51 protein-coding genes are annotated in these 55,923 nt (G+C 73.5%); 18 read left to right on the forward strand and 33 right to left on the reverse strand.

Going from position 1 to position 55,923, the window contains the following annotated elements:
- Positions 1 to 267 precede the first annotated feature (267 nt).
- The gene (locus tag ACFWR9_RS27530; protein ID WP_383846574.1) at positions 268 to 438 is read left to right on the forward strand and encodes a hypothetical protein; all 171 of its coding nucleotides are present in this window, start codon (positions 268 to 270) and stop codon (positions 436 to 438) included.
- 531 nt (positions 439 to 969) lie between these two features.
- Here the strand turns inward: ACFWR9_RS27530 and ACFWR9_RS27535 are convergent.
- A complete protein-coding gene (locus ACFWR9_RS27535) occupies positions 970 to 1,155 on the reverse strand; it encodes a DUF6104 family protein (RefSeq protein ID WP_064729792.1) in 186 nt (61 codons plus the stop codon).
- Positions 1,156 to 1,352: 197 nt separating this feature from the next.
- Between ACFWR9_RS27535 and ACFWR9_RS27540 the strand changes: the two genes are divergently transcribed.
- The 7 genes from ACFWR9_RS27540 to fxsT all read left to right on the forward strand — a co-directional run bounded on the left by ACFWR9_RS27540 (position 1,353) and on the right by fxsT (position 12,599).
- On the forward strand, positions 1,353 to 1,709 hold the full coding sequence (locus ACFWR9_RS27540) for a CU044_2847 family protein (protein WP_383846575.1): 357 nt from the start codon (positions 1,353 to 1,355) through the stop codon (positions 1,707 to 1,709).
- The gene (locus ACFWR9_RS27545) at positions 1,706 to 3,664 is read left to right on the forward strand and encodes a trypsin-like peptidase domain-containing protein (RefSeq protein WP_383846576.1); all 1,959 of its coding nucleotides are present in this window, start codon (positions 1,706 to 1,708) and stop codon (positions 3,662 to 3,664) included. Before ACFWR9_RS27540 ends, ACFWR9_RS27545 begins: the two co-directional genes overlap by 4 nt.
- A gap of 133 nt (positions 3,665 to 3,797) precedes the next feature.
- Positions 3,798 to 4,796 (forward strand): AAA family ATPase, encoded by a 999-nt coding sequence (locus ACFWR9_RS27550; protein ID WP_383846577.1) that lies wholly within the window; start codon positions 3,798 to 3,800, stop codon positions 4,794 to 4,796.
- Positions 4,797 to 4,799: 3 nt separating this feature from the next.
- Positions 4,800 to 8,174: an SAV_2336 N-terminal domain-related protein gene (locus ACFWR9_RS27555; protein ID WP_383846578.1), complete on the forward strand. Its 3,375-nt coding sequence runs from the start codon at positions 4,800 to 4,802 to the stop codon at positions 8,172 to 8,174.
- Complete coding sequence (locus ACFWR9_RS27560; protein WP_383846579.1) at positions 8,171 to 8,323, forward strand: hypothetical protein; 153 nt, start codon at positions 8,171 to 8,173, stop codon at positions 8,321 to 8,323. Before ACFWR9_RS27555 ends, ACFWR9_RS27560 begins: the two co-directional genes overlap by 4 nt.
- On the forward strand, positions 8,320 to 9,537 hold the full coding sequence (locus tag ACFWR9_RS27565; protein ID WP_383846580.1) for an FxsB family cyclophane-forming radical SAM/SPASM peptide maturase: 1,218 nt from the start codon (positions 8,320 to 8,322) through the stop codon (positions 9,535 to 9,537). The genes ACFWR9_RS27560 and ACFWR9_RS27565 overlap by 4 nt, the downstream gene beginning before the upstream one ends.
- A 101-nt stretch (positions 9,538 to 9,638) precedes the next feature.
- Entirely contained in the window at positions 9,639 to 12,599 is a 2,961-nt protein-coding gene (fxsT, locus tag ACFWR9_RS27570; RefSeq protein WP_383846581.1) for an FxSxx-COOH system tetratricopeptide repeat protein, read from the forward strand.
- 85 nt (positions 12,600 to 12,684) lie between these two features.
- Here the strand turns inward: fxsT and ACFWR9_RS27575 are convergent, their stop codons facing one another.
- The 4 genes from ACFWR9_RS27575 to ACFWR9_RS27590 all read right to left on the reverse strand — a co-directional run bounded on the left by ACFWR9_RS27575 (position 12,685) and on the right by ACFWR9_RS27590 (position 19,449).
- A complete protein-coding gene (locus ACFWR9_RS27575; protein ID WP_383846582.1) occupies positions 12,685 to 16,494 on the reverse strand; it encodes a multifunctional oxoglutarate decarboxylase/oxoglutarate dehydrogenase thiamine pyrophosphate-binding subunit/dihydrolipoyllysine-residue succinyltransferase subunit in 3,810 nt (1,269 codons plus the stop codon).
- A gap of 281 nt (positions 16,495 to 16,775) precedes the next feature.
- A complete protein-coding gene (locus ACFWR9_RS27580; RefSeq protein ID WP_383846583.1) occupies positions 16,776 to 17,900 on the reverse strand; it encodes a sensor histidine kinase in 1,125 nt (374 codons plus the stop codon).
- Positions 17,897 to 18,637, reverse strand: a complete 741-nt coding sequence (locus ACFWR9_RS27585) for a response regulator transcription factor (protein WP_064729795.1) — start codon at positions 18,635 to 18,637, stop codon at positions 17,897 to 17,899. Before ACFWR9_RS27585 ends, ACFWR9_RS27580 begins: the two co-directional genes overlap by 4 nt.
- 113 nt (positions 18,638 to 18,750) lie before the next feature.
- The gene (locus ACFWR9_RS27590) at positions 18,751 to 19,449 is read right to left on the reverse strand and encodes a spermidine synthase (RefSeq protein ID WP_383846584.1); all 699 of its coding nucleotides are present in this window, start codon (positions 19,447 to 19,449) and stop codon (positions 18,751 to 18,753) included.
- Positions 19,450 to 19,616: 167 nt separating this feature from the next.
- On the opposite strand from ACFWR9_RS27590, the gene lon reads away from it, so the two are divergent.
- Positions 19,617 to 22,103 (forward strand): endopeptidase La, encoded by a 2,487-nt coding sequence (gene lon / locus ACFWR9_RS27595; RefSeq protein ID WP_383846585.1) that lies wholly within the window; start codon positions 19,617 to 19,619, stop codon positions 22,101 to 22,103.
- A gap of 135 nt (positions 22,104 to 22,238) precedes the next feature.
- Here the strand turns inward: lon and ACFWR9_RS27600 are convergent, their stop codons facing one another.
- Positions 22,239 to 23,099, reverse strand: coding sequence for a LysR family transcriptional regulator (locus tag ACFWR9_RS27600; RefSeq protein WP_383846586.1), 861 nt, complete (start codon positions 23,097 to 23,099; stop codon positions 22,239 to 22,241).
- Between the two features lie 69 nt (positions 23,100 to 23,168).
- Here ACFWR9_RS27600 and ACFWR9_RS27605 point away from each other — a divergent pair, with 69 nt between their 5' ends.
- Complete coding sequence (locus ACFWR9_RS27605) at positions 23,169 to 24,098, forward strand: DMT family transporter (protein ID WP_383846587.1); 930 nt, start codon at positions 23,169 to 23,171, stop codon at positions 24,096 to 24,098.
- A 70-nt stretch (positions 24,099 to 24,168) separates the two neighbouring features.
- Here the strand turns inward: ACFWR9_RS27605 and ACFWR9_RS27610 are convergent, their stop codons facing one another.
- Complete coding sequence (locus ACFWR9_RS27610; RefSeq protein WP_383846588.1) at positions 24,169 to 24,996, reverse strand: lysozyme; 828 nt, start codon at positions 24,994 to 24,996, stop codon at positions 24,169 to 24,171.
- Positions 24,997 to 25,249: 253 nt separating this feature from the next.
- On the opposite strand from ACFWR9_RS27610, the gene ACFWR9_RS27615 reads away from it, so the two are divergent.
- Positions 25,250 to 25,744 (forward strand): MarR family winged helix-turn-helix transcriptional regulator, encoded by a 495-nt coding sequence (locus tag ACFWR9_RS27615; protein ID WP_383846589.1) that lies wholly within the window; start codon positions 25,250 to 25,252, stop codon positions 25,742 to 25,744.
- A 13-nt stretch (positions 25,745 to 25,757) separates the two neighbouring features.
- On the opposite strand, the gene ACFWR9_RS27620 is transcribed toward ACFWR9_RS27615, so the two are convergent.
- Complete coding sequence (locus ACFWR9_RS27620; protein WP_383846590.1) at positions 25,758 to 26,549, reverse strand: protein phosphatase 2C domain-containing protein; 792 nt, start codon at positions 26,547 to 26,549, stop codon at positions 25,758 to 25,760.
- Between the two features lie 450 nt (positions 26,550 to 26,999).
- Between ACFWR9_RS27620 and ACFWR9_RS27625 the strand changes: the two genes are divergently transcribed.
- The 5 genes from ACFWR9_RS27625 to ACFWR9_RS27645 are packed head-to-tail and all read left to right on the forward strand — an operon-like array spanning position 27,000 to position 32,722.
- Complete coding sequence (locus ACFWR9_RS27625; protein WP_383846591.1) at positions 27,000 to 29,846, forward strand: nitrate- and nitrite sensing domain-containing protein; 2,847 nt, start codon at positions 27,000 to 27,002, stop codon at positions 29,844 to 29,846.
- Complete coding sequence (locus tag ACFWR9_RS27630; protein ID WP_383846592.1) at positions 29,843 to 30,355, forward strand: roadblock/LC7 domain-containing protein; 513 nt, start codon at positions 29,843 to 29,845, stop codon at positions 30,353 to 30,355. The genes ACFWR9_RS27625 and ACFWR9_RS27630 overlap by 4 nt, the downstream gene beginning before the upstream one ends.
- Positions 30,352 to 30,792 (forward strand): DUF742 domain-containing protein, encoded by a 441-nt coding sequence (locus ACFWR9_RS27635; RefSeq protein ID WP_383846593.1) that lies wholly within the window; start codon positions 30,352 to 30,354, stop codon positions 30,790 to 30,792. Before ACFWR9_RS27630 ends, ACFWR9_RS27635 begins: the two co-directional genes overlap by 4 nt.
- Complete coding sequence (locus ACFWR9_RS27640) at positions 30,773 to 31,414, forward strand: ATP/GTP-binding protein (protein WP_383846594.1); 642 nt, start codon at positions 30,773 to 30,775, stop codon at positions 31,412 to 31,414. The genes ACFWR9_RS27635 and ACFWR9_RS27640 overlap by 20 nt, the downstream gene beginning before the upstream one ends.
- 45 nt (positions 31,415 to 31,459) lie before the next feature.
- Positions 31,460 to 32,722, forward strand: coding sequence for a styrene monooxygenase/indole monooxygenase family protein (locus tag ACFWR9_RS27645; protein WP_383846595.1), 1,263 nt, complete (start codon positions 31,460 to 31,462; stop codon positions 32,720 to 32,722).
- Here ACFWR9_RS27645 and ACFWR9_RS27650 read toward each other — a convergent pair.
- The 11 genes from ACFWR9_RS27650 to ligD all read right to left on the reverse strand — a co-directional run bounded on the left by ACFWR9_RS27650 (position 32,686) and on the right by ligD (position 42,804).
- The gene (locus ACFWR9_RS27650) at positions 32,686 to 33,846 is read right to left on the reverse strand and encodes an NlpC/P60 family protein (protein WP_383846596.1); all 1,161 of its coding nucleotides are present in this window, start codon (positions 33,844 to 33,846) and stop codon (positions 32,686 to 32,688) included. The two genes, ACFWR9_RS27645 and ACFWR9_RS27650, sit on opposite strands and share 37 nt — an antisense overlap.
- Before the next feature lie 103 nt (positions 33,847 to 33,949).
- Positions 33,950 to 34,282 carry a hypothetical protein gene (locus ACFWR9_RS27655; protein ID WP_383846597.1) on the reverse strand — a complete coding sequence of 111 codons (333 nt, stop codon included), beginning with the start codon at positions 34,280 to 34,282 and terminating at the stop codon, positions 33,950 to 33,952.
- A 31-nt stretch (positions 34,283 to 34,313) separates the two neighbouring features.
- Positions 34,314 to 34,967: a TetR/AcrR family transcriptional regulator gene (locus tag ACFWR9_RS27660; protein ID WP_383846598.1), complete on the reverse strand. Its 654-nt coding sequence runs from the start codon at positions 34,965 to 34,967 to the stop codon at positions 34,314 to 34,316.
- A gap of 62 nt (positions 34,968 to 35,029) precedes the next feature.
- Complete coding sequence (locus ACFWR9_RS27665; protein ID WP_383846599.1) at positions 35,030 to 35,968, reverse strand: diiron oxygenase; 939 nt, start codon at positions 35,966 to 35,968, stop codon at positions 35,030 to 35,032.
- A 130-nt stretch (positions 35,969 to 36,098) separates the two neighbouring features.
- Positions 36,099 to 37,580 carry a penicillin-binding transpeptidase domain-containing protein gene (locus ACFWR9_RS27670; RefSeq protein WP_383846600.1) on the reverse strand — a complete coding sequence of 494 codons (1,482 nt, stop codon included), beginning with the start codon at positions 37,578 to 37,580 and terminating at the stop codon, positions 36,099 to 36,101.
- Entirely contained in the window at positions 37,577 to 38,938 is a 1,362-nt protein-coding gene (locus tag ACFWR9_RS27675) for an FtsW/RodA/SpoVE family cell cycle protein (RefSeq protein ID WP_383846601.1), read from the reverse strand. Before ACFWR9_RS27675 ends, ACFWR9_RS27670 begins: the two co-directional genes overlap by 4 nt.
- A 43-nt stretch (positions 38,939 to 38,981) precedes the next feature.
- Positions 38,982 to 39,419: an SH3 domain-containing protein gene (locus tag ACFWR9_RS27680; RefSeq protein ID WP_383846602.1), complete on the reverse strand. Its 438-nt coding sequence runs from the start codon at positions 39,417 to 39,419 to the stop codon at positions 38,982 to 38,984.
- Between the two features lie 132 nt (positions 39,420 to 39,551).
- Positions 39,552 to 40,796, reverse strand: a complete 1,245-nt coding sequence (locus ACFWR9_RS27685; RefSeq protein ID WP_383846603.1) for an ATP-binding protein — start codon at positions 40,794 to 40,796, stop codon at positions 39,552 to 39,554.
- Positions 40,793 to 41,581 (reverse strand): hypothetical protein, encoded by a 789-nt coding sequence (locus tag ACFWR9_RS27690; RefSeq protein ID WP_383846604.1) that lies wholly within the window; start codon positions 41,579 to 41,581, stop codon positions 40,793 to 40,795. The genes ACFWR9_RS27685 and ACFWR9_RS27690 overlap by 4 nt, the downstream gene beginning before the upstream one ends.
- A gap of 109 nt (positions 41,582 to 41,690) precedes the next feature.
- Positions 41,691 to 41,819, reverse strand: coding sequence for a hypothetical protein (locus ACFWR9_RS27695; protein ID WP_383846605.1), 129 nt, complete (start codon positions 41,817 to 41,819; stop codon positions 41,691 to 41,693).
- Positions 41,820 to 41,922: 103 nt separating this feature from the next.
- Positions 41,923 to 42,804 (reverse strand): non-homologous end-joining DNA ligase, encoded by an 882-nt coding sequence (ligD, locus tag ACFWR9_RS27700; protein WP_383846606.1) that lies wholly within the window; start codon positions 42,802 to 42,804, stop codon positions 41,923 to 41,925.
- 79 nt (positions 42,805 to 42,883) lie between these two features.
- On the opposite strand from ligD, the gene ACFWR9_RS27705 reads away from it, so the two are divergent.
- Positions 42,884 to 43,975 carry a Ku protein gene (locus tag ACFWR9_RS27705; RefSeq protein ID WP_383846607.1) on the forward strand — a complete coding sequence of 364 codons (1,092 nt, stop codon included), beginning with the start codon at positions 42,884 to 42,886 and terminating at the stop codon, positions 43,973 to 43,975.
- Positions 43,976 to 43,984: 9 nt separating this feature from the next.
- Here the strand turns inward: ACFWR9_RS27705 and ACFWR9_RS27710 are convergent, their stop codons facing one another.
- From ACFWR9_RS27710 to ACFWR9_RS27725, 4 genes are read right to left on the reverse strand one after another with little or no spacing between them, the layout of a single operon-like run.
- On the reverse strand, positions 43,985 to 44,779 hold the full coding sequence (locus ACFWR9_RS27710; RefSeq protein WP_383846608.1) for a hypothetical protein: 795 nt from the start codon (positions 44,777 to 44,779) through the stop codon (positions 43,985 to 43,987).
- Positions 44,766 to 45,434 carry an ABC transporter ATP-binding protein gene (locus ACFWR9_RS27715; protein ID WP_383846609.1) on the reverse strand — a complete coding sequence of 223 codons (669 nt, stop codon included), beginning with the start codon at positions 45,432 to 45,434 and terminating at the stop codon, positions 44,766 to 44,768. Before ACFWR9_RS27715 ends, ACFWR9_RS27710 begins: the two co-directional genes overlap by 14 nt.
- A 55-nt stretch (positions 45,435 to 45,489) precedes the next feature.
- Complete coding sequence (locus ACFWR9_RS27720; protein ID WP_383846610.1) at positions 45,490 to 46,134, reverse strand: TetR/AcrR family transcriptional regulator; 645 nt, start codon at positions 46,132 to 46,134, stop codon at positions 45,490 to 45,492.
- 54 nt (positions 46,135 to 46,188) lie between these two features.
- The gene (locus tag ACFWR9_RS27725; RefSeq protein ID WP_383846611.1) at positions 46,189 to 46,758 is read right to left on the reverse strand and encodes a hypothetical protein; all 570 of its coding nucleotides are present in this window, start codon (positions 46,756 to 46,758) and stop codon (positions 46,189 to 46,191) included.
- 338 nt (positions 46,759 to 47,096) lie between these two features.
- Here ACFWR9_RS27725 and ACFWR9_RS27730 point away from each other — a divergent pair, with 338 nt between their 5' ends.
- Positions 47,097 to 47,633 carry a MarR family winged helix-turn-helix transcriptional regulator gene (locus ACFWR9_RS27730; RefSeq protein ID WP_383846612.1) on the forward strand — a complete coding sequence of 179 codons (537 nt, stop codon included), beginning with the start codon at positions 47,097 to 47,099 and terminating at the stop codon, positions 47,631 to 47,633.
- Between the two features lie 12 nt (positions 47,634 to 47,645).
- On the opposite strand, the gene ACFWR9_RS27735 is transcribed toward ACFWR9_RS27730, so the two are convergent.
- From ACFWR9_RS27735 to ACFWR9_RS27780, 10 genes are all read right to left on the reverse strand, one after another.
- Positions 47,646 to 48,392, reverse strand: coding sequence for a DUF4142 domain-containing protein (locus ACFWR9_RS27735; protein WP_383846613.1), 747 nt, complete (start codon positions 48,390 to 48,392; stop codon positions 47,646 to 47,648).
- 105 nt (positions 48,393 to 48,497) lie between these two features.
- Positions 48,498 to 48,932 (reverse strand): PPOX class F420-dependent oxidoreductase, encoded by a 435-nt coding sequence (locus ACFWR9_RS27740; RefSeq protein WP_383846614.1) that lies wholly within the window; start codon positions 48,930 to 48,932, stop codon positions 48,498 to 48,500.
- A gap of 69 nt (positions 48,933 to 49,001) precedes the next feature.
- Positions 49,002 to 49,877: a DUF3152 domain-containing protein gene (locus tag ACFWR9_RS27745; RefSeq protein WP_383846615.1), complete on the reverse strand. Its 876-nt coding sequence runs from the start codon at positions 49,875 to 49,877 to the stop codon at positions 49,002 to 49,004.
- A gap of 234 nt (positions 49,878 to 50,111) precedes the next feature.
- A complete protein-coding gene (locus ACFWR9_RS27750) occupies positions 50,112 to 50,447 on the reverse strand; it encodes a TcmI family type II polyketide cyclase (RefSeq protein ID WP_122616215.1) in 336 nt (111 codons plus the stop codon).
- Positions 50,448 to 50,479: 32 nt separating this feature from the next.
- The gene (locus tag ACFWR9_RS27755) at positions 50,480 to 50,959 is read right to left on the reverse strand and encodes an SRPBCC family protein (RefSeq protein ID WP_383846616.1); all 480 of its coding nucleotides are present in this window, start codon (positions 50,957 to 50,959) and stop codon (positions 50,480 to 50,482) included.
- A 1-nt stretch (position 50,960) separates the two neighbouring features.
- Positions 50,961 to 51,230 carry an acyl carrier protein gene (locus tag ACFWR9_RS27760; protein WP_376357499.1) on the reverse strand — a complete coding sequence of 90 codons (270 nt, stop codon included), beginning with the start codon at positions 51,228 to 51,230 and terminating at the stop codon, positions 50,961 to 50,963.
- 72 nt (positions 51,231 to 51,302) lie between these two features.
- Positions 51,303 to 52,571: a ketosynthase chain-length factor gene (locus tag ACFWR9_RS27765; RefSeq protein ID WP_383846617.1), complete on the reverse strand. Its 1,269-nt coding sequence runs from the start codon at positions 52,569 to 52,571 to the stop codon at positions 51,303 to 51,305.
- Positions 52,568 to 53,851, reverse strand: a complete 1,284-nt coding sequence (locus ACFWR9_RS27770; protein ID WP_383846618.1) for a beta-ketoacyl-[acyl-carrier-protein] synthase family protein — start codon at positions 53,849 to 53,851, stop codon at positions 52,568 to 52,570. The genes ACFWR9_RS27765 and ACFWR9_RS27770 overlap by 4 nt, the downstream gene beginning before the upstream one ends.
- Positions 53,848 to 54,288 (reverse strand): cupin domain-containing protein, encoded by a 441-nt coding sequence (locus tag ACFWR9_RS27775; RefSeq protein WP_383846619.1) that lies wholly within the window; start codon positions 54,286 to 54,288, stop codon positions 53,848 to 53,850. Before ACFWR9_RS27775 ends, ACFWR9_RS27770 begins: the two co-directional genes overlap by 4 nt.
- 106 nt (positions 54,289 to 54,394) lie before the next feature.
- Positions 54,395 to 55,639 (reverse strand): SchA/CurD-like domain-containing protein, encoded by a 1,245-nt coding sequence (locus tag ACFWR9_RS27780; protein WP_383846620.1) that lies wholly within the window; start codon positions 55,637 to 55,639, stop codon positions 54,395 to 54,397.
- Positions 55,640 to 55,923 lie beyond the last annotated feature (284 nt).

Consider the following 55,923-nt stretch of genomic DNA (forward strand, 5'->3'; position numbering starts at 1 on the left):
CCCGAGGATCGGACCCACCGATGGCGACCGCACACGGCCACGCCGCGCCCGAAAAGCCCGAAACACTCAGGCAACCACAGAATTCTAGAGACGCTGGGCGGACTGCTCACGCGCGCGGGAGTCGCCCTCCCCGCCGGACTCGCCCCCGGTGCACCTGCCGGCCGTCTCGGCGCGGCCGCCGGCGCCCTGCCCGACGCCCGCCGGACCGGGACCACCACGCGTCGCCCGACCGCCGACGAGAGCCGCCTCGCGCCCTGGATGCCCTGGGTGGGCGGCCCCGGGGCCCGGGTCCTCGCCCTCGCCCAGATGGCGGCCGGTCTGCCGCTCACCGCCTGGGGAATGCGGCGCCGCAGCGGCGGCTGGACCACGGCGGGGCTGCTGCTGATCGCCCACGGGGCGCTGGGCACGGCCTACGGCCTCTCACGCCGCCGCCCCTGACACCGCGCGGGACCCGCCCGGCCCGCCGTACGCGGCCTTCCCGGCCCGCGCGCGGCTTTCCCGGTCGGCCGCATGCGGCGCTCCTCGGCCCTCGTGCGGACTTCCAGTCCGTCGTGCGCGGCACTCTCGGCGCGTGGCCTTCCCGGCACCCGCGCGCGGCGCTCCCGGCACCCGCGCGGCCTTCCCCCGTGCTCCGCGTGGGCGCTACCGGCCCCCGCGCGGCGCTCCCAGTCCGTCGTGCGCGGCAGTCTCGGCGCGTGGTCTTCCCGGTGCTCCGCGCGCGGCGCTCCCGGCACGGGCGCGGCCTTGCTGGTCCGCCGTACACGGCACTCCCGGCACCCGCGCGGCCTACCCGGTCCGCCCCGTGCGGCACTCCCGCCGTGCGGCCCTCGCGGGCGGCCGTGCGCCGCGCTCCCGGTACCCGCGCGGCACTCCCGCCACGCCGCGCGCGGCACTCCCGACCCCCGCGCGGCACTCCCAGCTCCCCGCGCGGGGCACTTCAACCCCCGCGCGGCACCACCGCCCCCCCGGTCAGTCCTCGTCCTCGTCCTCGTCGTCCAGGCGGGCCAGCCACGTCGCCAGGCGCTCGACCGGTACCTCGAAGTCCGGGTTCAGGTCGACGAAGGTCCGCAGCTGCTCGGCCAGCCACTCGAAGGTGACCTCCTCCTCGCCGCGCCGCTTCTCCAGTTCCTCGATGCCTCGGTCGGTGAAGTACAACTCATGCTCCTGATGCGGGTGGGGCGTGCCCACGGGCGTGCCCACGGCGTGTCTTCCCAGCGTAGACCGTGCGGCCGGGCCCGCCCTCCCGGTGTGGCGGCGGGGGTCGCGTGCGGCCGGGCTGGGTATTAGCCTCGGGGTCAAGTAGCCGGTGTCCGCGCGCGGTTGGGGCGCGGCGGACTCGACGGGGGAGCGAGATGAGCCGCATCCAGGACGTGGAACTGCCGGACGGCACGGTGATCACCGCCCGCATCAGCGAGGCGGACGGGTACGACGACCAGACGGACGTCGGCTTCGCCGAGGAGGCCGTCGCCAAGGTCGAGCACCTCCAGGAGCTGATCACCGGGGTCGGCTCCTCCGTGCTGAACGCGGCCCGCGCGGCCGGACCCAGCGAGGCCGCCATCACCTTCGGCGTGGAGCTGACCGCCAAGGAGGGGCTGGCCGTCGCGGTGCTCGCCCGGGGCGAGGCCAAGGTGTCGCTGGAGGTCACACTGACCTGGCAGTTCGACCGGGACGCCGCACCCGTGGGCGGGCGGGGGCCCGGCCGGGCATGAGCGAGGGGAACGACCGCCTCTACGAACTCGCCCGCGCCGCCACCGTCCACCTGCTGCCCGCACGGGGCGCCGACACGCCCCTGTGGGGGAGCGGCTTCTTCGTCGCGCCCGGCTGGGTGCTCACCGCCGCCCACGTGCTGCGTCCGCACCTCGCGAAGGACACCGGCACGGTCTTCCGGGTGCGCGGCGAGGGCGTCGACGCCGAGGCCCGGCTGGAGCAGTGGCTGCTCACCGACCCGCGCCGCACCGTCGTACCCCTGGAGGAGGACCTGGCCCTGGTGCGGCTGGCGGGGGAGCCCGAGGAGCAGCACCACGAGTGCGTGTGGCTAGGCGACCGCGCGGTGCGTCATTCCGGCGTCGTCAAGGTGTGCGGCTACTACCCCGGCCCGCCCGAGACGCACTTCCGGATCGTCGACGCCGAGATCAACGGCCACGAGGACCGGCACGGACTGATCATCAAGCCCGACATCGACTTCCCGGCCGGCGTCTCGGGCGGCCCGCTCCTCGACCCGGAGACCGGCGCCGTGGTCGGGCTGATCAAGTCGCGGCGCAAGCAGCAGGACGGCGGCAAGGCCGTCGCGATCTCCGCGCTGCGCCGCTTCGGACGGACGTACCGCACCGTCATGGCCGCCCACGACCGCTGGCACGGCGACGAGCCGCAGTCCCCGGCCGGCGACAACTGGATAGACCTCCAGGGCGGTCCGCCGGCCGGCGGCGGCGAGCAGTGGACCCCCGCCGACCGCCGCGAGGCACTGCGCCTGCTGGCCGAACTGCCCCCGCCGCCGGACGAGCCCACCGTCGAACTCCTCGCGAAGAAGGCGCGCAGCCACAACCAGTGGCCGGGCGGCACGCCCGCCCTGCTCACCTGGCGGGACGGCGCGGGACTGCTCTACGAGGGCGCGCGCCCGCTGGAGGCGCTGACGTTCCTGCGCTATCTGCGCTACGTCGAGCTGTACACGGCCTCCCGGGGCGGCGACGCCACCGCCCTCGGCCACTGGATCGGCGTGCGCCTGCGCCGGGAACCGCGCCGGGCCATGCACGACTTCGTCCGCGACGCGCGCCTCCCCGAGGCCCTGCACCCCGCACCCGACGGCGGGCCGGAACGCGTCGTGATCCCGTACCCGGGGCCGGGCGAGGGCGGCACCGTCGCGGTCCTGCTCGACCCGGTCATCGGCGCGCGGCCCGCCCGCTTCTTCTGGCAGATCTGGTTCGACGACGGACAGGGCGAGCCCGAACTCCACGAGGCCGACGGCTCCGTGCACGGGCACGACCCCGCCGCCCTCGTCCAGGCCATGCGCGGGCCGCTGGGCGTGCTGCTGCGGGCCAAGGACCAGGAGAGCCGGCCGGTGCCGCTCGAAGTCGCCCTGCCGGGGGAGCACTTCGACACCGCGGCGCACCGCTGGCGCTTCGACGACATCGCCGAACTGAACGACGCCGGACACCTGGGGGCGCGCCGCCGGGTGGTCCTGCGCGCCCTTGAGCGCCGGGGAGATCCGGACAAACTCTGGGCCGAGCGCTGGCAGGCCATGGCCGCCCAGCAGGGCTTCAGCGGCTGGCGCACCGCGGCGCAGGGCGACTTCCCCGGCGTGCACGGCTACCGCGATGCCGCCTTCGACCGCATCCCGGTCATGTGCCGGCCGGCCGGACGCGGCCCCGGGCGCACCGCGATGAGGCTCGCCCTGGAGAGCGGCCACGGCGTCGCCCTCTGGCACGTCGACGGCCACTCCTCGGGTGCCTGCCCCGCCTCCTGCGACACCCTGTACGCCCGCGCGGAGGAACTCCTCGGGACGCTCGGCTCCCTCGCCGAACTGCCGGACCTGATACGCCACGTGCGTCAGGACGTCAGCGAGCTGCGGGCCGACCGGGCCTGGGCCGAACCGGTGGCCCTCCTGTACGACGATCCGCGCCGCCCCCTGCCCTCGGAGGAGGGCGGCACCCTGGACGCCCCGCTGTGAGGGAGGTGAACTGGCCGGAAACGGTCGTTCCCGGGGGACGCCGCGGGTACATTCGCAGGGGCCCGTTGTGGGTGCGCGACGCCCTCGTCGGCCAGGCCGTGGACTACCACCGACCGTCGACGAGGAGCACCGTATGAGCGAGTGGTTCATCTACCGGGGGACCGGGCAACCGGACCCGGAGCGGATCGGGCAGTTGCCCGCCCCGCCTCCGTGGCGGGCCTTCGACACCCCGGCCGTGGACTACGACGTACCGGACCTCGGCTCCGCCACCCACCGCCGCCTCGGCGCGCGCACCGTCCCGCTGCCCATCCAGGACCCCGGCACCCTCGAACTGGTCAACGCCGCCCTGTACCTGCGCCGCCCCCTGCTCGTCACCGGCGAACCGGGCGTCGGCAAGTCCACCCTGGCCCACTCCATCGCGTACGAACTCGGCCTCGGCCGGGTCCTGGAGTGGCCGGTCGTCAGCCGCAGCGAACTGCGCGACGGCCTCTACACGTACGACGCCATCGGCCGCCTCCAGGACGCCCAGTTGCCGGACGGCCTCCGCTCCCCGGACATCGGCCGGTACATCAAGCTCGGCCCGCTCGGCACCGCCCTGCTCGCCGCCGACCGGCCCCGGGTGCTGCTCATCGACGAGCTGGACAAGAGCGACATCGACCTGCCCAACGACCTGCTGAACGTGCTGGAGGAAGGCGCGTTCGCCATCCCCGAGCTGGAGCGGATCGCCGACCGCACCCCGGTCGTCCAGGTCCTCACCGCCGACGGCGGGCGGGTCGCGGTGACCGGCGGTCAGGTGGGGTGCCGGGCCTTCCCGTTCGTCGTCATGACCAGCAACCGCGAGCGCGAGTTCCCCGCCCCGCTGCTGCGCCGCTGCATCCCGCTCGACCTCAGGGCCCCGCGCGACGAGCGCCTCGCCGCCCTGGTGCAGGCCCATTTCGGCCAGGGCGCGTACGACGACAACCGCGACATCGTGGACCAGTTCACCCGCGCCGAGACGGACGGGGCCCTGCGCCCCACGGACCAGCTGCTCAACGCGATCTTCCTCGCCCAGCACGCCGCCCGCGACGCCGCGCACCGGCGGGAGGAGATCTCGGATCTGCTGATGCAGCCCCTGGACCGCGGGCTGCGGTAGCCGATGGCCGCCCAGGAACCCCCGCCCCCGGCCGACGGCACGGCACCCGTGCTCGCCGCGCTGGTCGCGCGTATGCGGGACGCGGGGATCGGGCCGGGCGTCGAGGAGCTGGCGGACGCGCTGTGGCTGGCCCGCTGGCTGCCCGGCCCCGCCCGCCCGCAGACCTCCGGCGCCCCCGGCGCGGACCGCCCCGCCGGTGACCCGGCCGGCGGACCGGGCACCGCGCCCCCGCCACCGGCCCCCGTGCCGTCCGCCGCGCCGGGCGGGGCCACGCCCTCCGACAGCGCCTGGCTGTTCGCCCCCGGCGGCGGGGACGGCGCCGGAACCGGCGAGGGCGGCACCGGCGGCGGGCTGGCACCCGTACGGGTCCCGGCCGCACCCGCCCTGCCCGAACCCCTCGCCCTCCAGCGCGGCCTGCGGCCCCTCCAGCGCTACCGCGCCCCCGTCCGCCCGGTCCCGCGCACCCTGGACGAACGGGCCACCGCCGAACGGGCCGCCGAGTCCGGGCTCGTCCTGCCCGTACTGCGCACCGACCGGCGCCGGGAGGCACGGCTGCTGCTCCTGATGGACGTCTCGACCTCCACCGTCGTCTGGCAGCAGGCTCTCGACGAACTGCGCCAGGTCTGCGCCCGCGCCGGCGCGTTCCGCGAGCTGGCCGTGCAGTACCTGCACGAAGGACCGGGCGGCCTGCCCGGCTGCTCCTCCCGGCCGGGGACCGGCGGCCCGCTGCACGCGCCCGAGCAGCTCAGCGACCCGACGGGGCGCCGTGTGACCCTGGTACTCAGCGACTGCGCCGGACCCATGTGGCGCAGCGGCCGCATGCAGCGCCTGCTGCACCGCTGGGCGGCGACCGCGCCCGTCGCCGTCGTCCAGCCGCTGCCGCAGCGGATGTGGGTCCGCACCCACCTCCCGGCCCGCCGCGGCCTGCTGCACCGGCGCGAGGGCCCGGCCGGGGCGCTGGAGTTCCTCCCCGACCGGGGCGGACCCGAGCGGGGCGCCCTGCCGGTGCCCGTACTGGCGCTGCGCCGCCCGTCGGTGGAGGGCTGGGCGCGGCTGGTGTCCGGCGCCACCGGGCAGTCCCTGGCCGCCGCCGCGGGCTGGGTGCGCGCCGACCACTCCGCCTCCGCCGCTCCGGTGCGCGCCGCCGAGGAGCTGGGCGGAGCGGACCGGGTCCGGGCGTTCTGGCGCCCCGCCTCCCCGGAGGCCCGCCGCCTCGCCGTGTACCTGTCCGCGGTGCCGCTCTACCTCCCGGTGATGCAGTTGGTCCAGCACGCGATGCTCGCCGGGAGCGGCCCCGACGTGCTCTCCGAGGTGCTGCTCGGCGGGCTGCTGCGCCGCCGGCCGGACGCCGACGACCCGAAGGCCGTGCGGTACGCCTTCCTGCCCGGAGTCGCCACCGAGCTGCGGGCGCGGCTGACGGTCGAGGAAGTGGAGCTGCTGTTCAAGCACTGCTCCGAGTACGTGGAGCGCCGCTTCGGCCGCAGCGTGCGCAACTTCCCGGCCCTGGCCGGGGCGTTCCTGCGCGGCACCGTCACCCCCGGGGAGGGGCTGGCGCCCGTCTCCGGCCCCGGCCCGGACGAGCCCGCCGGGCTGCGCGCCTTCGCCGAGGTGTCGGCGGAGGTGCTGCGGGACCTCGGGGCGCGGATGCCGCGACCGGCCGCGGGCCCCGAGCTGAGCGTGCCGGAACTGCTGGAGCGGGGACGCGAGGCGCAGGCCCGCTTCGAGGCGGAGGGGCTGACCCGCGCCCTGGACGACGCGGTCGGCCATCTGCGCCAGGCGCTCGCCGCCGCGGGCACGGGGGAGCGGCGCGTGGAGGCCGCGGAGGAACTGGCGCTGTCGCTGCTGCGCCGGTGGCAGGCGGGCGCGGACGGCGAGGATCTCCGGGAGGCCTGGGAGGCGCTGGCGGACCTGCCGTGGCTCACCGGGCGCGGCCACTTCGCGCGGGGCACGGTCTGCGCGGACCAGGCCGCCGCCGTACGCGACGAGGGCCTCGGCTTCCCCGGGGTGACCGACGATCTGCGGGACTGGGCCGCTTCCGTCGCGCCCGACGGCCAGTACCCGGCCGAGTACGCCCGCGCGGTGCTGCTGTACCTGGCCGAGCGGGACCTCGCCCTGGCCCTGGACGCGCCGGAAGAGAGCGCCGGACGGCGCCGTGCCACCTGCCTCGCGCTGATGAAGCTGCGCCGCCTCATCGCACTGGCGGGCGTAGTGCGGCCCGGGCCCGACGGGCCGTACGCCACCGTCGACGGCCCCGTGGCGTGGTACGTCGGTCATCTGAGCCGGGCCATCGACGCCGCCACCGGGGAGGTGGCCGAGGTGCCCGGCGCCGAGGACGTCCGCGCGGAGCGGGGCCGCCTCTCGCTCGACCTGGCCCGGCAGTTCGCCGGGAGGGGCGCGGCCACCGGCCCTCCCCCCGCCACGGCGGACGCCGCCGACGTCCTGAGGAACGGCGTCGTGCTGACGGCCACCTCGGCCGTCCTGGACCTCAAGGCCGCACTGCGCGCGGAGCACCCCCTGCCCGCCGCCGAGCGCTGCCGGACCTGGCTGGACGTGGCCTCCGCAGCGGAACTCGCCGGCCCCCGGCAGACGGACGGGGAGCACCCCCTGCTCCGGGAAGCGCTGGAGCAGGCCCTCGCCGCCGCCGCCGCCGCCGACGACGACGACCTGCGGATCGAGTGCCACACCCGCACCGCCCGCGTCCACTGGGACCGCCACACCCGCACCGGCGAGCGGCACGCCCTGGACCTGGCCGTCGACGCCTGGGACGCGGCCGTACGGCTGCTGCGCGAGGACGACCCCCGGCTGCCCGTGGTGCTGACCGGCCACGGCACCGCGCTGCACCGGCGCGGCGAGCACCACGACGCGCCGCGGGACGCCCACCGGGCCGTCGACGCGCTGCGCCGGGCCGTCGACGAGACCTTCCCCGACGACCCCGAACTGCCCCCGCGCCGACGCCTGCTGGCCGCCGCCCACGTCGGGCGCTACCGGCACGCGCACGTGCTGTCCGACCTGTACGAGGCCGACTGGCTGCTGGGCGAGGCGGTCCGCGGCTCCGAGGAGCCGCGGTTCCTGGCGCTGTGCCTGATCCTGCGCGGCACCGTCGCCGAGTACCTGCACGACCGGCTGGGCACCGCCGGCCACCTCGACAAGGCCGTGGAGCACTTCACCCGCGGCGTCGGGCACGCCCGGGAGGCGGACGCGGACGCCCTGACCACCCTGGCCCTGCGCGGCCGGGCCGTCGCCCGGGAACGGCTCGGCCGTGCCCGCACCGCCCTCGCCGACTACCGCGAGGCGCTGAGCCTCACCACGGACACCGCGCTCGCCGGGCGGCTCCGCGCGGACATCGCCCGCCTCACCTCCGGAACGGCCGACGCGTGAGTGACCCCACCGACGACACGGAGATACCCCTGCCCGCCCTCCACCGCCCCGCCCGCACCGACCATCCGGTGCTCGCCGCGGTCCTCGCCGAACTCCGCGTCCGGGACGGGGAGACCACCGTCGTCGCCCACTACGAGGACGCGCCGTGACGGCCCGGCCCCGGCCGCCCGCCCACCCCGTCTGGCCGCACACCGGGCTCGACGCCACGGACCACGTCCCCACACCCCTGCGGCAGTTCGTGCTCAAGGTGCACGGCCGCTGCAACCTCGACTGCACCTACTGCTACCTCTACCGCGGCCAGGACAGCGGCTGGCGGGACCGCCCGGCCCGCGCCGACGCCCGCACCATGGACCGGGCCGCCGCCCGCATCGCCGAGCACGTCCGCGCCCACGGCCTCGACCACGTCCGCGTCGAACTGCACGGCGGCGAACCCCTGCTCACCGGCCCCGCCCCCGTCCGGGCCTACGCCCGCGCCGTCCGCCGGGCCGTCCCCGAGGGCTGCCGGGTCACCGCCACCGTGCAGACCAACGGCACCCGCCTCACCGAGCGCGGCCTGGAAGAGCTCACCGAGGACGGCATCCGGGTCGGCCTCAGCCTCGACGGCGGCCGCGCCGCCCACAACGGGCGCCGCGTCGACCACGCGGGCCGGCCCGCCTGGCCCGCCGCGCTCGCCACCGCCCGTCGGCTCGCCGCGCACCCGGACGCGTACGCCGGGATCCTGTGCACCGTCGACCTGGCCGCCGACCCGCTCGACGTCTACCACTCGCTGCTCGAACTCGCCCCGCCCCGCCTCGACCTCCTCCTCCCGCACGCCAACTGGGACCGGCCGCCGCCCGGCCTGCGCGGCGGCCGGCCCGGCAGGCACCGCCCCGCGCCCACGCCCTACGGCGACTGGCTCGCCACCGTCTTCGACGCCTGGTGGGACGGGGGCCGGCCGCGCACCCGCGTACGGCTCTTCCAGGAGATCGCCGCCCTGCTGCTCGGCTCGCCCGGCGCCGCCGAGGCCGTGGGCCTGTCGCCGGTCGCCGCCGTCGTCGTCGAGACCGACGGCACCATCGAGCAGGTGGACTCGCTCAGGTCGGCCTACCGGGGCGCCGCCGAGACCGGACTCGACGTGTTCCGGCACTCCTTCGACACCGTCCTGCGCCACCCGGGCGTCACCGCACGCCAGCTCGGCGAGCGCGCCCTGGGCGCCGAGTGCCGCGCCTGCCCGGTGGTCCGGGTGTGCGGCGGCGGCAACTACGTGCACCGGTACGCGCCCGGCACCGGCTTCCGCCACCCCAGCGTGTACTGCGCCGACCTGGAGCGGCTGATCCGGCATGCCGCACACCGGCTGGAACACACCGTCCGTACCGGCACATGAGCGGGATGTCACGCCCAACTCCGCACGCGACAAGTCGCTTTGACGCACAATTGACTAACCTGTGCTCAGTCGTGACCAGGTTCAGCTGAGGGGACTGCGAAATGGTGACGGAGCTGGGACACGTCACGGTGGTCTTCGCCGGGCAGAGCGAGTCCTGGGCCAAGTGGATCGACCACCAGGTCCGCGCCGCCGGCCGGACCACCACCCTGGTGCGCTGGAACCCGCTGCGCCGCCCGCCGACCGCCGACGCCCTGACCGACCTGCTGGGCGCCCCCGGCCGCATCCTGCTCGTCATCGACGACTGGTACGAGCGGCTGGGCACCGAGCGCTTCCAGGCCTGGGCCGGAGTACTGCGCGAGGTGCTGCCCGACGTCCGCGACCGCGTCGCCGCCGTGAGCGTCACCGCACAGCCGCTGCCCGCCGAGGTCGTACCCCTCGCCCCCGTCGAGCTGCGCGGCCTGCGGCCCGAGGTGGCCCGCGCCCGCGTCCTGGAATGCGCCGGCATCCCGGCCCCCGGCCTCCTCGTCGACCTGCGCCGCGGACCGCGCTTCCCGGACGACCCGCCCGAGGTGTGGCACGTCCCGCGCCGCAACCGCCGCTTCATCGGCCGCACCGAACTCCTGGAGCGGATGTACGAGGCCCTCACCGGCGCCGGACACGACGGCGCCGTCCTCGCGCTGCGCGGCCCCGGCGGCGTCGGCAAGACGCAACTGGCCCTGGAGTACGCCCACCGGTTCGCGGGCGAGTACGACATCGTCTGGTGGATCACCGCAGCCCAGCGCGTCACGGCCCGCTCCCAGTTCGCCGACCTGGCACCCGAACTGGACCTCCGGGACGCCGGGGACCTGGCCGCCACCATCAAGGCCGTACGCCGGGAACTCGACCGTACCGCCCGCCCGTGGCTGCTCGTGCTGGACGGCGCCGGCGACCCGGAGAAGGTGCTCGACCTCCTGCCCGAGGGACGCGGACACGTCCTGGTCACCACGCACCGCACCGAGTGGGCGGCGCAGGGCGAGACCCTCCAGATCCCGGTCTTCGAACGCCGGGAGAGCATCGCCTTCGTGGCCCGGCGCACCGCCCGGCTGAGCACCGACCAGGCCGACCGGCTCGCCGACGCCGTCGAGGACACGCCGCTGCTGCTCGACCAGACGTCGGCCTGGCTCGACACGAACCCCGCCATGTCCGTGGACGAGTACGTACGCGACATCCGCGACGGCAGCCCGGACCGCTTCGGCCACATGCCCTCCCGTGACTATCCGGAGAGCTTCCAGGTCGCCTGGGCCAAGCTCCTCAACACCCTGCGCGAGGGCGCCGAACCCGCCTGGCACCTGCTCAACCTGCTGGTCTGCTTCTCCCCCGAAGTGGTCCCGGTCCGGCTGCTGCAGACCGCCCGGCACGCCGACCTGCCGCCCGAGCTGGCCGAACTGGTCGCCGAGCCCAGCAGCTGGAACTCCGCCCTGCGCAAGCTCTCCGAGATCACCTCGATGCGCATCGAGTACGAGCAGGGCCCGCGCCTGGACACCCAGACCGTCGGCACACTGCGCATGCACCGGCTCTTCCACCGCTACGTCCGGTACGTCCAGTCGCCCGAGGACGCCGAACGCCACTTCGCGGCCGCCCGCCGGCTTCTGGTCTCCGCCGACCCCCGCGACTCCTCCGCGCCGGGCAACTGGACCCGCTACGGCGCGCTCATCCCGCACCTGGAGCCGGCCGGCGCGCTGGACTCGTCGGACGAGGACGTCCGGGACCTCGTCCTGAACTGCATCGAGTACCTGCGCATGCGCGGCGAGTACGACGACGGCCGGCGGCTGAGCGGGCGTGCCGTGGAACGCTGGCGCGAGACCTCGGGCGACACCGACCGGGCCGTCCTGGTCGCCGTCCACCAGCTCGCCAACATGCAGCGCAGACTCGGCCGGTACGCGGAGGCCGAGGCGACCGGACGCGAGACGATCCGGCGTCTGCGGGCCGCGAGCGGCGTCCGCCCCATCGAGCTGATCCGCGCCAAGGACGGGCTGGGCGGCACGCTCATGGCCCGCGGCCGGTACGGGGAGGCGCGTGCCCTGTTCGAGGAGGCCGCCGGCACCGCGGCCGTCGAGCTGGGCGGCGAACAGGTCCCGCGCACCCTCACCGTCCGCAGCAACCTCGCCATGGCCCTCGGCCTCCAGGGCCACTACACCGAGTCCCTCGCCCTGCACCGCCGGATCTTCGAGGCCCGGGTGGAACTGCTCGGCGGCAAGGACGCCCTGACGCTCAACTCGGCGCTGCGCACCGCCTGGATGCTGCGGCTGCTCGGCAACTACCGTGAGGCGCTGGAGATCCAGGGGCACAACTCCCGCCTCCACAGCCAGGTCCTCGACCGCAACCACGGCCAGACCCTGCACGCCGAGCACAACCTCGCCCTGTGCTCCCGCCGGGTCGGCGACCTCCAGTTCGCCCACGCCATGATGCGGGGCGTGCGGCAGAAGCTGCTGCGCCGGCGCGGCGCCCTGCACCCCGAGTCGCTGCTGGTCTCCTGCGACTACGCGATGCTGCTGCGCCAGCTCGGGGAGACGGAGGAGGCCCGCGGCCTGGCCGAGGCCACCGCCACGCACTACGCGGCGCAGCTCGGGGAGGACCACCCGTACACCGTGGGAGCGCGGGACAACGTGGCCGTGATCATGCGCGACTCGGGCGAGACCCGGGCCTCGCTGGAACTCTCCCGGCAGTGCACCGCGCGGATGGAGAAGGCGGTGGGCCGGGACCATCCCTGGTCCGTCGGCTGTGCGAAGAACGAGGTGGCCGCGCTCGCCGGCGCCGGGGAGAAGGAGGCCGCGGCCACCCTGGGCCGGGACGCCTGCGCCCGCTCCGTCCGCGCCCTGGGCGAGAACCACGTCCTCACCGTCAGCCTCCGGGCCGGACTGGCGCTGGACCTGGCGGCCCTGAGCGAGCGCGAGGAGGCCGAGGCCCTGCGGCGGGACGTGGACACCAGGCTCACCGCCCTGTTCGGCACGGACCATCCGCACATCCGGCAGATCCAGGAACGGCACCATCCCTACTGGGACTTCGAACCCCAGCCCATCTGACGGCCGGCGCGCGGGACGACCGCGGGACGCCGAAGGGGCCGGCCCCGTTCCCGGGACCGGCCCCTCCTGTCGGCTCTGTGTGCGATCAGGCCTCGAAGACCTCACGCACCAGCTGCTCCTGCTCGGCCTGGTGCCGCTTGGCGGAACCCACGGCCGGGGACGAGCCGTGCGGGCGCGAGATCCGGCGCAGGCGCTCGCCGTGCGGGATGTCGGCGCCGACCGCCAGGTCCAGGTGGTCGATCAGGTTGAGCGCGATGAACGGCCAGAAACCCTGGTTCGCCGGCTCCTCCTGCGTCCACAGGTACTTCTCGGCGTTCGGGTACTTGGCGATCTCCGCCTGGAGCTCGGCACCCGGCAGCGGGTACAGGCGCTCGATGCGGAGGATGGCCGTGTCCGTCACGCCGCGCTTCTTCCGCTCGGCGTCGAGGTCGTAGTAGACCTTGCCGGAGCAGAAGACGACCTTCTTGACGGCGGCCGGGTCGACCGAGTCGTCGCCGATGACCGGGCGGAACTGGCCCGTCGTGAACTCCTCCGCCTTCGAGGCCGCGGCCTTCAGGCGCAGCATCGACTTCGGGGTGAAGACGACCAGCGGCTTGTGGTGCGGGTTGTGCACCTGCCACCGCAGGAGGTGGAAGTAGTTCGACGGCAGGGTCGGCATCGCGACCGTCATGTTGTTCTGCGCGCAGAGCTGGAGGAACCGCTCCGGGCGGGCCGAGGAGTGGTCCGGACCCTGGCCCTCGTAGCCGTGCGGCAGGAGGAGGGTCACGCCGGAGGTCTGGTTCCACTTCTGCTCGGCCGAGGAGATGAACTCGTCCACGACCGTCTGCGCGCCGTTGACGAAGTCGCCGAACTGCGCCTCCCACATCACCAGCGCCTCGGGGCGGGTCAGCGAGTAGCCGTACTCGAAGCCCATCACCGCGTACTCGGAGAGCAGCGAGTTGTAGACGTTGTACCGGGCCTGGTCCTCGGACAGGTACAGCAGCGGCGTGAACTCGTCGCCCGTCTCACGGTCGATGACGACCGCGTGGCGCTGGCCGAAGGTGCCGCGCTGCGAGTCCTGGCCGGACAGCCGGACCGGGACGCCCTCCAGGAGCAGCGAGCCGACGGCGAGGGTCTCGCCCATGCCCCAGTCGATCGTGCCGTCCTCGACCATCGCCGCCCGGCGCTGCAGCTGCGGCAGCAGCCGCGGGTGCACGGTGACGTGGTCGGGGATGTTGACCTGGGACTCGGCGATCCGCTTGACCGTCTCGGCGGTGACCGCGGTGTTCACCGTGACCGGGAACTCGGCCTGCGGCTCCGAGGGCTCCGCGGCGGCCGGCTGGGACGCGGCCTCGCGGACCTCGGTGAAGACCTTCTCCAGCTGGCCCTGGTAGTCCTGGAGCGCCTGCTCGGCCTCTTCCAGGGTGATGTCGCCGCGACCGATGAGCGACTCGGTGTAGAGCTTGCGCACCGAGCGCTTCTTGTCGATCAGGTCGTACATCAGCGGCTGGGTGAAGGCCGGGTTGTCGGTCTCGTTGTGACCGCGGCGGCGGTAGCAGATGAGGTCGATCACCACGTCCTTGTTGAACGCCTGACGGAACTCGAAGGCCAGCCGCGCCACGCGGACGCAGGCCTCCGGGTCGTCGCCGTTCACGTGGAAGATCGGGGCCTCGATCATGCGGGCCACGTCGGTAGCGTACATGGAGGAGCGCGAGGACTCCGGGGCGGCGGTGAAGCCGACCTGGTTGTTGATGACGACGTGGACCGTGCCGCCGGTGCGGTAGCCGCGCAGCTGCGACATGTTCAGGGTCTCGGCCACCACGCCCTGGCCCGCGAAGGCCGCGTCGCCGTGGATCGCCACCGGCAGGACGGTGAAGTCCGTGCCGCCCTTGTTGATGATGTCCTGCTTGGCGCGCGAGACGCCCTCCAGGATCGGGTCGACCGCCTCCAGGTGCGAGGGGTTGGCGACCAGCGAGACCTTGATCTGCTCGCCGTCCAGGCCGGTGAAGGTGCCCTCGGCGCCCAGGTGGTACTTCACGTCACCGGAGCCGTGCATCGACTTCGGGTCGAGGTTGCCCTCGAACTCGCGGAAGATCTGCGCGTACGACTTGCCGACGACGTTGGCCAGCACGTTCAGCCGGCCGCGGTGGGCCATGCCGACGACGACCTCGTCCAGGCGGGACTCGGCCGCCGAGTCGATGACCGCGTCGAGCAGCGGGATGACGGACTCGCCGCCCTCCAGGGAGAAGCGCTTCTGGCCGACGTACTTCGTCTGCAGGAAGGTCTCGAAGGCCTCCGCCGCGTTCAGCCGGCGCAGGATGCGCAGCTGCTCCTCGCGCTCCGGCTTGGTGTGCGAGCGCTCGATGCGGTCCTGGATCCACTTGCGCTGCTTCGGGTCCTGGATGTGCATGAACTCGATGCCGGTGGTGCGGCAGTACGAGTCGCGCAGCACGCCGAGGATGTCGCGCAGCTTCATCAGGGACTTGCCGGCGAAGCCGCCGACCGCGAACTCGCGCTCCAGGTCCCACAGGGTGAGCCCGTGCTCGGTGATGTCCAGGTCGGGGTGCTTGCGCTGCTGGTACTCCAGCGGGTCGGTGTCGGCCATGACGTGGCCGCGGACCCGGTAGGAGTGGATCAGCTCGAAGACCCGGGCGGCCTTGGTGACGTCGTCGTCGTGGCTGGCGTCGATGTCCTTGAGCCAGCGGACCGGCTCGTAGGGGATGCGCAGCGCCTTGAAGATCTCGTCGTAGAAGCCGTTCTCGCCGAGGAGCAGGTTGGCGACCTGGCGCAGGAACTCGCCGGAGGCGGCGCCCTGGATGACCCGGTGGTCGTAGGTCGACGTCAGCGTCATGACCTTCGAGATGCCGAGCTTGTTCAGGGTGTCCTGGCTGGTGCCCTGGAACTCCGCGGGGTAGTCCATGGAGCCGACGCCCATGATGACCGCCTGGCCGGGCATCAGGCGCGGCACCGAGTGGACGGTGCCGAGGCCGCCGGGGTTGGTCAGGGAGACCGTGACGCCGGAGAAGTCGTCCATCGTCAGCTTGCCGTCGCGGGCGCGGCGGACGATGTCCTCGTAGGCCTGCCAGAACTCGAAGAAGTTCAGCGTCTCGGCCTTCTTGATCGCCGCGACGACCAGCTGGCGGTCGCCGTTGGGCTTGACCAGGTCGATGGCGAGGCCGAGGTTGACGTGCGCCGGCTTGACGAGGGTCGGCTTGCCGTCCTTCTCGCCGAACGAGTGGTTCATCGTCGGCATGGCCTTGATGGCCTGCACCATCGCGTAGCCGATCAGGTGCGTGAAGGAGATCTTCCCGCCCCGGGCCCGCTTGAGGTGGTTGTTGATGACGATGCGGTTGTCGAACAGCAGCTTCACCGGGACGGCGCGCACGGACGTGGCCGTGGGCAGCTCCAGCGAGGCGTTCATGTTCTTCGCGACCGCGGCGGCCGGGCCGCGCAGGGTCACCAGCTCGGGGCCCTCGGGGGCGGCGGTGGCGTCCTTGGCGGGCGCGGCGGCCTTCGCCTGCGGCTGCGCGGCGGGCTTGGCCGGCGCGGCAGCGGGCTTGGCGGCCGGAGCCGCCGGCGCCGCGGCGGCGGGCTTCGCGGGGGCGGCCGCCTGGGGGGCCGCCTTCGGCTGGGCCGGGGCGGGAGCCTGCGCCTGTGGTGCGGGGGCGGCCTGTGGCGCGCTGCCGGAGTCCGTGGCCGTGGCGCCGGGGGCGGCGGCCTGGGCCGCGGGCGCCCCTGGCTTGTAGTCGGCGAAGAAGTCCCACCAGGCTCGGTCCACGGAATTCGGGTCCTGGAGGTACTGCTGATAGATCTCGTCAACGAGCCACTCGTTGGCACCGAACGCGGCAGCGGGGTTCTTGCCCGCTTGATCGGTGTCGGTCGAGATACTCGAGTTACTGGGGGACTGTGGCGACACGGCGAGAACCGCCCTCTTCCGCTTCACAAGATGGTGGACAGCGGGAATCAAGGCTACGCCTTGCCGACCCCGAAGGTCAGGTCGGGCCCGTTCATCGTCGCGTAAGTCACATCGCGGACGGTGTTTCGGCGCTGGAAATGGCGGGAAACAAGCGAGGTTCTGCTGCGTGTGGGAAGGGCGGAGCGGGACCCGGCGCCGGGAAAACGCGGGCCTGTCCCTGATCACACGTGTCCGCCAGGACGGATACTCGTGGATCTTGAAGCTCCGCTTCGAACCCTACGTCAACCCTGCGTCGACGGCAGGCCCGGAAGAGTGATGAGAATCCGGCAGCCGCGCTCGGATTCGGCCACGCCGATCCGGCCGCCGTGCAGATCCACCGCCCAGCGCGCGATGGCCAGGCCGAGACCGGTGCCGCCGTCGCTGCCCGGACCGTGCGGCCGGGACACCGAACCCCGGTTGAACCGCTCGAACACCCGGCGCCACTCCGAGCGCGGAATACCGGGGCCTTCGTCGAGAACCTCCAGCTCAAGCGATTCGGGCAGCTCCCCGCGGCGCGCCCGGACCGTCACGCGGCCGTGCGGCGGGCTGTGCTTGACCGCGTTGTCGATGAGGTTGGCGACGACCTGGTGGATGCGCTCGGGGTCGGCGTGCGCGGTCAGCTCCGGCGGGAAGACGTCGAGCGCCAGGTGCACGTCGGTACGCGTGTGGCTGCCCGAGCCGGAGGCGATGCCCGCGCGGGCCGACGCGACCATGTTGGCCTCCTTGAGCACGCCGGAGAGGTACGGCCACACCTCGAAGCGCCGCCTGCGCAGCGGTATCACGCCGTTGTCCAGGCGGGAGAGGTCCAGCAGCGTCTCCACCAGCCGGCCGAGCCGCTCGGTCTGCCCGAGCGCCGTCCGCATGGTCTCCGGGTCGGCCTCGGTGATGCCGTCGACGATGTTCTCCAGCACCGCGCGCAGGCCCGCGATCGGCGTGCGCAGCTCGTGCGAGACGTTCGCGACCAGCTCCTTGCGCTGGAGGTCCTGCGCCTCCAGGTCGTCGGCCATGCGGTTGATGGTGCCGGCCAGGTCGCCCAGCTCGTCGCGGCGGTTCTCGCGCACCCGGCGCGTGTAGTCGCCGTGCGAGATGGACCGGGCCACCGCGTTCATCTCGTCCAGCGGCGCGGTCAGCGAGTGGGCCACGAACTGGGTGATCAGCAGCGTGGCGATCATCGAGAAGACCGTGATGAAGCGCAGCTCCGTCTTGGTGTGCACTGCGATCACCGAGAGACCGGTGGTGATCAGCACCGATGTGACGACCAGCGCGCCCAGCTTGGTCTTGACCGAGAACGGGCGTACGCCGCCCCAGGGCTCCCCGGTGGATCGGGGGCCGGGGCTCCTCCGTGCGGCCTCCCGCCCTCGGCTCATGGCGTCGGGGTCTCCAGCGCGTAGCCCACGCCGTGCACGGTACGGATGCGCTCGGCGCCGATCTTCCGGCGCAGCGCCTTGATGTGGCTGTCCACGGTCCGGGTGCCGGAGGCGTCCGCCCAGTCCCACACCTCGGCCAGCAGCTGTTCACGGGAGAGCACCGCGCGCGGGGTGTTCGCCAGGCAGACCAGCAGGTCGAACTCGGTGGGGGTCAGGTGGACGTCCTCGCTGCGCACGCGCACCCGGCGCTGCGCGTGGTCGATCTCCAGCTCGCCGAGGCGCAGGATGCCGCTGCGCGGCGTCGAGGCGGCCACGACGGCCCGCTCCACCCGGCGCAGCAGCACGTGCACGCGTGCGGCCAGCTCGCGCATCGAGAACGGCTTGGTCATGTAGTCGTCGGCACCCACGCCGAGCCCGACCAGCATGTCCGTCTCGTCGTCGCGCGCGGTGAGCATCATCACCGGCACCGGCCGCTGGGCCTGCACGCGCCGGCAGACCTCCAGGCCGTCGAAGCCCGGCAGCATGATGTCGAGGATCAGCAGGTCGGGCTGCCAGGCCTCGGCCGTGTCGACGGCGGACGGACCGTCGCCCGCCGTCTGCACCAGGAACCCCTCGGCGCGCAGGCGGGTCGCGATGGCGTCCACGATCGTCTGGTCGTCCTCGACCACCAGCACCCGGCGCTGTGCGCCCTGGGTGGCAGCGGCCGAGCCGTTGTGGGAGGTCTGTGTCTGCTCCATCGCCCGCCCCTGAGGTGTGCTTTCCGGAATCCGTGGGGTGATCCCATGACTGCGCTTGACGCTTGAATGATCCGCGTCAGAGCAGCAGCGTACGGGGAGTCCCCACGGCATTGCTATCCAGGACCGACGCCGAGGTGGACGACGTCCGGAACGCCCCGGGCAACGGGGATCTCTTCGGTACGCACCTGCTGGAATCCGGCATTACGCAAGGTTTCTTCGAATTCCGGAGAGGGCTGCGCAGACCATACGGCAAGCACCCCGCCGGGTCTCAACAGCCGTGCGCAGCCCGCCAGTCCGGACGGTGCGTACAGCCCGTCGTTGCCCTCGGTGACGGTCCAGCCGGGGCCGTTGTCGATGTCCAGACAGAGCGCGTCGTACGTGTCGGAAGTCTCATTGACGTACGTCACCAGGTCCGCCTCGACGACCTCCGCGCGCGGATCGGCCAGCGCCCGCGCGGACAGCGCGGAGAGCGGTCCGTCGCGGTGCCAGTCGATGACGGCGGGCTCGCGTTCGACGACCACGATCCGGCCCCAGCGGGCGTCGGCCGCCGCGTGCGCGAGCGAGAAGCCGACGCCGAGACCGCCGATGAGCAGGTGCGGCGCGGTCGGTCCGCCGGACCCGGCGAGCGCGTCGGTCGCCGCGTCGACCAGCCGCCGCTCCGAGCGCCCGTCGGAGGTGTCCATCAGGAAACAGCCGTTCGCGATGATCTGGAGCAGCGCCCCGTGCCGGCGCAGGACGACCTCGCCGTACGGACCCTCGCGGCGGTCAAGCACCTCGGGGGCCTCGCGGAAGTCGGGGGGAGTGATGGCCATCGGCCCATCCTGGCAGGGAATGCCGTGGCGGCCGAGGGCGCTGCCGTCCACAGGGTCCGGAAGGCCCCGGACCACTGATCGCTCAGAGCGAACGACCCCCGGGGAACAATCAGGGACTCCCTTTCATTGAGTCGATGTAACTCAACTTGACTGCCGAAGGGGAGATCATGGCTGCTGAGTCCGCCGCCTTCACACCGCTCGCCCTGCCCGTGCTGCCGCTCGACGACGAAGTGGTCCTGCCCGGCATGGTCGTCCCCCTGGACCTGAGCGACGCCGAGGTACGGGCCGCGGTGGAGGCCGCCCAGGCCGCCGCCCGGTCCGAGCCCGGCAAACCCAGGGTCCTGCTCGTCCCGCGCATCGACGGCACCCACGCCGCCACCGGCGTCCTCGGCACCGTCGAGCAGGTCGGCAGGCTGGCCGACGGCGACCCGGGCGCCCTGATCCGCGGCCGGGGCCGGGTGGCGATCGGCGCCGGCACCACCGGTCCCGGCGCCGCGCTCTGGGTCGAGGGCACCCGCGTCGACGAGACCGTGCCCGACCCCCTGCCCGGCCAGGTCGCCGAGCTGGTGAAGGAGTACAAGGCCCTCGCCACCGCCTGGCTGCGCAAGCGCGGCGCCTGGCAGGTCGTCGACCGCGTCCAGGCCATCGACGACGTCTCCGCGCTCGCCGACAACTCCGGTTACTCGCCGTTCCTCAGCACCGAGCAGAAGATCGGGCTGCTGGAGACCGCCGACCCGGTCGCCCGCCTGAAGCTCGCCACCCAGCAGCTGCGCGACCACCTCGCCGAGCAGGACGTCGCCGAGACCATCGCCAAGGACGTCCAGGAGGGCGTCGACAAGCAGCAGCGGGAGTTCCTGCTGCGCCGCCAGCTCGACGCGGTACGCAAGGAGCTGCGCGAGATCAACGGCGAGGCAGGCAAGGATGCTGCCGAGGAGTCCGACGACTACCGCGCCCGCGTCGAGGCCGCCGACCTGCCCGAGAAGGTCCGCGAGGCCGCGCTCAAGGAGGTCGACAAGCTGGAGCGGTCCTCCGACCAGTCGCCCGAGGGCTCCTGGATCCGCACCTGGCTCGACACGGTCCTTGAGATGCCGTGGAGCGAGCGCACCGAGGACGCCTACGACATCCAGGGCGCCCAGGCCGTGCTCGACGCCGAGCACGCGGGCCTGGCGGACGTGAAGGAGCGCATCACCGAGTACCTCGCCGTGCGCAAGCGGCGCGGCGACCGGGGCTTCGGCGTCGTCGGCGGCCGGCGAAACGAGGAGGGGGCGCGTAGCGCCTCGGTTGAGGGTGGTGGTGGGCGACGGGGGGGCGGTGCCGTGCTGGCCCTGGTGGGCCCGCCCGGCGTCGGCAAGACCTCGCTCGGCGAGTCCGTCGCCCACGCGATGGGCCGCAAGTTCGTCCGCGTCGCCCTCGGCGGCGTCCGCGACGAGGCCGAGATCCGCGGCCACCGGCGTACGTACGTCGGCGCACTGCCCGGCCGGATCGTGCGGGCGATCAAGGAGGCGGGGTCCATGAACCCGGTCGTCCTCCTCGACGAGATCGACAAGGTCGGCTCCGACTTCCGCGGCGACCCCGCCGCGGCCCTGCTCGAAGTCCTCGACCCGGCCCAGAACCACACCTTCCGGGACCACTACCTGGAGGTCGAGCTGGACCTGTCCGACGTCGTCTTCCTCGCCACCGCCAACGTCCTGGAGGCCATCCCGGAGGCCCTGCTCGACCGCATGGAGCTGGTCCGCCTCGACGGCTACACCGAGGACGAGAAGGTCGTCATCGCCCGTGACCACCTGCTCCCGCGCCAGCTGGAGCGGGCCGGACTCGACGGCGAGGAGGTCACGGTCGAAGAGGGCGCGCTGCGCAAGCTCGCGGGCGAGTACACCCGTGAGGCGGGCGTGCGCACCCTGGAGCGGTCGATCGCCCGGCTGCTGCGCAAGGTGGCGGCCCAGCACGAACTGGGCGAGCGGGACCTGCCCTTCACCGTCACCGACGCCGACCTGCGCGCGCTGATCGGCCGGCCGCACCACGTGCCCGAGTCCGCCCAGGACCCGGCGGAGCGGCGCACCTCGGTGCCCGGCGTGGCCACCGGCCTCGCGGTCACCGGCGCGGGCGGCGACGTCCTCTACGTCGAGGCGTCGCTGGCCGACCCGGAGACGGGCGCGGCGGGGCTGACCCTGACCGGTCAGCTGGGCGACGTGATGAAGGAGTCGGCGCAGATCGCGCTGAGCTTCCTGCGCAGCCACGGCGCCGAACTGGAACTGCCGGTGGGCGACCTGAAGGACCGGGGCGCGCACATCCACTTCCCGGCGGGCGCGGTCCCCAAGGACGGCCCGAGCGCCGGCGTCACCATGACCACGGCCCTCGCCTCGCTGCTGTCCGGCCGGCTGGTCCGCACCGACGTGGCGATGACCGGCGAGGTCTCGCTGACCGGACGTGTCCTGCCGATCGGCGGGGTCAAGCAGAAGCTGCTCGCGGCGCACCGGGCGGGGGTCACCACGGTGATCATCCCCAAGCGCAACGAGCCCGACCTGGACGACGTCCCGGCGGAGGTCCTGGACAAGCTCGACGTCCACGCCGTCAGCGACGTCCGGCAGGTGCTGGAACTGGCGCTCGCCCCCGCGACCAACGGGGCGGCGCGTACTACTCCGGTCGCGGCGTGACAGACGCGGCCGGATGAGACGAAGGCCCAGGTTCCCGTGAGGGGGCCCGGGCCTTCGCCATGTGTGCCCACGCCATGTGTGCCCACGCCATGTGTGCCCACGCCATGTGTGCCATGTGTGCCGGGGCCGTGGCACCTACCCCTCGGGGACCACCTCGCGGGCCAGGCGGACCAGGTCGGGGATGGCCGGGTGGGTCGGGGTGCCGCGCTTCCAGGCCAGCACCAGGGGGACCGGCGGCGCGTCGGTCAGGGGGCGGTAGGCGATCGCGGGGTGGATGTGCAGCCGGGGGGTGGCCGAGGTCGAGACGCCGACGGCCCGGCCCGCGGCGATCGCGGTCAGCCACTCGTCCGTGTTGGTGACCTCGATCGTCGCCGTGGGCCGCACCTCCGGCGGCCACAGATCGAGCGTGGTGGTCCCGGCCACCGTGTTCAGCGCGATCGGCCACGCCCGGAGGTCCGCCAGCGTCAGGGTCTCCCGTCCGGCCGGCTCGCTGTCCGCGGGAACCACCGCCACCCGCTCCTCCCGCTTCAGCAGCTCCGTGACCAGTCCGGGCGCGTCCAGCGCCCCGCGCAGCAGCGCCACGTCGACCTCGCCGCGGGTCAGCCCGGCCGTGCGGTCGTCGATCCGGCGCAGCTCCAGCGGTACGTCCGGGTGCTCCTCGTCCCAGCGGCGCAGCAACGGGACGGTGTGGTCGCCGAGCGCCGCCCAGGGGTGGCCCAGGCGCAGCGGCAGCGCGCCCAGCGAACGCGGGTCGAACACCGCGTCCACCGCGGCCAGCGCGGCCGCGGCCCGGTCCCGGAAGTGCCGGCCCGCGGCCGTCAGCTCCAGGTGGTGCGTGGAGCGGTCGACGAGGCGGGTGCCGAGGTGGGTCTCCAGCTGGCGCAGGGTGCGGGACAGCGCAGGCTGACCGGTGTGCAGGCGCGCGGCGGCGCGCGTGATCGTGCCCTCCTCGGCGATCGCGAGGAAGGCCCGCAGATGGCGCAGCTCCATGGTCATGCCTCACGAGCATAACCACGGACCAACAGGCATTTCACGGGCCACGCCCGGATTCCTAGCGTGGGGGCCATGGCAGAGACGACCCCCGCGGCCCTCGCCGCGCACCCCGCGGTCCCGCCCGCCTCCCGCACCGCCCTCGCCCCGCCCGGCGCGGGCAGCCTCAGCGGCATCGCGATGGTGCTGGCCGGCACCGTCTCCGTGCAGTTCGGGTCGGCCGTGGCCGCCCTGCTGTTCCCGCAGGCCGGTGCCTTCGGCGTGGTGGCGCTGCGGGTGACGCTCGCCGCGCTGCTGCTGATGGCGGTCTGCCGCCCCCGCCTGCGCGGCCACAGCCGCTCCGATTGGGCCGTCGTGACCGCGTTCGGGGTGGCCCTGGGCGGCATGAACCTCCTCTTCTACCAGGCGATCGAACGGATCCCGCTCGGCCCGGCCGTCACCCTGGAGGTGCTCGGCCCGCTCGCCCTGAGCATGTTCGGCGCCCGCCACGCCCTGAGCCTGGTCTGGGCCGCGCTGGCCCTCGCCGGGGTCGTCCTCCTCGGGCACGAGGGCTTCGCCGAACTGAGCCCGGCGGGCGTCGCCCTCGCGCTCGGCGCGGGTGCGATGTGGGCGGCGTACATCGTCTTCAACGCCCGGGCCGGTGCCCGCTTCGCCCGCCTCGACGGGCTGGCCCTGGCGATGACCGTGGCCGCCCTGCTGAGCCTGCCCCTGGGGATCGGGTCGGCGGGTACGGCGCTGCTCCAGCCGTCGGTGCTCGCCCTCGGGGCGGCCGTGGCCCTGCTCTCCTCCGGACTGCCCTACACCCTGGAACTCCTGGCCCTGCGGCGGCTCCCGGCACCCACCTTCGCGGTCCTGATGAGCGTGGCCCCGGCGATCGCGGCGCTGGCCGGCTTCCTCGTCCTGGACCAGGGCCTCTCCCTGCCGCAGTGCCTGGCCGTCGCGCTGGTGGTGGCGGCGAGCGTCGGCGCGGTGCGGACCGGGAGGCGCGGGGGCGAGGGCGGGTGACCCGGCCCGGTCACGCAGGCCGGCGCCGGGCGCCCTCCCCCTCGGGCGGGCGACCGGCGCCGGCGTCGTGTCAGCCGTTGGCGAGCGCCCGCACGCGGTCGAGCGCGCCGTTGAACCTGTTGTGGTCGCCGACCGTCGGACCGGACGACGTGTACTGCCACATCGTGTAGTAGCCCCAGCCGGCCGGCAGCGTGCCCACCGACGCGGCGTACCGGGCGATCCACAGCGGGTTGTTCGCCGCGAAGCCGCCGTAGTTGCCGGTGCACTGGGTCCACCAGCTGGTGGCCGTGTAGATCACGGCGTCACGGCCGGTGCGGGCCTTGTACGTGGTCAGGAAGTCCCGGATCCACGACACCATCTGGCTCTGCGACTTGCCGTAGCAGGCGGCGCCGTACGGGTTCCACTCGATGTCCAGCGCACCCGGCAGCGTCCTGCCGTCGCGGGACCAGCCGCCGCCGTGGTCGACGAAGTAGTTGGCCTGGGCGGCGCCGCTCGCGCTGTCCGGGGTGGCGAAGTGGTAGGCGCCGCGGATCATGCCGACGTTGTACGAGCCGTTGTACTGCTGGGCGAAGTACGGGTTGGTGTAGTACGTCCCCTCGGTGGCCTTGACGTAGGCCCACTTGACCCCGCTGTTCCACAGGGTCGACCAGGCGACGTTGCCCTGGTGGCTGGAGACGTCGACGCCCTCCGTCTGGGCGGCGCCGCCCGGGACCGGGGTGCCGTGGCTCCCGTCGTGTTCCAGGACGCCCATGCCCATGTGGGCGGAGCCGCGGGGCGGGGTGTCGGCGGCCGACGACGCCTGCGCGGGGAGGGCGGACACCAGGGAGAGGGCGGCGAGCAGGATCCCGGTGACGGCGAGACGCCGGCCGCGGGCCGATCCGGATCTGTGCACGAGCATGACGTGCCTCCGATGGCTCGGTGGTGCTCGGTGGGGGATGCGCGAGTGGGGAGGAGAACCCGCGTGTGGCGTGGGCATGCCATTCAGGGGCTCCGGTGAAGACGCTACGCACGTAGAACGGGCGGTGGGAAGGGGGACCGGAAGCTGCCGTTGGTCTAAGCCTGCGAAATACTTGCCAAGCTGCGGCGATGGCGGGCCGTGGCGGAAACTTTCAGGACCGGGAAAACCGGGAAGAACCGAGTCAGGGGCTGACGTGCACGAAGACGGCAACGGCGACGGTCGCGGAGTCGAGTCCGAGCTTGCCGGAAGTGGTGTGAACCAGCCGGAGTTCCTGGCGCTGGAGCGGGAGTTGACGGTGCTGCTGCGGCGCGCCCGGGCCAACCAGGGCGAGATGGCCCGGGAGGTCCACCCCGACCTGGAGTCGTCCGCGTACGGCCTTCTCGTGCGGCTCGGCGAGTGCGGCGGGCAGCGCGCCACCGACCTCGCCGCCTACATCGGCGTCGGCAAGGCGACCATGTCCCGGCAACTGCGCGCCCTGGAGGAACTCGGCCTCGTCGCCCGCGAACCCGACCCCGCCGACGGCCGCGCCTGGCTCGTCACCCTCACCCCGGAGGGCCAGGACCGCGTCGGCCGCGTACGCGAGGCCCGCCGCGCCCGCTACGCCGGCCGGCTCGCCGACTGGGACCCGCGCGAGGTCTCGGAACTGGCCCGGCTGCTGCACGAACTGAACCGCGGGATGGAGAAGTAGCCCCGCTCCCGCGTCACAGCTCCGCGTAGACGACCGTCGCGTCGTCGTGGGTCTTGCTGCGGCCGAGGTGCGCGCGGGCGTCCGCCGCGTCCGTCCGTTCCAGCTCCCGTACGCGGTCCACCAGGGCCTGCGCGCCCTGTTTGCGCAGCAGCGTGAGGCAGTCCGTCCAGTCGCCCTCCCGGAACTTCTCCACCCACCGCGCGGCCCCGTCCGTCAGCGCCGCAAGGGTCCGCACCTCGCCGCGCGGCAGCACCCCCGTCACCGCGCGCGCCGCCACCGCCGGATCGGCTGCCGCCGTGAAGAAGCCCCCCTCCTTGTTGCGCAGGTTGGCGTCCACCATCGCGTCCGTGGCGAGCGCCGAGCGGGGGAGCCTGGCCAGCCGGTCGTCCAGGACGGCCGAGACCGTGCCGTCGGGAGCCTCCACCAGCAGGGCGGAGTCGGAGAGGACCAGGAACTCGACCTCGGCGGGGGACCAGCGGGCGAGGACCACGGTTGCCTGCGGGGTGCGCGGGTGAGAAAGGTCACAGGTTTCCGCGTGTGCCGCGGAGGTACGCGCGATGGCGCGGGACAGCGCGTCGACGAGGGGGACATCCAGCAGTGAAACGGTCAGTTCGGTCAGCGCGCCGCCGAGGTGAGCCGTGAACCAGGGCACGGAATGCAGACATCCCGTCCCGGTCCGCGGGGGCGTCACCCCGTCCAGCACGACGAGTGAGCCGCCCTGCCCCGAGGCCGGTAGTCCGACGCTCGCGAAGTCCTCGTTGGGGTGGTCGGCCAGTCCGGGTTCGGAGACGAGTTCGGTGCGCATCCGGCCAGTCTGCACGACCCCTTCACAGCCTCCGCCAAAGGCTGGCACCCTCCACGGATTCCCCCGGAACCGACGCGGTGACGCAGGTCAGGCGCCTGATTTGAGGTGGAATTCCAGGCCCGGACGACGCGTGGCGGCACATAGTGCCACCGCCTGTCGCAGACGTCCAACCGGCACGCCGCACACCCGTGTCGCACGCGCCAGGGGAACTTGCCCACCAACTCCCGTCCGGGGTTCACTCCTTCGGGTGGCGGGTCGGATGATGCGTGCTCACCACCCACCGGCACTGGGAGGGTCGGGAAACTGCGGGGGGCCTGCCCCGCTCACGCGGTCTCCCCGCCCGACGCGCTGTCGGCGGCCGGGGAACGGCCCGGAGCTCGGCGGAGGATGCCTGCGCCGACCGGCCAGTTGACGGAGCGCCACCCGGGCCCACGGGTACACGAGTGAGGAATGCGAGCACCGGTGCAGAAGACGCGGCCTCGTCGCACAGACAAGCAGACGGCCCCCGCGGGGAGCGCGGAGCGCACCCCCGGCACCTCCACCCCTCCGCCGCCGGAGACCCCCGCCGGCAAGGGTCGTCCCACCCACGTACGCAACCGCCTCATCGTCGCCGTGGCGGTCGTGGCCGCCGCCGTCGCCGCGGCCGGTGCCCCGTCGGTCGTGACCGCCTCCGGGCAACTGCACGACTCCCAGGAACTGGTGACGCTCGCCGAGCGGACCCAGGGCGCGCTCAGCCTCGCCCACTCACTGGCCGACGAGCGCGACGAGGTCACCCCCTACATCGCGGCCGGCCGGCCCGAGGACAAGGCGCCCTCCGAGCAGCGCAGCGCCCGCGTGGACCGGCAGGTCGAGGAGCTGCGCGACGACGCCGACACGCCCTCCGCCCTGCGTGAGGACCTGGACGCCATCGCCGCCCTGCGCCGGGCCGCCCTCACCGGCAAGAGCACCGCCCTCGAATCCCACCAGGCGTACTCCGAGGCCATCACCGAACTCCACGCCCTGGCCGAGAAGCTGGCCGAGGAGATGCCGCCCCGCGCGGGCGCCGGCGCCTACGCGCTCGCCGAACTGGACACCGCCGTCCAGCAGGCCGCCGCCACCCGGGGCCTGCTGCTCGCGGCGCTCGCCGTGCCCAGCAGCACCCAGACCGTCATCGACCCGATCACCGGCCTGCCGACCGAGAGGACCACCTCCTCGGACGCGGACGCCAAGCAGCGCGACGCGCTCGCCGCCGCCGCCCAGCAGGCCCGGGTGCGCTCCGACGCGGCCCTCGCCGACTTCCGCGAGGGCGCCCCCAAGGAGGCGCGCGGCAGCTTCGACGCCACGGTCGCCGGGCCCGAGGTCAACTCCGCCGAGAAGTACCTCGCCGGACTCACCGACGAACCGACGCTCTCCGACGACGACCTCGGCACCAGCACCAAGCGGCTGGACGCCGCGCTCTCCGCCCGCGTCGACGCGATGCGCGGCGCCGAGTCCGCCCTCTACGAGAAGCGCACCACGGCGCTGGAGCAGCTGCGCGACGACGACGTCACCGCGCTGGAGATCCGGATCGCCGCCCTCGGCGCCCTGATCCTGCTCGCCCTCGGCATCGCCACCGCGATGGCCCGCACCCTCACCCGCCCGCTGTCGGTGCTGCGCCGCGGTTCGGCCCGGCTGGCCGGCGCGGAGGACATGGCGGCCGAGGAACCGGTCGCCTTCACCGGCCGCAACGACGAGTTCGCCCAGGTCGTGCGTTCCGTCAACGCCCTGCACGCGCACGCCGCGACGCTCGCCGAGCGGGTCAACACCCTGGAGTCCGACCGCAAGCACCTCGTCGGCCAGCGCCAGAAGATGGCCGACGCCCGCGAGGAACTGCGCGCCGAACTCGCCGAGTCCGCCGCGCGCCTCGACGTGGTGCGCAAGAGCATCGGCGGCACCTTCGTCAACCTCGCGCTGCGCACCCTCGGTCTGGTCGAGCGGCAACTCGCCGTCATCGAGAGCCTGGAGGAGCGCGAACAGGACCCGGACCGCCTGTCCACCCTGTTCAAGCTCGACCACTTCGCCACGGTCATGCGCCGGCACAGCGAGAACCTCCTCGTCCTGGCCGGCACCGAACACGTCCAGCACAGCGCCTCACCGGTGCCGCTGGTCGACGTGGTCCGGGCCGCGGTGAGCGAGATCGAGCGGTACGAGCGGGTCCGCATCGCCGCGCTGCCGCCGCACGCGCACGTCGCCGGGTTCGCCGCCGACGACCTCTCCCACCTGCTCGCCGAACTGATGGAGAACGCCACCTCGTTCTCGCCGCCGGACCTGCCCGTCGAGGTCTCCGCCTGGCTGCTGGAGAACGGCGAGGTGATGCTCTCCGTCCAGGACGAGGGCATCGGCATGGCCACCGACCGGCTCCAGCGGCTCAACGCCCGCCTCACCGACTTCGACCCGCAGGCGCCGTACGACCGGGAGGGCGAGGACGGTCTCGGGCTCGGCCTCTACGTGGTCGCCCGGCTCGCCCACCGGCACGGGGCGCGCGTGCGGTTGCGGGAGCAGAAACAGGGCGGTGTCGCGGCCGTCGTCGTGCTCCCCGCTCCGCTGCTCGCACCGGCCCCGCCGGCGGCGCTGGCCCCGACCGTGCCGGTGTCCGACGGGACGGGTTCCTTCTCCCTCCCGGGCGCCGACGCGGAGGCCAACTCCAACGTCCTGCACGGGCGCGCGGAGAACGGCGCGCACCGCGGCGCGGACCCGCTGGTGGCTTCGGCGGAGGAGGCCGTACGGCGCGCGGAGGCGAACGCTCCCGCCGCACCGGCCGCACCGGCCGCAGTCGACGCCGCGGCCGCACCGGAGCCGGAACCGGAACCCGAACCGGAACTGGAGGGCGCACCGGTCGCCGAGAGCGCCGAAACGGACACCGACGCGCCCGGGACCCAGGACGAGACCGCAGCCCCGGGCCGGGACCTCCCCGACGACACCACGATGGCGCTCCTGCTCCCGGCCCAGGCAGGACCACCGGACTTGGAGCCCGCTCCCGGCCCGGAGCCCGCCGCCGACCCGTACGCCGTCGGCCCCGACGGCCACGACCGCACGCCGGACGAGGCCGACCCCGTCACCGACAAGGGCCTGCCCAAGCGGACCCCGAAGCTCAGCACACCCGCGACGGCACCGCGGCAGCGCACCTCGGGCTCCGTCGACGCCGAGGCACTCCGCCGCCGTCTGGGAGGATTCCGCCAGGGGGCGGAAGCCGGACGACGCGACGTCGAGGCGGAGATCGCCGCGGGGGACACAACCGTAGAAGCCACGGGGGGCACCGTCGAGGAGGCAAGCAGTTGACCGCGCCCAGTACCTTCGGTCTGAGCAGTGAAGCCCGCAATCTCCACTGGCTGCTGACCAACCTCGTCGAGGAGGTGCCCGGCATCCAATCGGTCGCGGTGGTCTCCTCCGACGGCCTCCTGCTCCTCTCCTCCGACCCCGGTCGCAACGAGGAGGCCCGGCAGGTCCGCGAAGCGCCCCGCACCGGCCCGCGCGGCTCGGCGGCCGACCTCGCCACCGTCGTCTCCGGCGTCGGCAGCCTGACCATCGGCGCCGCCCGGCTGATGGACTTCGGCACGGTGAAGCACACGATGGTCGCGATGGACGAGGGCAGCCTGTTCGTGATGTCGGTCAGCGACGGCTCGCTGCTCGGCGTGCACGGCTCCGCCGACTGCGACATGAGCGTCGTCGCGTACCACATGGCGCTCTTCGTCGGCCGCGCCGGCCATGTCCTGACGCCCGAACTCCGCAGCGAGCTGCGGAAGTCGCTGGAGTCCGAGTCGTCCGAGTCGACGGGGAGCGCCCGATGAGCAGCAGTCCCGGGAACAGCCGGGGGCACCTCCCCGTACGCGGCGCCGACCGCAAACCCGCCCGCGTACGCCCCTACTCGCTCACCGGCGGCCGGACCCGCTTCGGCCACGTCCTGCTCGTCGAGACGTTCGTCGGCGCCACCGCAGGCACCGCCGCGCTCGAAGCCGCCGAGGAGCGCAAGGAACTGACGAACGGCGGCCTCTCCTCCCGCGTGATGCCGGAGATGCGGGCCATCGTCGAACTGTGCCGCCGTATGCGTACGGTGGCCGAGATCGCCGCGCTGCTGAAGATGCCGCTCGGCGTGGTCCGCGTGCTCCTCAGCGACCTCGCGGACCAGGGAAAGATCCGTGTGTACGGCACCGGGACCGGCCACGGCACGGGCCGCCCGGACCGCGCTCTGCTCGAAAGGGTGCTCAGTGGACTCCGTCGTCTCTGACGCCGCCGCCTCCGGCGTCTCCCCGCTCGTCGACCCCGACGAGCCCGTGCAGCCCTGGCAGACGGACCGCACCCGTGCGCCCGTGGCCACGAAGATCGTGGTGGCGGGCGGATTCGGGGTCGGCAAGACCACCCTGGTCACCGCCGTCTCGGAGATCACGCCCCTGCAGACCGAGGCGCTGATGACCGAGGCGAGCGAGGAGACCGACGACCTCACCGCCACCCCGGGCAAGCTCACCACCACCGTGGCCATGGACTTCGGCCGCATCACGCTCGACGACGACCTGGTGCTCTACCTGTTCGGCACGCCGGGCCAGCAGCGCTTCTGGTTCATGTGGGACGACCTGGTGCGCGGCGCGATCGGCGCCGTCGTGCTGGCCGACACCCGGCGCCTGAAGGACTGCTTCCCGGCCCTGGACTACTTCGAGAGCTGCGGCCTGCCGTACGTCGTCGCCGTGAACCACTTCGACGGCAGCGAGCTGTTCGGGGCGGAGGACGTGCGGGAGGCGCTGACGATCCCCGCGCACATACCTGTAATGATCATGGATGCGCGCCGTCGGATCTCGGCCATCGAGACCCTCTTGTCCCTCGTGGGCCACGCGCTCGACGAAACCCCCGAGTAGTCCCCCGAGTAGTCCCCGAGCAGTCCCTTTAGGAGCGTCCCCCGCATGCGGAAGATACTCGTCGTCGGAGCCGGCCAGTCCGGTCTCCAGCTCGCCCTCGGCCTCCAGTCGCACGGCTACGAGGTCACCCTGATGTCCAACCGGACCGCGGACGAGATCCGCACCGGCCGGGTCATGTCGACGCAGTGCATGTTCCACACGGCACTCCAGCACGAGCGCGACCTCCAGCTGAACTTCTGGGAGTCGCAGGCCCCGAAGATCGAGGGACTCGGCGTCTCGGTCGCCGCCCCCGGCTCGCACGACCCGGGCCCGACCCAGCGCGCGATCGACTGGCTGGGCAGGCTCGACGGCTTCGCGCAGTCGGTCGACCAGCGGGTGAAGATGGCCGGCTGGATGGAGACCTTCGCCCAGCGCGGCGGCCAGCTGGTCATCCACGGCGCGGCCGTCGGCGACCTGGACTACTTCTCCCGCGCCTACGACCTGGTGCTGGTCTCCGCGGGCAAGGGCGAACTGGTCCAGATGTTCGGCCGCGACGCCTCCCGCTCCCCGTACAGCGAGCCCCAGCGCGCCCTCGCGGTGGCCTACGTGCACGGGATGGGCCCGCGTCCGGAGCACCCGGAGACCGAGGCAGTCCGCTGCAACCTGGTCCCCGGCGTCGGCGAGCTGTTCATCATGCCGACGTTCACCACCTCCGGCCGCGCGGACATCCTGTTCTGGGAGGGCATACCCGGCGGCCCGCTCGACGCCTTCAAGGACGTCAAGGACCCGGCCGAGCACCTCTCCCTGACCCTGGAGCTCATGGAGAAGTTCGTGCCCTGGGAGTACGCGCGGGCCACCAAGGTCGAGCTGACCGACGCCGGCGGCACGCTGGCCGGCCGCTACGCCCCCACCGTCCGCAACCCGGTCGGCCGGCTCCCCGGCGGCGGCCTGGTCCTCGGCGTGGCCGACGTGGTCGTCGCCAACGACCCGATCACCGGTCAGGGCTCCAACTCCGCCTCCAAGTGCGCCGCCGCCTACCTCGCCTCGATCCTGGAACAGGGCGAGAAGGAATTCGACGAGACCTGGATGCGGCAGACCTTCGAGCGCTACTGGCAGACCGCCCAGCACGTCACCAAGTGGACGAACGCCATGCTCGCCCCGCCGCCGGAGCACATCCTGAACCTCATCGGCGCCGCCGGCCGGCTCCAGCCCGCTGCCAACCGCTTCGCCAACGGCTTCAACGACCCGTCCGACTTCGAGAACTTCTTCTACGACCCGGCGAAGACCGGGGCCTACCTCGCCGAGATCTCGGGAGGGGCCGGCGCGTAGGGCGCCGCGTACCCCTCGTCCGAGCCGTTCGTCGCGCCCTCCGGGAGGGCCGGGGGCGCGTAGTGCCGCAGGGGCTCGGCGGCGGGGTCGGGGCGTACGGCGCCCAGGACCGGGTTGGCGGCGATCGGGGAGACCTTGACGTCGGCGCCGGGGCGGGGGGCCTGGACCACCATGCCGTCGCCGAGGTACATCGCGACGTGGGTGGCCTCGGGGAAGTACACGACGAGGTCACCGGGGCGCAGTTCGGCGAGCGGTACGCGGTCCAGGCGGGCCCACTGCTCCTGGCTGGTCCGGGGGATCGCCGTCCCGGCCCGGTCCCAGGCCACCGAGGTCAGCCCCGAGCAGTCGTACGACGCCGGGCCCTCGGCGCCCCACTCGTACGGCTTGCCGAGCTGCTCCACCGCGAAGCGCACCGCCCGGTCGCCCGCCCCCGACGGCTTGGCGTCGTCGCCGAGCGCGCCGGACGCCATGAACCGCTCCTGCGCGTCGGCGATGCCGCTGCGCTCGAACTCCGCCAGCGCGGCCAGCTCCGCGGGGCTGAGCGAGGCCAGCAGTTCCTCGACGGCGTGCAGCCGGTCGCGCACGTCGTCCCGCTCGCTCACCTGGCGTCCGGCGAGGGAGCGTTGCGCGTCCAGGGCCTCGCGCGCCCGCCGGGCCAGCTCGTCGGCCTTCTTCGTGTCGCCGGTCAGGCGGCCGACCGTCTCGGCGCGTTCCCGGGCCAGCTGCCCGATCACATGCCCCTGGTCGAGCGCGTGCTGCGGGTCGCGGGCCAGCAGCAGCCGCAGATAGGGGGAGAGGTTGCTGCTGTTCTGGTACTGCTGCCGGGCCAGCCGCCCGGCCGCGCCCCGGCTGTCGCTCAGGGAGTGCCGGGTCCGGGCCAGCTCGGCGTCCAGCCGCCGCACCTCGGCCCGCTGCCGGGTCAGCCGCACATCGGTGCCGTTGTAGGCCTCGGTGGCCTTCTCCGCCTCCCGGTACAGCTCCTGAAGCTCCGTCAGCAACTCGGACAGGGGGCGGTCGCCGCCGGTCCCGCCGGGTCGGGGCTCGGCCGCGGCGGGCCCGGGCGCCAGGGCGATCCCCGCCGCCATCGCCGCCGTACACACCAGACGCAGAAGCCTTCCTGACACGTCATCACCTCCGATGCGGGGCGGCGGGTCCGCTCCGCACGGCGAGCCTGTGACGTGCTCGTGGGTTCCGCGCGCCGAGTGTGCGCGGTTCGGCGCAACGGGGTCACCCGTCGGCGTCGTCCGGCTTGCCGCCCGGCGTGGCGTCTGGATCGGCGCCCGGTCGTCCGGTCTTCGCGTCCGGCTTGGACCAGGGCCACTTCCGGCCGGAGCCGAGCCTGCCCTCGGGGTCGTACGCGTACTTCCAGCGGGCGAACCCGAGTCCGCCGCGCCCGTCGCGGGGCACGCGCCGGTAGACGAGCACCGTGGGCGGGCCGCCGTCCGGGTCCGGTACGGGGATGCGGTACGTCTTCGGCGGGTGCCCGGTCATGCCGACCAGGACGGGCAGCAGCCGCCCGTCCATCGGGCCGCCCTCGAAGGGGGTGTCTTCGCTCTTCACGGCACCAGTGTCAGCGATCCGCGCGGCGGTGTCAGATGTCCGCCGCCAGCGCCTCGACCAGGGCCGAGGTCTGCGGGTCGCGGCGGGCGGTGACCGTCAGTACGGCGAGGAACTGCTCCACGAGCCAGTCCCGCAGCTCGTCGAGGGGCGGCTGCTTCTCCTCGTCCAGCCAGATCAGCGAGGCCGCCTCCACCGCCGTGATCCACATCCGGACGGTCATCCGCAGCCGGGGGCCGGGCTCGGCCACGTCCAGGTGGCTCATGATGTGCTCGGCGGCGGCCCGGCGCACCCCGTCCACGATGGAGGAGGTGCGGGAGGTCTCCGCCACGCTGCCGCCGCGCAGCAGCGCGCTGAAGCCGGTGTCGTGCTGGTCGACGAAGGCGAGGTAGCGGTCCAGGGCCCGGGTCAGCCGGGCCAGCAGCGGTCCCTCGCGGGGCTCGTCGAAGCAGAGCCGCAGCTCGTCGGCGGCCGACCGCAGTGCGGCCTCGTACAGCTGTTGCTTGCCGCCGGGGAAGTACCGGTACACCAGTGGCCGCGAGACCCCAGCCTGCTCCGCCACGTCGTCCAGGGAGACCTCCTCCGGGGGCCGGTGCGCGAAGAGGGCGAGCGCCGCGTCGAGCAGCTGGACGCGGCGTTCCTCGACGCTGAGCCGGCGGTAGGCGGGGGTGGGAGCCTGCGGGGTCATGAACCGCAGCGTAACCCGCACACCCCCGCCACCCCGCACGTGAGCGGCTCGTACCGGCCCCGCTAGGCCAGCAGCCCCGACGACCTCCACAGCCGCCGCCCGACCCCCCGCAGCACCCCGATGTCGTCCAGGAAGTCCGTCAGGCGCTTCGCGCCGGTCTGCATGATCTCGCGGCGGTGGCCGCTGGCCTTGACCTGCGCCAGGGCCTCGCGCTTGTCGAGGCCCACGTTCGGGTAGACCTCCGGGTTGACGAAGGCGACGGAGAAGACGCGGGCGAACTCGCCGGAGGTGATCCGGGTGAACTCCTGCGACCACTTCGGGGCCGTCACCATCTGGCGGCGCAACTCCTCACGGGCATAGCGCACGTGCCGGGCCTCCTCCACGACGTGGATCCGCGTGACGCCCCGGACCAGCGGCTGGATCCGCTCGTCGGGGAAGGTCAGCCGCTGCATCCAGTCCAGGATCTCCTCGCCGAGCAGCGTGGCGGTGAAGGAGCCGGGCGTGGTGGAGATCGTCTTGAAGAGGCGGCCGAGGTGCTGGTGGGCGGGGCTCACCGGGTACCAGGGCGTCTCGCCGCGGGTTATCAGCCGGGCGAACATCTTGGAGTGCCGGCACTCGTCCTCGATCTCGGTCAGCGCGTAGCGCACGTGCGCGCTCGTCGCGGCCTTGTCGTAGATGTGCCGCACCAGCAGCTGCATGAGGATCAGCTCGAACCAGATGCCGAGCGAGGCGAGCGCGGCGGCCTCGTGCTGGGAGAGCACGATGCGCTGCTCCTCGCTCATCCGCTTCCACATCGGGGTGTCGTACAGCGACACCAGCTCCGGCGGCCAGAACCACTTGCCGTCCTCGAACGGCGCCTCCCAGTCCAGCTCCTTGTCCGGGTCGAAGGAGTGCTTGGCGGACGAGTCGAGCAGCCGTTCGGCCACCTGCTCGCGGTCCTTGAGCAGGCCGAGCGCGTCGCGCAGACCGTCGAGCGCGTCGGCTTCCGTCAGGGTCGTCATGACTGTCCCACCTCGTCGTACGGTTCGGGTTACCCGCGGTCACTCGCACGTCTTATGAGACTGCTTGTCAGCAAGCTCGTCAATCCCCCGCGCGGCACTTGTTGACCGCGAGTAAAGAAGTGAGAGGCCCTCAGGTTCCGGGCGGCCCGCTCTTCCCGCCGCTGAGCACCGCCTCCATCACCGACCGGGCGATCGGCGCCGCAAGGCCGCCCCCGCTGATGCGCTCACGGTCCGCCGCCGTGCCCTCGACCACCACGGCGACCGCGACCTTCGGCTCCATGTCCCGGTCGCGCCGGGCCCAGGAGACGAACCAGGCGTACGGCGTCCCCGAGTTGCCCACGCCGTGCTGTGCGGTGCCGGTCTTGCCCCCGACGGTGGCCCCGCGGATCGCGGCCTTCGCCCCGGTGCCGCTCTCCACCACCCCGGTCATCAGCTCCTTGAGCCGCGCCGCCGTCGACGGCCGCATCACCTCACGCGAGGGCCGGGACCCGGCCGTCGCCACCAGGCTGCCGCCCGCCCGCAGGGTCCGCTCCACCAGGTACGGCGAGCGCACCCGACCGCCGCCCGCCACGGCCGCCGCCACCATCGCCATCTGGAGCGGGGTGGCCCGGGTGTTGTACTGCCCGATCGACGCCAGCCCGAGCTGCGCCCGGTCCACCGAGGTGTCGAAGGTGGAGCGCGAGACGGCGAACGGGATCCGCACCGCGTCGTCGTTGAAGCCGAACGCCTCCGCCATGGCGGTCATGTCCGTCACCCCCACATCCACGCCGAGTTTGGCGAACACCGTGTTGCAGGACCACTCGAACGCCTCCCGCAGCGAGGCGTTCCGGCAGCCGTCGGCCTCGTTCGTCAGCCGGGTGCGCGTGCCGGGCAGGGTGTACGGGTCGGGGGAGCGGGTCGGCGCGTCCAGGTCGCGGACCACACCCGCGTCCAGCGCCGCCGCCGCGGTGACCACCTTGAAGGTCGAACCGGGCGGATAGGTCCGGCGCACCGCCCGGTTGAGCATCGGCTTGTCCGGGTCGCCGTTCAGCCGGTCCCAGGTCCGGTTGGCGGCAGCGCTGTTGCCGGACAGCAGCTGGGGGTCGTACGACGGGGTGGACACCAGCGCCAGGATCCGCCCCGTGGCCGGCTCGATCGCGGCCACCGCGCCCGTCCGCCGGCCGAGCCCCTCGAACGCGGCCCGCTGCGCGGCCCCGTCGATCGTCGTCACGACGTCGCCCCCCGGGTTGTGGGCGCCCGTGACGTCGTTCCACAGCGGGAGCGGGGCGAGCATCGGGTCGGCGCCGGACAGCAGGCCGTCCTCCGCGTGCTCCAGCAGGCTCGTCCCGTACGCCTGAGAGGCGAAGCCGGTGACCGGCGCGTACATCGGCCCGTTCGCGTAGGTCCGTTCGTAGCGCAGGTGCTCCCTGGTGTCCCGGGAGCCCGTCACCGCCTCGCCGCCGACCAGGATGTCGCCGCGCGGCTGCTGGTAGCGGGCGATGTCGGGGCGGCGGTTGGCCGGGTTGCCGTCGTACTCCGGGGCCTGGACGATCTGCACCCGGGCCGCGTTCACCACCAGGGCGACCAGCAGCAGGGCGCAGAAGAGGGCCGCGTGCCGGATGTGCCGGGTCACGAGGGCGCCCCGCGCCGGGCCGCGTGGCTGACCCGGATCAGCAGCGCCACGATCGCCCAGTTGGTGACGACCGAGGACCCGCCCTGGGCCAGGAACGGCATCGCCATGCCGGTCAGCGGGATCAGCCCGGTCACGCCGCCCGCGATGACGAACACCTGGAGCGCCACGATCGAGGAGAGGCCGACCGCGAGCAGCCGGCCGAACGGGTCGCGTGCGGCCAGGCCCGCCCGGTAGCCGCGCTCCACCAGCAGCCCGTACAGCAGGAAGACGGCGGTCAGTCCGAGGAAGCCCAGCTCCTCCCCGGCGGTCGCGAGGATGAAGTCGGACTTGACGGCGAAGCCGATCAGCACGGAGTGGCCGAGGCCCAGACCGGTGCCGGTCACCCCGCCCGCCGCGAAGGCGAACAGGGACTGCGCCAGCTGGCCCGGCCCGTCGCCCGCCTCGATGGAGGCGAACGGGTGCAGCCAGTCCTCCACCCTGCTGTGCACGTGCGGCTCCAGCCAGCCCACGGCGACCGCGCCCAGCGACGCGAGCAGCAGGCCGACGGCGATCCAGCCGGTGCGGCCGGTGGCGACGTAGAGAAGGACCACGAAGAGACCGAAGAACAGCAGCGAGGTGCCGAGGTCGCGCTCCAGGACCAGGACCCCGACGCTGACCAGCCATACGGCGAGGATCGGGCCGAGGACGCGGCCGGTGGGCAGTTGCAGCCGCCACACGCGGCGCCCCGCGTACGCCAGCGCGCTGCGGTTCGCGGCCAGGTAGGCGGCGAAGAACACCGCGAGCAGCACCTTGGCGAACTCGCCGGGCTGGATGGAGAAGCCCTCGATCCGGATCCAGATGCGGGCGCCGTTCACCGCCGGGAAGAAGATCGGCACGGTGAGCAGGACGAGCGCGGCGGCGACACAGACGTAGGCGTAGCGCGCCAGGACCCGGTGGTCGCGCAGGAGCAGGACGACCACGATGAACAGCGCGACGCCCAGCGTCGACCACACCAGCTGGGTGGGGGCAGCCCGGTCGCCCGGCGTCTCCAGGTCGAGCCGGTAGATCAGCACCAGGCCGAGCCCGTTGAGCAGCACGCCGATCGGCAGCAGCAGCGGGTCGGCCCAGGGGGCGCGCAGCCGTACCGCCAGATGGGCGAGGAGCGCGAGCACACCGAGCCCGGCGCCGTAACCGGCGGCGCCGGGCGGGAGGGTGCCGTGCTGGGCGAGTCCGACGTTGCAGTAGCCGAACACCGACAGCAGTACGGCCATGAGGATGAGCGCGAGTTCGATGCCCCGGCGCCGGGGGAGCCGGGCGACGGGAGCGGGCGTGTCCGCTTGTGCCACGGTGATCCCGGTTCCGGGTCCGGCCTTGGTCATGTCCGGAACTTACCCAAATGGTGTGGTGTGGAGGGTGTCGGCGTCAGCACCAGCGCGGCGCCGGGCCGATGTTGTCGATGTGGCGGGCCGAGCCCCAGGCCCAGGTGCCGTTCGCCAGGAGGTACCAGAGCGGGTTGCCCCGCGCCCTGTCGCCGGGGGCCTTGCAGTGGATGCGGACGGTCTCGCCACGGCGGGCGTACCGGATGACCTCGCTGCCGCGGGACGGCGAGGTGCGCAGCGGGAGCCGGTCGGTGGTGACCACGCCCCGGTACCGGCCCTGCTCCTGGCGGCCGTCGCCGCCGCCCCAGTCGTCGCCGTTCCCGCCGGTGGCGCTGCCGGAGGAGGAGTCCCCGCCGCCCCGCTCGTCGTTCGCGACGGCGGGCGTGACGGCGACGGCGGTGGCGAGCGTGCCGGCCGCGAGGGCGGTGGCCAGGCCGCGGACCAGGGTTGAGCGCGAGGACGGTGCGGACAACAGGGACATGGGAGTACCTCCCGGAGCGAACGGTTCTTCAGCTGACTGATCGCCACATTAGGAGCGTCCGGTGCCGACCGCCCGTCACGCTGAGCCATCGGAGCGTCTCGCCGGGCCCGTGTGCCGCGCCCCGCCGCCGGGTCAGGGCTGCTGAGGCAGCGTCAGTGCCGCCAGCGCCCCGCCGTCCGTCGGGTTCGTGAACTCCAGCCGTGCGCCCAGCACCTCGGCCTGCCCCAGCGCGATCGTGAGCCCGAGACCGTGTCCCTTGGTGCCGCTCTCGGTGCGGAACCGCTGCGGGCCGTGCGCGAGGAGGTAGTCCGGATAGCCGTCCCCGTGGTCCCGCACGGTGATCACCGGCCCGTCCACGGTCAGCACCACCGGCGCCCGGCCGTGCCGGTGCGCGTTGGCGACCAGGTTGCCCAGCACCCGCTCAAGACGCCGCCGGTCGGTCTCCACCCGCGCGTCCCGGACGACGTCCACCCGCGTGTCGGTGCCCGAGCCCCGCACCACCCGCCCCGCCAGCTCGCCCAGCGGCTCCGGGTCCACCTCCAGCCGCTCCCGCCCGCTGTCCAGCCGGGAGATCTCCAGCAGGTCCTCGGTGAGCGTGCGCAGTGCCGCCACCCGGTCCTGCACCAGCTCGGTGGGGCGCCCCGGCGGCAGCAGCTCGGCCGCCGCGTGCAGACCGGTGAGCGGGGTGCGCAGTTCGTGCGCCACGTCCGCGGTGAACCGCTGCTCGGCCAGCAGCTTGCCCTGGAGCGAGGCGGCCATCGAGTCCAGCGCGGCGGCGACCGAGGCCACCTCGTCCTGCGGGCGCGTCGGATCCTGCGCCCGGGGGTCGCCGACCCGCGCGTCGAGGTCGCCCGCGCTGATCCGCCGCGCCACCCGTGCCGTCGCGTGCAGCCGGCGCGTCACCCGGGTCACGGCGAACGCGCCGACCAGCAGCGTCGCCCCGATCGCCAGCGCCGAGGACCACACGATCGCGCCGTCCAGGCCGTCGATGGTGCGCTCGCCCTGCGAGTGGTCGACCCGCACCGCCAGCGCTCGGCCGCCGCCCGCCGGGCCCGCCGCCCACATCGTGGGGCGCCCGTCGGACTCGGCGACCATCGTGCCCCGCCGGCCCGACACGGCCAGCTCGCGCAGCCGGGCAGGCAGCCCCGGCGGATCGAGGCCGGCGCCCCGGCGCAGCGGGTCCCCGGCCTCGTACGCCTCCGTCGCCTCGCCCAGCCGGGACAGCGCGACGTCACGGGCCTGGCCGACGGTCTGGTTGGTGACCGAGACGTGCACCAGGACGCCGAGCAGCGCGGCGAGCGCGCAGCACATCACGGTGATGAAGACGGCCGCCTTCACCGCCAGCGGACCGGCCCACCGGGGAAGCGCGAGCCTCACCGGGCGCTCGCCGGGGGTGACGCGGACGGCGAGGTGGACGGCGACCCGGACGGCGGCGACGACGGGCGCCCGGTGTGCAGGCCGCCGTCGTCGGTGCGCAGCATCTCGTCGCTGGTGAGCAGCATGGCCCGCTGGTCGGCGTCCCAGGTCCACTGGAGGCGGTACTCGTAGCCCGCGACCTCCGAGGGCGAGCGGACGATCACCGTCCGCCCGGCCAGCTCGACCTCGCTCACCGCGTCGTCGTACGACATGACCCGCACGAGCCGCCCCTTCTCGACCGTGTAGACGCGCACGGCGGTCAGCTTCGCGGGCAGCAGCCGGAAACCCAGAGTCATCTCGGGGCGCCCGTCGCCCGTCAGGTCGCGGTAGTACGGCCGGAGCACCGGGCACCCCGCGCGGTCACCGGCGGTGCCGTCCGCGCCGCAGTCCGCCATCCGGACGGACGTCTCGTGGTAGCGCGCCTTGGCGCCCGCGTAGTCGTCCGGGTGCGTGGCGATCTCCTTGCGCACCGCGGCCACCGGGTCCACCTCGCGGATGTCACCACCGGGAACCTTCACGCCCTTGACGACCTCGTTGTCCACCTCGCCGATGTCGTACGCGGGACTCGACGCCGGTGTCAGGTCGGGCCAGAGCCGGGCCGGGCTCCGCGCCGCCGGGGTCGCGCCCGCGCTCCGCAGCCCGCCCGAGTCGCCGCATGCTGCCAGTGCCCCGGCCGCGGCGGTCGCCAGGAGCAGCGCGACGACGGCGGGGACGCGGGCGGGGCGCCCTCGGCGGATCGGGAGCACTGCACTCCTGGGGTTCGGTGATCGGCGCCGACGGTCCCGCACGGTTGTGGACGGCACCGTACGCCTCTCGGTACGGAAGGCCATTTTGCGTGCGTCCGGGCGTGCCGGGCTACTCGGCCGGGTCCTCCAGCAGCCGCGCGGTGGCCGGCCCGGCCCGCAGATACGCCACGAACTCGTGCCCACTCATCCAGAGCCCCGGCACGACCCCGTCCCACGCCCAGCCCGGCGGTCTGTCCAACTCCTCCCCGAGGCAGCCGGGTTCTTGGCCCCCGCAGCACCCCGCCCGGTCCCATGGTGACGGGGTGGTGTGCATGGACGGACTGCCCCCGGGGTCCCGGTGCCTACGGCAGGGCCGCCGCCCGGCGCCGGTCGAGCAGCGGCGCCAGCAGGTCGCCGTGGTCCCGTACCCGTGGCCCGACGTCCTCCGCCCGGAACACGAACTCCTCCGCCCGCCGGCACCCGGCCACTTCGTCCCACGTCACCGGCGTGGAGACCGCCGGGTCCGGGCGGGCCCGCACCGTGTACGGGGCGGCCGTGGTCTTGCGGGCGGCGTTCTGGCTCCAGTCCACGAACACCTTCCCCGGCCGCAGGCTGCGCGTCATCCGGTGCACCACCAGCCGGGGCAGGGCCCGCTCGGCCTCCACGGCGAGCGCCTTCGCGTACTCCGACACCCGCTCCGACGACGACCCCCGCACCCCCGCCAGCAGATGCAGCCCCTTGGCCCCGGACGTCTTGGCGTACGCCTCGATCCCGTCCGCCGCCAGCCGCTCCCGCAGCCACCCCGCGACCTCGCAGCAGTGCACCACCGTCGCGGGCGGACCGGGATCGAGGTCGAACACCAGCCGGTCGGCCTCGCCGGGGTCGTCCGCGGTCCACTGGTGCGTGTGGAACTCGGTCACCAGGTTCGCCGCCCACATCAGGCTCGGCAGGTCCTGCACCAGCACCATCCGGGCGGGCCCCTCCGAGCGGGGGACCTCGGCCGTGGTGACCCAGTCGGGCGTACCCGGCGGCACGTTCTTGGTGAAGAACACCTGGCCGTCCGGACCGTCCGGATAGCGCAGGAAGGAGACCGCGCGGTCCCGCAGATGCGGCAGCAGCACCCCGGCGGTCGTCGCGTAGTAGTGCAGCAGCTCGCCCTTGGTGAAGCCGGACGCGGGATACAGCACCTTCTCCAGATTGCTGAGGGCCACCCGCCGCCCCTCCACCTCCGTGATAGGCGCCATACCATGAGAATCGCACGGAACACGGATAAAACGCCCGACGAACCGACCCACGAACCGCCCGACCGGAAAGGTGCTGCACGTGCGATCGATCTGGAACGGCGCCATCTCCTTCGGCCTGGTCAGCATCCCGATCAAGCTGGTGAACGCCACCGAGAGCCACTCGGTCTCCTTCCGCCAGATCCACACCGAGGACGGCGGCCGGATCCGCTACCGCAAGGTCTGCGAGCTGGAGGACCGCGAGGTCACCCAGGACGAGATCGGCAAGGCGTACGAGGACGCCGACGGCTCTATGATCCCGATCACCGACGACGACCTGTCCCACCTGCCGATCCCGACCGCCCGGACCATCGAGATCGTCGCCTTCGTGCCCGAGGAGCGCATCGACCCGCTCCAGATGGGCTCCGCGTACTACCTCGCGGCGAGCGGAGCCCCCGCCGCCAAGCCCTACACGCTGCTGCGCGAGGCGCTCAAGCGCAGCAACCGTGTCGCCATCGCCAAGTTCGCGCTGCGCGGCCGGGAACGCCTCGGCATGCTCCGGGTCGTCGGCGACGCCATCGCCATGCACGGCCTGCTGTGGCCGGACGAGGTGCGCGCCCCCGAGGGCGTCGCCCCGGACTCCGGCGTCACCGTCCGCGACCAGGAGCTGGACCTCGCGGACGCCCTCATGGACACGCTCGGTGAGATCGACCTGGACGACCTGCGCGACGAGTACCAGGAGGCGCTGGAGGAGGTCATCGCCGCCAAGTCGGCCGGCGAGGCCCCGCCCGAGGCCCGCGAGGAGGAGCGGCCCGGGAAGGTGCTGGACCTGATGGCCGCGCTGGAGAGCAGTGTGCGGGCGGCGCGGGAGTCCCGGGGCGGCGAGGAGCCCGGCCCGGCCGAGGAGGCCGAGGTCCGGCCCCTGCCCCGGGCCGGGAAGTCGTCCCGGCGGGCCCCCAAGGAGACCGGCGGCAAGAAGTCGACGTCCGCGGCGGCGAAGAAGACGGCGGCGAAGAAGGCGGCACCCAAGAAGTCGACGGCCGCCGCCGGGAAGTCCGCGGCGAAGTCCGCCCAGCCGGCCAAGAAGGCGACGGCCGGGAGCACCGCCAAGAAGACCACCGGCAGGAGCGCGGCCACCAGGAGCACCGCCAAGACCGCGGCCAAGAAGACGGCGTCCCGCAAGCGCAGCGCCTGACGCCGCCGGTCAGCGGGTGCGGTCGCGGGTCCGGAACCGGAAGATGACCAGCCCCACCGCGCTGAACCCGGCCGCCCAGGCGAGGCCGAGACCGAGGTGCCCCCACAGCGCGGTGTCCCCGAAGGCGTCGCCGGCCGCGAACTGCATGGGGCCGAAGGACGGGAACCACTGCAGGATCGGCTCGTTGGCGAGCGGGTTGCCCAGCGGGTTCTGCAGGAACGTGTCCATCAGCCCGCCCATGATGATCAGGAAGAAGCCTTCCAGGTCCCGTTTCACCAGCACACCGAGGAGCAGTCCGAGGGCGCCGTAGGTGAGCGCGATGACGGTGAACCCGGCGAGCAGGCCGAACCAGGCGCCCACCGCCGGGCGCCAGAAGAGCAGGGCCGCCAGCGCGGTGTAGAGGGCGATACCCGTGGCGACGGCGGCCACGGCGAGGGTCTTGGCCCCGATGAGGGTGGACTGCCGGTACCCGGCGAAGACGAGCCGCCGGTCGAACGCGAGCGACTTGCGCACGGCGTCGAAGACGACGAACCCGGCGATCATCGTGACGCAGTTGAGCCCGGCCGTGATCAGGGTGAGGTGGCCGGCGTCGACACGCAGGACCTCGCCGGTGGCGTACAGCTTGAAGTCCAGCGGCTCCCCGCCCGCCATCGCGGTCATGACCAGGTACCAGAGGGGCACGAAGACCCCGAGCAGCAGCCCGGCGAGCCGGTTGCGGGTCTGGTCGCGCACCGAGAAGCGCAGGGCGGTGGGGAACTGTCCGTACCGCGGTCCCGGGTGGGTGGCCGGTTCAGGCGTCGGCATGGCGGTGCTCCCTTCCGGCCGTCCGCGCGGTGAGCCGGCCGTCGGCCAGGTCGGCCAGCAGGTCGTAGCGGTCCTGCTCGAAGACGAGATGGGTGATGACCACGACGGCCTTGCCGCGGGCGCGCAGGTCCGCCACCAGGTCCCAGAAGCGCAGGTACGTCTCCCAGTCGAAGCCCTGGTACGGCTCGTCGAGGAGCAGCACCTCCGGCTCGTGCAGCAGGGCCAGGGTGAGGTTCAGCTTCTGCCGGGTCCCGCCGGACAGTTCACCGGCGGGCGAGCGCTCGTAGCGTTCGTAGCCCAGGACGCGGACCAGTTCCCGGCCGCGGTCCAGGTCGGGCAGGCGGTGCGCGGCGGCGAAGTAGTCCAGGTGCTGCCCGACCGTCAGGCTGCCGCTGAGCACGGGTTCCTGGGGGCAGTAGCCGAGCGTCCCGGACAGCGAGACCTCGCCGCGGTCCAGGGCCAGCGTGCCGGCCAGCGCCTTGAGGAGGGTGGACTTCCCGGCGCCGTTCTCACCGACGACGGCGACCAACTGCCCGGGGGCGACGCTGAGGTCGGCGCCGCGCAGGACGCGGTGGGCGCCGTACGCCTTGTGCAGGTCACGGGCGCGGAGCACGGGGGCGGGGTCGGGGGCAGGCGGTTCGGGTGCGGTCGGCATGGGCGGTCACCGTGGCCTTCCCGGGCCTTTCGGCCCTGCTGGACTGCGGGGCTTCCTACGCTTGCGGGGGTGCCTCCCGGGGAGGCGGCGCGTTCAGTCCGCCGGTGTAGATGCCGAGGACCTCGGGGGCCCAGCGGGCCATGCCGTCGGCGGACAGGGGGTCGGTGCCCAGGACCTCGCCGATGCGGTCGCGCAGCAGGAACACGGCCAGGTCGTTGGCTAGCAGTACGGCTGCGCGGGCCGCCGGGTCCCGGCCCGGTACGGCCAGTCCGGCCGCCGCCAGCCCGGCCAGGGCGGTGCGGCTCAGCTCGTAGAGGCGGCCGAACAGCAGCCGGCCCGCCTCCGTGTCGGTCAGCAGCAGACGGCGCAGGTAGCCGGGCAGGGGGGAGTCGGCCGGGAAGTGGCGGGTGAACGCCGTGCTCAGGGACGCTCCCGGGGTGGCGGCGTCGAGGGGCTCGGTGCCGTCCTCGCCGGTGAGTTCGCCGAGGACTGCCTCGAAGACGGTCACGACGTGCCGGTCGATCTCCTGGCGCAGTCCGTCCTTCGAGCCGAAGTGGTGCACCACGAGGCCCGGTGACACCCCGGCGGCCGTCGCGATCTGCCGCACGGTCACCGAGTCGGGTCCGTGCGCGGCGAACAGGCCGAGGGCCTCGTCGCGGATGAGGGCCCGGGTGGTCCGGTCCTCCGGGATTGAACGCATGTACAGCATGTTAAACGAGCGTTCAGCGCTGAACAAGTGTCGCTGAACAAGTGTTCAGTCGATGGTCCAGGGGGAGACCGAGGCCCGGGGTATCGCGGACGGCGCGGGCTCGAAGGCCGCGGGGCTCGCGGTGCCGGACTCCGTCGGTACGAGGGAGGCCAGGGTGGGCAGAGCGGGACTCTCCTCCAGGCGCCGCCCGATCGTTTCGGCCGGTTCGCCGCCCGGGGCGGCCGGGCCGGTGGACAGCTGCGACCACGCGGTCAGGGCGAGGGCGACCGCGGCAGCCGTGCCGATCACCCGGCCGATCCGCCGCAGCCGGGCCCGGCGGTCCAGTTCACGCCAGCCGGGGCCGGTCCACGGGTCCTCCGGGCGCCACGGCTCACCGACCGTGCCGGCGGGGGCGGGCCGGGCGTCCGGGTGCCCGGGCAGGCCGGCGGCCGGCGGGCCGGGCTGCCGGCCCGGGGTCCGTTCCCGCGCGGAGGGCTCCCTGGGCGCGGAGGCGCGGATGGCGCGTTCGTCGTCCTCCAGGAAGAGCCGCCACACGTGCTCCGGCACGGGCGGCGTACCGCCCGGCTCGTCCGGCTCACCAGGTGTGGCGCCGCGGTCCGGCCCCGAAGCGGTCATCGTCCCGCTCTTCCTCTCTCGTTCGGCCCCGGACGGGTCGGGCGGGAGCGGGATGGGGCCCGCCGGCGGCCGGTGTGCCGTCCTGTGCCGCAGCACCGTGTCGGTGTCACTCCCGGGCGCCGTACGGCACGCGGCCGCGTGCCGTCCCCCGTCGGATCATTGCACAGTGCAAAATAAGATCACCAGGGTCTCCGGCCGCACGATCCCGCCCGCCGCCGGACCCGGGGCCGGGTGGTCATGGCCGGCGGTCTCCGTCGGCCGCCAACCCATGAACGCACAAAGGCGTCGAGCCGTTCCCGGGTGCGTGAGCGGGGACTTCGGCGCGATAGAAAGGACCCATGCCGGAGCGTGAGACGCCCATCGGGGGCCTGGCCGACGTCGACGCGGTCACCAGGGCCGTACTGGCCGCGTCGCGACTGCTGGTGGCGGTCTCCGCACGGTCGCTCGCCGAGGTGGAGGAGCGGGTGACGCTGCCCCAGTTCCGGATGCTGATGGTGCTGTTCACCAGGGGCGCCACCAAGCTGGTCGGGCTCGCCGACCACCTCCAGGTCGCCCCGTCGACCGCGATGCGCATGGTCGACCGGCTGATCGCGGCCGGGCTCGCCGACCGGCAGACCAACCCCGGCAACCGGCGCGAGACCCTCCTGACCCTCACCGAGGAGGGCCGGCGCACCGTCGAGCACGTCAGCGCCCGCCGCCGCGCCGAGGTGGCGGCGATCGTCGAACGGCTCGCGCCGCACCAGCGGGCGGCCCTCGTCGAGGCGCTCACCGCGTTCAGCGAGGCGGGCGGCGAGCCCCCCGGCCCGGCAACGGACGACGAACGTCCGTATCCGCTGGGCCGGCCGACGGACGGCGTCGTGGCCCGCGAGGTCTGACGCCGGCCGGGCTCAGGGGGCCGCCGGGGACGGAGTGGGCGTCGGGGACGCGGTGTTCACGTTCAGGTCGGGCCGCGGCTTGAGCACCAGCACCTGCTCACCGGGCTGCGGCGGGGGCGGGGTGACCTTCTCCCGCGGCAGCTTCGCCGGGCCGGTCTGCTGGAAGGTGACCTCGTCGTACTCGACCATGCCGGTCTGCTCCAGCACCGTGATGTGGTCCAGGACGGTGTCGTTGGCCAGGTCGGCCAGCTGCCGCACCAGGGTGTTCTTGGTGGACGCCCGGATCTTGGCGATCGCCGGGAAGATCTGACCGTGCGTCACCCGCATGATGTTGACCGCCGACGCGTCGAACGCCTTGCCGGTCTTGGCGTCCACCGTCGCCACGAAGCCCTCCTGCTGCGGCGAGGCCCGGTTGGGCAGCGTGATGCCCAGCTCGGGGGAGATCTCGCGGCACATCGCGTCAAGACCGGCGTGCCCGACGATCAGATGCTCGCCCGCCGTCTTCATCTCCTTCGTGGTGCCGCGCTCCCGCACCATCTCGCCCAGCGGGTACTCCCACAGCCCGGCGGCCCTGACCTTCACCACGAAGTCCCGGTCGGCCTCGGTGAGCGGCCCGAACTTGGTGCCGGCGATGACCCGGTCCTGATTGCCGTCGGCCTTGTCCAGACCGAGCATGGCCGGAAAGGCCAGCGCGGTGAGGGTCAGGGTCATCGCACCGAACAGGACGACGACTCCGATCCTGCTGCGGGACAGGCGCATGGTGCCTCCAGGGCGACGCGGGGACTCGCACTCGTACGTGCTCGTTCGCCAAGAGGTACGGAAACGGCGGGCGGATCTTTCAGCGTCCGGGCACAAAACTTCGGCTCAGCCGATGTCGGCCCCGTACACGCGCTCGACCGTGATGGTGAGCAGCACCCGGCGGTCGGCCACCATCGTCGCCCGGTACTCGTCCCAGTCCGGGTGCTCACCCGCTGCGGCGCGGTAGTACTCCACCAGCGCCTCGACCTCCGGTCCGTGCGGGTCGGTGCCCGGCCCGGTGAGCGTGGCGACGCCCTCGGCGGTGGCCCAGGACCTGCCGTCCGGGGCGGTCACCTCCAGCGTGGCCCGCGGATCCCGGCGCAGGTTGGCGGTCTTGGCCAGCCCGTCGCGGGTCGAGACGCGGATGACGCCGGCCTCCGCGTCGTAGGCGGGCATGACGGGCGAGAGCTGCGGGCGGCCGTCCGACTTGATCGTCGCGAGCACGCCGAGCCGGCTCCGGGCGAGCAGGGCGCGGGGATCGAAGCGCGATGTGGTGGTCATGGTCCGATCATCACCCGCCGCGCCGGGGGCTGTCCCGCGAACGTCCGCCGAACGCCCCGACCACGCGGCTCAGGGCACCGAAGGACCGCCCAGGTAGTCGCCGCCCTCGTCGTGGGGCCAGGCGTTGGCGACGCACCCCTTGAGGCCCTTGATCTGCTGCATCATCGCCGGGGCGGGCCGGCCGGCCCCGGGGCAGGTCTCGTGGCCGTGGCCGATGCGGTGGCCGACCTCGTGGTTGACGATCAGCGCCCGGTACTCGTGGATCGGGCCGTCGAACTCCGGGGAACCCAGCACCCAGCGCTTGAGGTTCACCACGACGTCCGTACCGACACTGCAGTTCACCTCGCCCCGGGTGAGCAGACCGGCCGCGCCGCAGATCTTGTCGACGGTGCCCGGCGTGGCGATCTTCACCACGAAGTCGTACGAGCCGCTGCCGACCAGTTGGAAGGAGTTGGTCCCGTCCCTCGTCCAGCCCCGGCGGTCGGCGAGCACGTCGGCTGTCTCGGCCGCGGCGGCGCCCGGCCGGACGTCGATGCCCTCCTCGACCAGGACCTTGTACCGGCGTACCTGGCTGCCGGTGCCCACGGTCGTGCCGTCGGCCCGCGCGGTGACGAAGGTGCCGGGGCCGGTCGCCGGAATGGCGATGGTGGAGGGCGAGGACGAGGGCGACGGCGAGACCGAGGGCGACGGGGACGCCTTCGCGGACGGTGACGCGGTCGAGGGGCCGGCCGACGGGGTGGGCGTCCCCGCGGCGTCCAGCGCGTCGGCCACGTCGGCCACCTGGTCGTCCGTCACCGGGGGCCGCGTGTCCCGCCAGTACGCCACGGCGGCACCCGCGGTGATCAGCACCGCCCCGAGGGCGAGGAAGACCAGGACCACGCGGGAGGTTCCGCGGCGGCGCCTGCCTCTGCGGGGGCTGGTCCGGCGGGCGGGGGATCGGCCCACGACGTGCGTCCTCTCTCCTGGTCTGCGGGGCGCGCACAGTGGACTCCCGTGTGCTCGTGTCCCCACAAGATCCAAGCGGAAAGTTGTGTGAAAAACCCACAGGTCCCCAAGTGGGTCTTCTCACAGGGGAGTTCGCCCCCCGGCGGCAACCGATCGGTACGCCGTGTCGTCGCACGCGCGCCGGGGCCGCCCGGCTGGTGCCGGGCGGCCCCGTAGCGGTGCGTGGACGGGCCGTCAGCCTGCGGCGGTCCGGTCCCAGCGGTAGAAGCAGCGCGCCATCGCGTCCTTCGGACCGCGCCAGGTCGCCGGGTCGTACGCCGAGACATACGGCTCCAGCCGTTCGCTGACCTGGCGGAACTCCGGATGCCCGGTCAACCGGCCGATGGTCGGGGCCGGGTCCTCGTCGCTCTCGATGAGGTGCAGGTACACACCGTCACCGAACTCGAAGAGACTGCGCCGGTTGACGCCCACCAGGTGCGGCAGCTCGCCGCGGTCGGACTCCGCGAACACCTTCGCGATGTCCGGTGCCGCGCCGGGTGCCATCCGGGCGACGATCAGTGTGTGGTGCATGGGGTGATGCCCTTCGCCGTTGTCGTCCGGTGTCAGTCGGCGAGCACCGACGCGGTCCGCCGCTCGCCCGCCGCCTGCTCGATCCGGTCCCGGATCAGCGCCATCTGCGTACGGGAGTTGCGGTTGATGTTGTCCGTCATCCAGGCGTCGTCCACCGGAGCGTCCGGCTTCATCGCGAAGTCCTGGATCCAGCGCATCAGGGTGCCCTCGGCGGTCTCCGCGTACTCCCAGACGATGTTCATGTACTGGAAGGGACCGGTCTCGACCCGCTGGGCGCGGACGGTGCGGGTGACGGGGTCGGCGACCCGCTCGGAGACCCAGCTCCACACCTTGCCGTCCGCGTCCGGGTGCATGGTGAGCCGGAACGTGACGCGGTCGCCGTCGCGTTCGAGCACGTCCACGGAGGCGTACTCGCTGAACAGCCGGGGCCAGCCGTCGATGTCGTTGGTCATGTCCCAGACCAGCTGCATCGGGGCGGCGATGGTGATCTCGTTGTCGGTGTGCCCTGCCATGTCACACTCCCGTCTTCAGGGCGCCGTTGATCAGCGCGAGGAAATCGGCGGGCGTCTTGCAGCGCTCGGCCTGCTCGGGCAGGCCCAGGCCGTACCGCTTCTCCAGCTCGGCCACGATGCCCAGCAGGCCGAGGGAGTCCAGGCCGAAGGTGTCGAAGCCGTCGTCGGCCTGCCGCCGCAGGGTCTCCGGTTCGACGTGCACGCCGGCGGTGCGCTTCATCAGCGCGGCCAGCTCCTCGACGGTCACCTGGTAGGCCAGTTGGTCGGTCATGGGGGTGTCCTCCTTCACTCAAGGTGGCGCGCGCCCACACGCGGCGCTCACTCGGATTGGCGTCGGTCGGTCTCAGTACGCGGACGGCGCGGTGCCGCCCCGCCGCAGGACGAGGGCCGAGTTGGAGCCCATCAGCCCGCGGCTCAGCACCAGTGCGGTGCGCGGCTCGGCGGGTCGGGCCCGGCCGGTCACCAGGTCCAGGTCGTGGCTGACCTCGAACACGTGCGGGGTGGGCGGGATCAGCCCGTGCTCCATGGCGAGCACCGCCGTCGCCACGTCCAGCACCGGAGCGGCGCAGTACGCCCGCCCGGTCCCGGTCTTGGGCGCGGTGACCGGCACACGCGCGGCGTGCGGGCCGAGCGCGTCGGCCAGGGCCAGGGCCTCGGCCCGGTCGGCCTCCGGGACACCGAGGGCGTCCGCGAAGACCACGTCGACGTCCTCGGGCCGGCAGCCCGCCTCGGCCAGCGCGCCCTCGATCGCGCGGGCCAGCCCCTCCCGGGACTCGGCCCAGCGGCCGGCCCCGGTGAAGGTCGCCGCGTGCCCGGCCACCGTCGCCCGCACGTCCGCGCCGCGCTCCCGGGCCGCCCGCTCCTCCTCCACGACCAGCACGGCACCGCCCTCGGCCGGTGCGAACCCGCAGGCCGCCTCAGTGAACGGACGGTAGGCGCGGTCGGGTTCGGCGGCGCGGCTCAGCTCGGGATAGCCCAGCTGGCAGACGATCGAGTACGGGGCGAGCGGTGCCTCCGTCGCGCCGCAGACCACCGTGTCGGTGCCGCCCCGCACGGCCCGCGCCGCGTGCGCCAGGGCGTCCAGACCGCCCGCCTCGTCGGCGGCGACGACCCCGCAGGGGCCCTTGAAGTCGTTGCGGATGGAGACCTGGCCGGTGCTGGCCGCGTAGAACCAGGCGATCGACTGGTACGGGCCGACGTACCGCGAGCCCTGGCTCCACAGGTTCTGCAGTTCCCGCTGCCCGAACTCGCCGCCGCCGGAACCCGCGGCGGTGACCACGCCGACCGAGTACGGCGACTCGACGTCCGCCCGGCCGAACCGGGCGTCGGCCAGCGCGAACTGGGCCGCGGAGAGCGCGAAGTGCGTGAACCGGTCGGTCTGCACGAGGTAGCGCTCCTCGACCGTCTCGGCCGCCTCGAAGCCCCGCACCTCGCCCGCCACCCGCAGCGGCAGATGGTCGCAGCCCTCCCGCGTGACGGGCCCCAGGCTGCTGGTGCCGTCCGCGGTGGCCTTCCAGTGCGCCTCGACTCCGACACCGTGCGGGGACACCACACCCAGCCCGGTGACGACCGCGCGCCTGGCCCCGTCGTCGGTCCGTTGCCGTCCGCTCATCGCTGCCCTCCTTCGGAACCGGAACCGGAAGCGCTCAGCACGACCGCCGACTGGAAGCCGCCGAAGCCGCTGCCCACCGACAGCACGTGCCGCAGCGTCCGCTCCCGTGCCTCGCGCGGCACGTAGTCCAGGTCGCACTCGGGGTCCGGGGTCGTGTAGTTGGCCGTGGGCGGCACCACCTGGTGGGCCATGGCCAGGACGCACGCGGCCAGTTCGATCGAGCCGATCGCGCCGAGCGAGTGACCCACCATCGACTTGATGGAGCTCATCGGCGTCGCGTAGGCGTGCTCGCCCAGCGAGCGTTTGACGGCCGCGGTCTCGTGCCGGTCGTTCTGCTGGGTGCCGGAACCGTGCGCGTTGACGTAGTCGATGGCCGAGCCGTCGATGCGGGCCATGTCCAGCGCCGTGTCGATGGCCCGCGCCATCTCCAGGCCCTCCTTGGTGAGCCCGGTCATGTGGTACGCGTTGCCGAACGTCGCGTAGCCGGAGATCTCGCAGTACACGTCCGCGCCACGGGCCCGGGCGTGCTCCAGGTCCTCCAGGACGAGCACCGCCGCGCCCTCGCCCATCACGAAGCCGTTCCGGTCGGCGTCGAAGGGCCGGGAGGCGTGCGCGGGGTCGTCGTTGTTCGGCGAGGTCGCCTTGATGGCGTCGAAGCAGGCCATCGTGATCGGGGATATGGGGGAGTCGGCGGCGCCCGCCAGGCACACGTCGACGCGTCCCTCGGCGACCGCGTGGTAGGCGTATCCGACGGCGTCGAGCCCGGACGTGCAGCCCGTGGAGACGGTCTGCACCGGCCCGCGCACGCCGAACTCCTCGGCGACCGCGGACGAGAGCGTGGCCGGGGTGAACGCCCGCTCCAGGTGCGGCTCGGCCCGCTTGTCGTCCACGTCCCAGCGCGAGCCGCGCTCACTGACCAGGACGTAGTCCTGCTCCAGCCGGGTGGTGCCGCCGACCGCGGTGCCCAGCGTGGCGCCCGCCCGCCAGGGGTCCTGCCGGGTCAGGTCGAGGTTCGCGTCCCGGACCGCCTCCGCGGCGGCCACCAGCGCGAACTGCACGTACCGGTCGCAGCGTTGGGCCGTGGCCAGGCCCAGCCCGTGGTCGGCCGGTTCGAAGTCGCACTCGGCGGCGATCTGCGAACGCAGCCCCGCCGGGTCGAAGAGGGAGATGCGGCGCGTCGCCGTACGGCCGTCGGACAGCAGGCCCCAGAACTGGGACACACCGATCCCGCCCGGGGCGACGACGCCTATGCCCGTGACGGCCACCCGTCGCCGGTTCATGACACCGCCTCGGCCGCGGCGGCGGACCGCTCGTGCGGGAGCGCGTTGCCGGCCGCGTCCTCCGTGTCCACGTGGCCCAGCTCCGGGCGTGGGGCCAGCGGACCCAGGTGGAAGACGAGCCGCGCCTCGACGTCGCCGACATTGCGGAAGCGGTGGCGCATGTCCTGCGGGATCAGCATCCCCTGCCCGACGGAGAGGGTGTGCGGCGCCCCGTCCAGGTCCACCTCCAGGGCGCCCTCGGTGACGTACACGAACTCCTCGGAGTACGGGTGGTAGTGCTCGGCGATCCGCTCGCCGGGCCGCACGATGGCCACGCCCATGAAGCCGCTGGTCGCACCCGCGCTGGTGGGCGTGAGCATGGCGCGGATGTCTCCTCCGCGGCGGCGGTTCGGCGCGACGTCGCCGATCGAGATGATGTTTACCTGCTGGTCTGTCATGTCGTTCACTCCGGGGTGACGGGAACCGGTGGGGGAGGAGGGTGAGGGGGCGGGGAGACCACGCGGACCGGCGGGGCGCGACGTCGGGCCTTACCGGGTGCGTGGGTCAGGCGTCCGACGCGTCCCGGTCGGTCAGGGGCGTCATACGGGCCCGCGCCAGCAGCAACGACAGGGTGCGGGGCTCGCCGAGGGGCCCGTCGACGCCGTACGCGGCGGTGTCCAGGAGCCGCTCGGCGGCCTCGATCGCGGCGGCCGCGGCGGCTCCGGTCGACCTGCCGGGCCCGTCGGCCGCGGGCAGACCGAGGACGGCGGACACGGGCGCCCCGTCCGGGTCGCCGTCCACGTCTACGAGCCGTACGACGAGGTCGTCGCGGTGGAAGACGGTGGCGGAGAGGACCGGGCCGTCCTGGTCCCGCAGGGCGGACGCGTCCCGGCGGGCCAGCAGCCGGGCCAGTTCCGGACCGGCGCCCGGCCGCACCGGGTAGAGCAGTGCGAGCCGCTGCCCGCGTACGCCGGCCCGGCCCCCTGACGCCACGTGGTGGACGGCCGGCATGGCGGCGCGGGTGAAGAACTCCCGGGCGGACCGCGGGTCGCGCAGGTCCCGGTCCTGCTCCAGATGCGGATTGATAGCCTCCTCGACCGCCCGCACTCCCGGCTGCCGGGCCACGTGCCGCAGCGCGGTCTGCAGGTCGCCCCGCAGCTCCACGGCCCGCACGACCCGGTTGCCGTGCATGAAGACCGAGGTGCGCAGCAGCCGGCCGGCGTCGTCGACATGGGCATCGGGCGCCGCGTAGTCGGACAGCATCCGGGCGACGTCGACCTCGCTGCCGGGCCGCACGGTGAAGGTCAGGGCGTGCCGGACGAGGTTGTTCCCGATCCGGGGAGCGGACCGCAGCGATTCACCGGCCGCGCCCGACGAGGCCGGATCGCCCTCGGTCTCGCGCAGCACGCTGTAGCGCAGGGAGTGGGTGTCGCGGACGCAGAGCTGCAGGGGCTCGACCATGTCCAGGTGCTCGTCGCTGCTGACCCAGCTCAGGAAGGGCTCAGCGGTCTCCCACTCGCTGGTGAGGAGCCATTGGGTGGGGTTGTCGACGGACTGGCACAGCTGATCAGTGATATGTCCCGGAACGGCGGCGACCCGGTCGCGGATGCCGTCGTAGGCGTCCAGGAACTCCTGCTGCATTCCGTCGTGGATGTCCAGCATCAGGACGACCCGTACGCGGGATCCGTCGAACGCCGATGTCGATACGCCGTCGGCGTCCGCGGCCGGGGCGACGGGCGTCGCCCCGGCGTCAGTGGTCAGGGCATCCGCCGACACGCCATCCGTTGTTTCGACGGGAGAGACCGTCATCCGGCCCACCTCTTCTCCGGGGAACTTTCTCTGGGACTGGGGGCGATCGTCGCGGCGCGCGCCATGGCTCGGGCGGGTACGCCGGTCGCAATAAGCACGATCGTCGGCCGTGCCCGCGAGGACCGCGCGCCAGGAGTGTTAAGCGGGTGAAAGCTCAGCCGCCGTGGGCCTCATCAGGCCGCACGGGGAAGGCATGAGGGCCCCGGCGCACATCTGGCGCGGGGCGAGTCACTCGACGACGGTCCCGCATACGAGGACGCCCGTCGGTCACAGCGAGGACGACG

Origin of the sequence: Streptomyces sp. NPDC058534 (assembly GCF_042717365.1) — a bacterium.
Taxonomy (GTDB): Bacteria; Actinomycetota; Actinomycetes; order Streptomycetales; family Streptomycetaceae; genus Streptomyces.

What these genes read in the sequence shown, in the direction of transcription:
- ACFWR9_RS27770 (WP_383846618.1), bottom strand. Translation starts at nt 53,851, where the DNA reads ATGAACCGGCGACGGGTGGCCGTCACGGGCATAGGCGTCGTCGCCCCG.
- ACFWR9_RS27680 (WP_383846602.1), bottom strand. Translation starts at nt 39,419, where the DNA reads ATGTCCCTGTTGTCCGCACCGTCCTCGCGCTCAACCCTGGTCCGCGGC.
- ACFWR9_RS27645 (WP_383846595.1), top strand. Translation starts at nt 31,460, where the DNA reads ATGCGGAAGATACTCGTCGTCGGAGCCGGCCAGTCCGGTCTCCAGCTC.
- ACFWR9_RS27715 (WP_383846609.1), bottom strand. Translation starts at nt 45,434, where the DNA reads ATGCCGACCGCACCCGAACCGCCTGCCCCCGACCCCGCCCCCGTGCTC.
- ACFWR9_RS27780 (WP_383846620.1), bottom strand. Translation starts at nt 55,639, where the DNA reads ATGACGGTCTCTCCCGTCGAAACAACGGATGGCGTGTCGGCGGATGCC.
- ACFWR9_RS27660 (WP_383846598.1), bottom strand. Translation starts at nt 34,967, where the DNA reads ATGACCCCGCAGGCTCCCACCCCCGCCTACCGCCGGCTCAGCGTCGAG.
- ACFWR9_RS27665 (WP_383846599.1), bottom strand. Translation starts at nt 35,968, where the DNA reads ATGACGACCCTGACGGAAGCCGACGCGCTCGACGGTCTGCGCGACGCG.
- ACFWR9_RS27555 (WP_383846578.1), top strand. Translation starts at nt 4,800, where the DNA reads ATGGCCGCCCAGGAACCCCCGCCCCCGGCCGACGGCACGGCACCCGTG.
- ACFWR9_RS27720 (WP_383846610.1), bottom strand. Translation starts at nt 46,134, where the DNA reads ATGCGTTCAATCCCGGAGGACCGGACCACCCGGGCCCTCATCCGCGAC.
- ACFWR9_RS27755 (WP_383846616.1), bottom strand. Translation starts at nt 50,959, where the DNA reads ATGGCAGGGCACACCGACAACGAGATCACCATCGCCGCCCCGATGCAG.
- ACFWR9_RS27760 (WP_376357499.1), bottom strand. Translation starts at nt 51,230, where the DNA reads ATGACCGACCAACTGGCCTACCAGGTGACCGTCGAGGAGCTGGCCGCG.
- ACFWR9_RS27775 (WP_383846619.1), bottom strand. Translation starts at nt 54,288, where the DNA reads ATGACAGACCAGCAGGTAAACATCATCTCGATCGGCGACGTCGCGCCG.
- ACFWR9_RS27725 (WP_383846611.1), bottom strand. Translation starts at nt 46,758, where the DNA reads ATGACCGCTTCGGGGCCGGACCGCGGCGCCACACCTGGTGAGCCGGAC.
- ACFWR9_RS27605 (WP_383846587.1), top strand. Translation starts at nt 23,169, where the DNA reads ATGGCAGAGACGACCCCCGCGGCCCTCGCCGCGCACCCCGCGGTCCCG.
- lon (WP_383846585.1), top strand. Translation starts at nt 19,617, where the DNA reads ATGGCTGCTGAGTCCGCCGCCTTCACACCGCTCGCCCTGCCCGTGCTG.
- ACFWR9_RS27585 (WP_064729795.1), bottom strand. Translation starts at nt 18,637, where the DNA reads ATGGAGCAGACACAGACCTCCCACAACGGCTCGGCCGCTGCCACCCAG.
- ACFWR9_RS27610 (WP_383846588.1), bottom strand. Translation starts at nt 24,996, where the DNA reads ATGCTCGTGCACAGATCCGGATCGGCCCGCGGCCGGCGTCTCGCCGTC.
- ACFWR9_RS27545 (WP_383846576.1), top strand. Translation starts at nt 1,706, where the DNA reads ATGAGCGAGGGGAACGACCGCCTCTACGAACTCGCCCGCGCCGCCACC.
- ACFWR9_RS27550 (WP_383846577.1), top strand. Translation starts at nt 3,798, where the DNA reads ATGAGCGAGTGGTTCATCTACCGGGGGACCGGGCAACCGGACCCGGAG.
- ACFWR9_RS27620 (WP_383846590.1), bottom strand. Translation starts at nt 26,549, where the DNA reads ATGCGCACCGAACTCGTCTCCGAACCCGGACTGGCCGACCACCCCAAC.
- ligD (WP_383846606.1), bottom strand. Translation starts at nt 42,804, where the DNA reads ATGGCGCCTATCACGGAGGTGGAGGGGCGGCGGGTGGCCCTCAGCAAT.
- ACFWR9_RS27740 (WP_383846614.1), bottom strand. Translation starts at nt 48,932, where the DNA reads ATGACCACCACATCGCGCTTCGATCCCCGCGCCCTGCTCGCCCGGAGC.
- ACFWR9_RS27765 (WP_383846617.1), bottom strand. Translation starts at nt 52,571, where the DNA reads ATGAGCGGACGGCAACGGACCGACGACGGGGCCAGGCGCGCGGTCGTC.
- ACFWR9_RS27600 (WP_383846586.1), bottom strand. Translation starts at nt 23,099, where the DNA reads ATGACCATGGAGCTGCGCCATCTGCGGGCCTTCCTCGCGATCGCCGAG.
- ACFWR9_RS27580 (WP_383846583.1), bottom strand. Translation starts at nt 17,900, where the DNA reads ATGAGCCGAGGGCGGGAGGCCGCACGGAGGAGCCCCGGCCCCCGATCC.
- ACFWR9_RS27590 (WP_383846584.1), bottom strand. Translation starts at nt 19,449, where the DNA reads ATGGCCATCACTCCCCCCGACTTCCGCGAGGCCCCCGAGGTGCTTGAC.
- ACFWR9_RS27635 (WP_383846593.1), top strand. Translation starts at nt 30,352, where the DNA reads ATGAGCAGCAGTCCCGGGAACAGCCGGGGGCACCTCCCCGTACGCGGC.
- ACFWR9_RS27735 (WP_383846613.1), bottom strand. Translation starts at nt 48,392, where the DNA reads ATGCGCCTGTCCCGCAGCAGGATCGGAGTCGTCGTCCTGTTCGGTGCG.
- ACFWR9_RS27675 (WP_383846601.1), bottom strand. Translation starts at nt 38,938, where the DNA reads ATGACCAAGGCCGGACCCGGAACCGGGATCACCGTGGCACAAGCGGAC.
- ACFWR9_RS27710 (WP_383846608.1), bottom strand. Translation starts at nt 44,779, where the DNA reads ATGCCGACGCCTGAACCGGCCACCCACCCGGGACCGCGGTACGGACAG.
- fxsT (WP_383846581.1), top strand. Translation starts at nt 9,639, where the DNA reads ATGGTGACGGAGCTGGGACACGTCACGGTGGTCTTCGCCGGGCAGAGC.
- ACFWR9_RS27540 (WP_383846575.1), top strand. Translation starts at nt 1,353, where the DNA reads ATGAGCCGCATCCAGGACGTGGAACTGCCGGACGGCACGGTGATCACC.
- ACFWR9_RS27750 (WP_122616215.1), bottom strand. Translation starts at nt 50,447, where the DNA reads ATGCACCACACACTGATCGTCGCCCGGATGGCACCCGGCGCGGCACCG.
- ACFWR9_RS27625 (WP_383846591.1), top strand. Translation starts at nt 27,000, where the DNA reads ATGCGAGCACCGGTGCAGAAGACGCGGCCTCGTCGCACAGACAAGCAG.
- ACFWR9_RS27730 (WP_383846612.1), top strand. Translation starts at nt 47,097, where the DNA reads ATGCCGGAGCGTGAGACGCCCATCGGGGGCCTGGCCGACGTCGACGCG.